Annotated in this window: 40 protein-coding genes; 13 read left to right on the top strand and 27 right to left on the bottom strand. The window is 69.5% G+C overall.

All coding sequences use genetic code 11. The annotated features are described in order from the left end of the window. Window positions 1-146: 146 nt before the first annotated feature. Together ABZV40_RS04740 and ABZV40_RS04735 are read right to left on the bottom strand one after the other, a co-directional pair. Window positions 147-1,172 carry a LacI family DNA-binding transcriptional regulator gene (locus ABZV40_RS04740; RefSeq protein WP_355435764.1) on the bottom strand — a complete coding sequence of 342 codons (1,026 nt, stop codon included), beginning with the start codon at window positions 1,170-1,172 and terminating at the stop codon, window positions 147-149. A gap of 78 nt (window positions 1,173-1,250) precedes the next feature. Continuing rightward, complete coding sequence (locus ABZV40_RS04735; RefSeq protein ID WP_355435761.1) at window positions 1,251-2,273, bottom strand: GNAT family N-acetyltransferase; 1,023 nt, start codon at window positions 2,271-2,273, stop codon at window positions 1,251-1,253. Window positions 2,274-2,344: 71 nt separating this feature from the next. Here ABZV40_RS04735 and ABZV40_RS04730 point away from each other — a divergent pair, with 71 nt between their 5' ends. Next, entirely contained in the window at window positions 2,345-3,532 is a 1,188-nt protein-coding gene (locus tag ABZV40_RS04730; protein ID WP_355435758.1) for an esterase-like activity of phytase family protein, read from the top strand. Between the two features lie 78 nt (window positions 3,533-3,610). Here ABZV40_RS04730 and ABZV40_RS04725 read toward each other — a convergent pair whose 3' ends face one another. The 11 genes from ABZV40_RS04725 to ABZV40_RS04675 form a co-directional block, all read right to left on the bottom strand. Then, window positions 3,611-5,017 (bottom strand): GH1 family beta-glucosidase, encoded by a 1,407-nt coding sequence (locus tag ABZV40_RS04725; RefSeq protein WP_355435755.1) that lies wholly within the window; start codon window positions 5,015-5,017, stop codon window positions 3,611-3,613. Between the two features lie 4 nt (window positions 5,018-5,021). Then, a complete protein-coding gene (locus ABZV40_RS04720; protein WP_355435752.1) occupies window positions 5,022-5,846 on the bottom strand; it encodes a carbohydrate ABC transporter permease in 825 nt (274 codons plus the stop codon). Between the two features lie 7 nt (window positions 5,847-5,853). Continuing rightward, entirely contained in the window at window positions 5,854-6,753 is a 900-nt protein-coding gene (locus ABZV40_RS04715; protein WP_355435814.1) for a sugar ABC transporter permease, read from the bottom strand. A 74-nt stretch (window positions 6,754-6,827) separates the two neighbouring features. Next, on the bottom strand, window positions 6,828-8,090 hold the full coding sequence (locus ABZV40_RS04710) for an extracellular solute-binding protein (RefSeq protein ID WP_355435749.1): 1,263 nt from the start codon (window positions 8,088-8,090) through the stop codon (window positions 6,828-6,830). Window positions 8,091-8,630: 540 nt separating this feature from the next. Then, window positions 8,631-11,144: an FtsX-like permease family protein gene (locus ABZV40_RS04705; protein WP_355435811.1), complete on the bottom strand. Its 2,514-nt coding sequence runs from the start codon at window positions 11,142-11,144 to the stop codon at window positions 8,631-8,633. Window positions 11,145-11,149: 5 nt separating this feature from the next. Further along, window positions 11,150-11,902, bottom strand: a complete 753-nt coding sequence (locus ABZV40_RS04700; protein WP_355435747.1) for an ABC transporter ATP-binding protein — start codon at window positions 11,900-11,902, stop codon at window positions 11,150-11,152. A gap of 120 nt (window positions 11,903-12,022) precedes the next feature. After that, on the bottom strand, window positions 12,023-14,992 hold the full coding sequence (locus ABZV40_RS04695) for an AAA family ATPase (protein ID WP_355435744.1): 2,970 nt from the start codon (window positions 14,990-14,992) through the stop codon (window positions 12,023-12,025). An 11-nt stretch (window positions 14,993-15,003) separates the two neighbouring features. After that, window positions 15,004-15,159, bottom strand: a complete 156-nt coding sequence (locus ABZV40_RS04690; protein WP_355435742.1) for a hypothetical protein — start codon at window positions 15,157-15,159, stop codon at window positions 15,004-15,006. Between the two features lie 70 nt (window positions 15,160-15,229). Beyond that, a complete protein-coding gene (locus ABZV40_RS04685; RefSeq protein WP_355435739.1) occupies window positions 15,230-18,064 on the bottom strand; it encodes a BTAD domain-containing putative transcriptional regulator in 2,835 nt (944 codons plus the stop codon). Between the two features lie 313 nt (window positions 18,065-18,377). Beyond that, window positions 18,378-18,560: a DUF397 domain-containing protein gene (locus ABZV40_RS04680; protein ID WP_355435736.1), complete on the bottom strand. Its 183-nt coding sequence runs from the start codon at window positions 18,558-18,560 to the stop codon at window positions 18,378-18,380. A 32-nt stretch (window positions 18,561-18,592) separates the two neighbouring features. Then, complete coding sequence (locus ABZV40_RS04675) at window positions 18,593-19,441, bottom strand: helix-turn-helix transcriptional regulator (protein WP_355435733.1); 849 nt, start codon at window positions 19,439-19,441, stop codon at window positions 18,593-18,595. 149 nt (window positions 19,442-19,590) lie between these two features. On the opposite strand from ABZV40_RS04675, the gene ABZV40_RS04670 reads away from it, so the two are divergent. Together ABZV40_RS04670 and ABZV40_RS04665 are read left to right on the top strand one after the other, a co-directional pair. Further along, window positions 19,591-19,908, top strand: a complete 318-nt coding sequence (locus tag ABZV40_RS04670) for a hypothetical protein (RefSeq protein WP_355435730.1) — start codon at window positions 19,591-19,593, stop codon at window positions 19,906-19,908. 365 nt (window positions 19,909-20,273) lie between these two features. Then, complete coding sequence (locus ABZV40_RS04665) at window positions 20,274-22,484, top strand: SulP family inorganic anion transporter (RefSeq protein WP_355435728.1); 2,211 nt, start codon at window positions 20,274-20,276, stop codon at window positions 22,482-22,484. A gap of 68 nt (window positions 22,485-22,552) precedes the next feature. On the opposite strand, the gene dacB is transcribed toward ABZV40_RS04665, so the two are convergent. Both dacB and gndA read right to left on the bottom strand, forming a co-directional pair. Next, complete coding sequence (gene dacB, locus ABZV40_RS04660) at window positions 22,553-24,091, bottom strand: D-alanyl-D-alanine carboxypeptidase/D-alanyl-D-alanine-endopeptidase (protein ID WP_355435726.1); 1,539 nt, start codon at window positions 24,089-24,091, stop codon at window positions 22,553-22,555. Beyond that, complete coding sequence (gndA, locus tag ABZV40_RS04655) at window positions 24,088-25,518, bottom strand: NADP-dependent phosphogluconate dehydrogenase (protein ID WP_355435723.1); 1,431 nt, start codon at window positions 25,516-25,518, stop codon at window positions 24,088-24,090. The genes dacB and gndA overlap by 4 nt, the downstream gene beginning before the upstream one ends. 122 nt (window positions 25,519-25,640) lie before the next feature. On the opposite strand from gndA, the gene ABZV40_RS04650 reads away from it, so the two are divergent. Next, window positions 25,641-25,928, top strand: a complete 288-nt coding sequence (locus ABZV40_RS04650; RefSeq protein ID WP_355435720.1) for a DUF2218 domain-containing protein — start codon at window positions 25,641-25,643, stop codon at window positions 25,926-25,928. Here ABZV40_RS04650 and ABZV40_RS04645 read toward each other — a convergent pair. Further along, window positions 25,925-26,518, bottom strand: a complete 594-nt coding sequence (locus tag ABZV40_RS04645; protein WP_355435717.1) for a LysE family translocator — start codon at window positions 26,516-26,518, stop codon at window positions 25,925-25,927. The two genes, ABZV40_RS04650 and ABZV40_RS04645, sit on opposite strands and share 4 nt — an antisense overlap. 58 nt (window positions 26,519-26,576) lie before the next feature. Between ABZV40_RS04645 and ABZV40_RS04640 the strand changes: the two genes are divergently transcribed. Next, the gene (locus tag ABZV40_RS04640; RefSeq protein WP_355435714.1) at window positions 26,577-27,086 is read left to right on the top strand and encodes an Lrp/AsnC family transcriptional regulator; all 510 of its coding nucleotides are present in this window, start codon (window positions 26,577-26,579) and stop codon (window positions 27,084-27,086) included. A gap of 75 nt (window positions 27,087-27,161) precedes the next feature. Here ABZV40_RS04640 and tesB read toward each other — a convergent pair whose 3' ends face one another. Then, complete coding sequence (gene tesB / locus ABZV40_RS04635) at window positions 27,162-28,073, bottom strand: acyl-CoA thioesterase II (RefSeq protein ID WP_355435711.1); 912 nt, start codon at window positions 28,071-28,073, stop codon at window positions 27,162-27,164. Between the two features lie 112 nt (window positions 28,074-28,185). Beyond that, window positions 28,186-29,610, bottom strand: coding sequence for a pyruvate kinase (pyk, locus tag ABZV40_RS04630; RefSeq protein WP_355435708.1), 1,425 nt, complete (start codon window positions 29,608-29,610; stop codon window positions 28,186-28,188). Window positions 29,611-29,674: 64 nt separating this feature from the next. Here pyk and ABZV40_RS04625 point away from each other — a divergent pair, with 64 nt between their 5' ends. Next, window positions 29,675-30,019, top strand: a complete 345-nt coding sequence (locus ABZV40_RS04625) for a VanZ family protein (RefSeq protein WP_355435705.1) — start codon at window positions 29,675-29,677, stop codon at window positions 30,017-30,019. Here ABZV40_RS04625 and ABZV40_RS04620 read toward each other — a convergent pair. Beyond that, entirely contained in the window at window positions 29,967-30,614 is a 648-nt protein-coding gene (locus ABZV40_RS04620; protein WP_355435701.1) for a DUF2461 domain-containing protein, read from the bottom strand. The genes ABZV40_RS04625 and ABZV40_RS04620 overlap by 53 nt on opposite strands. 75 nt (window positions 30,615-30,689) lie before the next feature. On the opposite strand from ABZV40_RS04620, the gene ABZV40_RS04615 reads away from it, so the two are divergent. Next, complete coding sequence (locus tag ABZV40_RS04615) at window positions 30,690-32,609, top strand: helicase-associated domain-containing protein (protein WP_355435698.1); 1,920 nt, start codon at window positions 30,690-30,692, stop codon at window positions 32,607-32,609. A 106-nt stretch (window positions 32,610-32,715) separates the two neighbouring features. On the opposite strand, the gene ABZV40_RS04610 is transcribed toward ABZV40_RS04615, so the two are convergent. Together ABZV40_RS04610 and ABZV40_RS04605 are read right to left on the bottom strand one after the other, a co-directional pair. After that, entirely contained in the window at window positions 32,716-33,843 is a 1,128-nt protein-coding gene (locus ABZV40_RS04610; RefSeq protein WP_355435696.1) for a HAMP domain-containing sensor histidine kinase, read from the bottom strand. Window positions 33,844-33,851: 8 nt separating this feature from the next. Further along, complete coding sequence (locus ABZV40_RS04605) at window positions 33,852-34,511, bottom strand: response regulator transcription factor (protein ID WP_355435694.1); 660 nt, start codon at window positions 34,509-34,511, stop codon at window positions 33,852-33,854. Window positions 34,512-34,646: 135 nt separating this feature from the next. Between ABZV40_RS04605 and ABZV40_RS04600 the strand changes: the two genes are divergently transcribed. Genes ABZV40_RS04600 through ABZV40_RS04585 form a run of 4 tightly spaced genes read left to right on the top strand, consistent with a single transcriptional unit; the run spans window position 34,647 to window position 38,140 of the window. Further along, on the top strand, window positions 34,647-35,180 hold the full coding sequence (locus ABZV40_RS04600; protein ID WP_355435692.1) for a hypothetical protein: 534 nt from the start codon (window positions 34,647-34,649) through the stop codon (window positions 35,178-35,180). Continuing rightward, window positions 35,177-36,238, top strand: a complete 1,062-nt coding sequence (locus ABZV40_RS04595) for a peptidoglycan-binding protein (RefSeq protein ID WP_355435689.1) — start codon at window positions 35,177-35,179, stop codon at window positions 36,236-36,238. The genes ABZV40_RS04600 and ABZV40_RS04595 overlap by 4 nt, the downstream gene beginning before the upstream one ends. Further along, window positions 36,235-36,918 carry an ABC transporter ATP-binding protein gene (locus ABZV40_RS04590; protein WP_355435686.1) on the top strand — a complete coding sequence of 228 codons (684 nt, stop codon included), beginning with the start codon at window positions 36,235-36,237 and terminating at the stop codon, window positions 36,916-36,918. The genes ABZV40_RS04595 and ABZV40_RS04590 overlap by 4 nt, the downstream gene beginning before the upstream one ends. After that, a complete protein-coding gene (locus ABZV40_RS04585) occupies window positions 36,911-38,140 on the top strand; it encodes an ABC transporter permease (RefSeq protein ID WP_355435683.1) in 1,230 nt (409 codons plus the stop codon). Before ABZV40_RS04590 ends, ABZV40_RS04585 begins: the two co-directional genes overlap by 8 nt. A gap of 54 nt (window positions 38,141-38,194) precedes the next feature. Here the strand turns inward: ABZV40_RS04585 and ABZV40_RS04580 are convergent, their stop codons facing one another. Then, window positions 38,195-38,548, bottom strand: a complete 354-nt coding sequence (locus tag ABZV40_RS04580; RefSeq protein ID WP_355435680.1) for a hypothetical protein — start codon at window positions 38,546-38,548, stop codon at window positions 38,195-38,197. 332 nt (window positions 38,549-38,880) lie between these two features. On the opposite strand from ABZV40_RS04580, the gene ABZV40_RS04575 reads away from it, so the two are divergent. Continuing rightward, window positions 38,881-39,453: a MerR family transcriptional regulator gene (locus ABZV40_RS04575; RefSeq protein WP_355435677.1), complete on the top strand. Its 573-nt coding sequence runs from the start codon at window positions 38,881-38,883 to the stop codon at window positions 39,451-39,453. 13 nt (window positions 39,454-39,466) lie between these two features. Here the strand turns inward: ABZV40_RS04575 and ABZV40_RS04570 are convergent, their stop codons facing one another. The 5 genes from ABZV40_RS04570 to dctA all read right to left on the bottom strand — a co-directional run bounded on the left by ABZV40_RS04570 (window position 39,467) and on the right by dctA (window position 48,720). Beyond that, the gene (locus ABZV40_RS04570; protein WP_355435674.1) at window positions 39,467-40,279 is read right to left on the bottom strand and encodes a DNA/RNA non-specific endonuclease; all 813 of its coding nucleotides are present in this window, start codon (window positions 40,277-40,279) and stop codon (window positions 39,467-39,469) included. A gap of 106 nt (window positions 40,280-40,385) precedes the next feature. Next, window positions 40,386-40,799, bottom strand: coding sequence for a hypothetical protein (locus tag ABZV40_RS04565; RefSeq protein WP_355435671.1), 414 nt, complete (start codon window positions 40,797-40,799; stop codon window positions 40,386-40,388). Window positions 40,800-40,888: 89 nt separating this feature from the next. Then, a complete protein-coding gene (locus ABZV40_RS04560; RefSeq protein ID WP_355435668.1) occupies window positions 40,889-42,394 on the bottom strand; it encodes a glutamate synthase subunit beta in 1,506 nt (501 codons plus the stop codon). Beyond that, window positions 42,387-46,910, bottom strand: coding sequence for a glutamate synthase large subunit (gene gltB, locus ABZV40_RS04555; protein WP_355435665.1), 4,524 nt, complete (start codon window positions 46,908-46,910; stop codon window positions 42,387-42,389). The genes ABZV40_RS04560 and gltB overlap by 8 nt, the downstream gene beginning before the upstream one ends. 460 nt (window positions 46,911-47,370) lie before the next feature. Next, window positions 47,371-48,720, bottom strand: a complete 1,350-nt coding sequence (gene dctA, locus ABZV40_RS04550) for a C4-dicarboxylate transporter DctA (protein ID WP_355435662.1) — start codon at window positions 48,718-48,720, stop codon at window positions 47,371-47,373. A 111-nt stretch (window positions 48,721-48,831) separates the two neighbouring features. On the opposite strand from dctA, the gene ABZV40_RS04545 reads away from it, so the two are divergent. Then, complete coding sequence (locus tag ABZV40_RS04545) at window positions 48,832-49,731, top strand: TAXI family TRAP transporter solute-binding subunit (RefSeq protein ID WP_355435660.1); 900 nt, start codon at window positions 48,832-48,834, stop codon at window positions 49,729-49,731. Window positions 49,732-49,918: the final 187 nt, after the last annotated feature.

The raw sequence follows: 49,918 nt of genomic DNA, 5'->3' as shown, positions 1-49,918 counted from the left end.
GCCCCCCGCCCCACCCTGTCCCCCCCCCCCCCTCCAATCACCCGGCCAAACACGCCCCGCCCTCGTCTTTATTCCGGCCCATAAATCCCCCCTATGGTGGATGAAGGCGCCCTTCATCGACAACGGGGGCGGACCACCTGCGGACGTCAGGCGGACTCGCGCCGAACCAGCACAGTGGGCAGCATCTGCTTCTTGGACTTCACCGTCTCATCCCGAAGCAGCTTCATCAGGTGCTCAACCATGTGCTTGACCTGCAAGTCCGAGTCCTGCCGCACCGAGGTCAACGGCGGCGAGGTGTGCTCGGCGATGGCGACGTGGTCGTCGAACCCGACCACCGCAACATCTTCGGGAACCCGGCGCCCGGCCTCCTGCAACGCCTCCAACGCCCCGGCCGCCATCAAGTCGGACGCCACGAACACCGCGTCCAACGACGGCACCTTGGCCAGCAACGCGGCCATGGCCTTCCGGCCACCCTCACGAGTGAACCCGCCGTCTTCGGTGACCTTCAACGCGCCCTTGTCGTCCAGCCCGAGCGCGGACTTGAAGCCGTTCAACCGATCAATGGCGGACAGCTCGTCCAACGGCCCGGAAACGTGCACGATCTTCCGCCGCCCCAGCGACTTCAGGTGCTCGGTGGCGAGCACCGCGCCGCCCTCGTTGTCGTTGTCGACGAGGTGCATGCCCCGCAACGACCCCCACGGCTTGCCGGCGTACACCACCGGCAACGGCAGCTTCTTCACGACGGAGACCAGTTCGTCGTTGCGGTGCGGCGCGAACATCAGCGCTCCGTCGACGTGACCACCGGCGAGGAACCGGTGTGCGCGTGCCTGGTCGTCCGGTGAGTGCACGAGCATGAGCACCATCTGCACGTCGGCGTCGGCCAGCGCACGTGCGCCGGCCCGGATCAGGCGGGCGAAGTGCGGGTCGTCGAAGATCTTGGGTTCCGGCTCGGAGAACACCACGGCGACGGCGCCGGTGCGGCGGGTGACCAACGCGCGCGCGGCGCGGTTCGGCTGGTAGCCGAGTGCCAGCACCGCGGCGTTGACCGCCTCCAGTGCCTCCGGGCTGACCCGCGGTGACGCGTTCAGCACTCGTGACGCCGTGGCGCGGGAGACTCCAGCCCTCGCGGCCACGTCCTCCAACGTCGGACGCGCGTGGTTGGACACGTGCACCACCACTCCTCGATGAAAACCTTTGAGCCGCCGGTCAGCTTAGCTGCAAGCGATCTCCGAGGAGGGTTTCCGCGCTGTTCATCGTGTTTTTTCGGCCACCACCGTTGCAATTGGCGTCTTCCGGGCGTGCCCGCGGGGTGCGATCGACACCCTGAGCAGGCCGTCCTCCCGGCGTGTCGTGGCCGGCAGGCCCGCGCGGGCAGCGGCTCGCACCAGGGCGTTCTCGGACGGCAGGCACCACGCCACGAGCTCCGAGTAGCCGGCCGCGCCCGCGTCGGACGCCAGGGCGCGCAGCAACGCCGTGCCGACGCCGCGGTGCTGCCACGCGTCCTCGACGAGCAGCGAGATCTCGGCGCAGTCCGGGGTGCCGGTGTGGATGATCTGGCCCAGCGCGACCACCTGGTCCGCGCACTGCGCCAGGACCGTCGTGCCGCGCGGCGGGTTGAGCAGGCGGTGCAGCCAGCGGCGGGGCACCGCGCGCATGCCGGAGTGGTAGCGGTTGAACAAGGTCTTCATCGAGCAACGGGAGTGCAGGCCGGCGACGGCCTCCTCGTCAGCGGCAACCCCGGGGCGCAGCACCAGCGCCACGCCGTCGTCGCTGAGGAATCCCCGGATCGCGGGGGCCTGCGCCTCCACGAGGTCGAGCAACGCCTGCGCCCGCGCCAGCTCGACCTGGGTGAACCTGGCCCAGCCGCGCCTGGCGACCAGGTCGCCGAGCTGCACCTGGCCCTCGTCGGCCTCGCCGTGGGTCACCGAGTCGGCGGCGAGCACCTGGCGGAGCGCCTCCGCGGTCTTGCCCGGATCGATCAACGCCATCTTGGCGGCACGCAGCGCCGCCGTCGGTTCGTCCACGAGATCCCTCACGTCGGCCCGCGTGATCCGGACGCGTTTGGCTCCTTCGCTGCGCACGGCCTCGACGAGGTCGGCGGGCAGCACGCCCTCGCCCGCCTGCACGACGATCTCGTCGAGAACGCCGCCGGGCACGGGGATCACGTGCAACGCGAGGACGTTGCAGTCGGCTGCGGCCAGCCGGACGGTGACGCGGGCGAGCGCACCGGGGCTGTCGCTGAGTTCGAAGCGCATGCGCCAGGTCGTGGTCATGCACCAAGAGTTCACTTGGCTTGTTGCCGCGAGGCGAACCACGAGTAAAACGCTCGTCATAGGGTTCGCGCATGAGGAGAACACTGGCCGTAGGCCTCACCCTGCTCACCGTCACCTCGCTGGCCACCCCCACCACCGCCGCACCGGTGACGGCGCCACGCCAGGCGACGTTGACCAACTTCGCCTCACTGCCCGCCGAGACCTACCTTCCGGGAAGCGAGCCCAGCGGCGCCGCTCTCGGCACGACTCCGATCAACGGTGTCGCGGTGCCGTTCGCGGACCAGCCGGTGCAGGGCTTCAGCAGCGTGCTGCGCAACAGCGACGGCACCTACGACGTCCTGTCCGACAACGGTTACGGCACCAAGGCCAACAGCGCCGACTTCCTCCTGCGCATCAACCGCATCGCGCCGGACTTCAGGACCGGTGCCGTGGACGTGGTCGGCGGCATCACGCTGACCGACCCCAACGGCCACATCAAGTTCCCGCTCACCCGCGCCGACCGCGTGCTGACCGGCGCCGACCTCGATCCCGAGTCGTTCACCCGCACCGCCGACGGCACCTACTGGATCGGCGACGAGTTCGGTCCGTACCTGCTGCACTTCGACCGCGCCGGACGTCTCCTCGCCGCGCCGGTCCCGCTGCCGGGGGTGCGCGCTCCCGAGAACCCCGAGGGCAACCCGAACCTGCCGAGCAGCAAGGGCTTCGAGGGCCTCACGCTGTCTCCCGACGGCAAGACGCTCAACGCGCTGCTGGAGGGCACCGTCGCCGGTGACGAGCCGGGCACCCTGCGGCTCAACGAGTTCGACATCGCGTCCAACGCGTTCACCGGTGAGAAGTGGCTCTACAAACTGGAAGACCCCGGCTTCGCCATCGGTGACGCGGTCGCCGTCGACAGCAACCGCCTGCTGATCATCGAGCGCGACAGCGGTCAGGGCGACGCCGCCAAGCACAAGAAGGTCTACCTCGCCGACAAGCGCGACCGCGACCACGACGGCAAGCTCGACAAGACGCTCGTCGCCGACCTGCTGAACCTCGCGAACCCCAGGCGCGTCGGCGGCCAGGCGGACCCGTTCCGGTTCCCGTTCGTCACGATCGAGGACGTCACGATCCTCGACGACCGCACGATCGCGGTCCTCAACGACAACAACTTCCCGTCGTCGTCGGGCCGCACGCCGGGCAAGCCGGACAACAACGAGTTCATCACCATCAGGCTCGGCGAGAACCTGCACGCCGACCCGAGGGTCCTGCGCAGGCGATAAATGAGAGAGCGCTCTCACCCGTGGCACAGAGGTGTCCGCGGGTGAGAGCGCCAAGGCCCCCTAGGCCCGGCTGCTGGGCTAAACGGTGTAACCGTGCGCGGGAAGCCCGTTCTGCCCGATGATCCTCGACAGCGTGACCGCGCTTTCCTTCACCGTGCGCTGCTGCGTCTCGAAATCGACGTGCACGATCCCGAACCGCTGCGAGTACCCGGCCGCCCACTCGAAGTTGTCGAGCAGCGACCACGCGAGGTACCCGCGGACGTCGGCACCTTCGGAGATCGCCCGGTGCACCGCGCGCACGTGGTCCACCAGGTAGCGCGTCCGCTCGACGTCCACGACCCTGCCCATCGGGTCCACGACGTCGGGGAACGCGGACCCGTTCTCCGTGACCACCAGCGGCACCCCGCCGGCGTCGCGCGACAACCGGACCAGCAACTCCGTGAACGCGTCGGCGTTCTGCTCCCACCCGAACCCGGTCAGCTCGCCCTGCGGCGGCCCGATCGCCGCACCGCGCAGCCCCGCGTGCGGCCCGAACGGCACGAAATCGGGGTCGGCCGCAGCGACACGGGTCGGGCTGTAGTAGTTCACGCCGATCCAGTCGATCGGGGTCGCGATGATCTCCATGTCACCGTCGCGCACCACGTTCGTCCAGTCGCCCAGCCACGCCGTGTCCTGCAGGACGTCGAGCGGGTAGCCGCGGCCGCAGACCGGGTCGAGCAGGATGCGGTTCTGCAGCCCGTCGACCTTCCGCACGGCCTCTTCGTCGTCGCCGTAGACAGTGCTGAAGTTCAGCACGATCGACAGCCGGTGCGACTCGGGTGCCTGCGCCCGCAGCGCCTGCGTCGCGAGCCCGTGGGCCAGCAGCAGGTGGTGCGCCGCTTCCAGGGACGCCACCGCGTCGGTGATGCCCGGCGCGTGGATTCCGTTGCCGTAGCCCAGGAACGCGGACACCCAGGGCTCGTTCAGCGTCGTCCACGCCTGCACGCGGTCGCCCAGCCGTTCGTGCACGAGGGCGGCGTAATCGGCGAAGCGGTAGGCCGTGTCCCGGTTGCGCCAGCCGCCGAAGTCCTCCAGGACTTGCGGCAGGTCCCAGTGGTACAGCGTGACCAGCGGCTGGATGTCCTTCTCCAGCAACGAGTCCACCAACCGGTCGTAGAACTCGAGCCCGCGCTCCTCCACCTGGCCGCTGCCGGTGGGCTGGATCCTGGGCCACGCGACGGAGAACCGGTACGCGGCCAGTCCCAGCGAGGCCATCAGGTCCACATCGGAGGAGTACCGGTTGTAGTGGTCGCAGGCCGGATCACCCGTGTCACCGGCCAGCACCTTGCCGGGCGTCGCCGCGAACGTGTCCCAGATCGAGGCACCACGACCGTCCACTGTGGTCGAACCTTCGATCTGGAACGCCGCGGTCGCCGCTCCCCACAGGAAGTCCGGTGGGAAGGTCAGCACCTCCCGCCCGACCTCGACGTCCGAGTCGGTCGTCATTCACTCATCCCTTCACCGCGCCCTGCATGATGCCGCCCACGATCTGGCGCGACAGGAGGACGAAGATCGCGATCACCGGCAGCACCGCGAGCGAGGCACCGGCGAGCATCAACGAGTAGTCCGTGTAGTACCCGCTGGCCAGCGTCGACAGCGCCACCTGGACCGTCGGGCTGTCGTTGGGGTCCAGCACGATCAACGGCCAGAAGAAGTCGTTCCACGCGGTCATGAACGTGAACATGCCGAGCACGGCGGCCTGTGGGCGCACCGCCGGGAAACCGACGTGCCAGAACGTCCGCAGCACCGAGCACCCGTCCACGCGGGCCGCCTCGATCAGTTCGTACGGCACCGTTTCCTCGCACGCCTGGCGCATCCAGAACACGGCGAACGACCCGATCAGCGCCGGCACGATGACCGCCTGCAGCGTGCCGTACCAGTCGAGGTCCGACATCAGCATGTACAGCGGGATCACCCCGAGCTGCGTCGGCACCATCGCGGTGCCGAGCACGACCAGGAACAGCGCGTCGCGGCCCTTGAACCGCAGCCGCGCGAACGCGAACCCGGCCAGCGTGCCCAGCACGACGTTCGAGATCGCCACGGTCGCCGCCACGACGAACGAGTTCTGCATGGCGAGCCAGAAGTCGACGGTGTCGAAGACGCGCGTGATGTTCTCGACCAGGTTGCCGCCGGGAACCAGCGGCGGCACCTTGTCGCCGAGCACGGAGTTGTCCTTCGACGCCACGATGAACGAGTAGTACAGCGGGAACACCGACGCCGCGAGCACGGCGACCAGGAACCCGTAGAGCAGCGGACCCGCCTTGGCGTTCTTCATCGTCTGATCACCCCTTGCCCGCGATGCGCCGGGTCAGCGAGAAGTTGACGATCGCGACCAGCAGGACGACCACGAACAGCATCCACGCGATGGTGGCCGCGTAGCCGGCGTCGAACAGCCGGAAACCCTTCTCGTACATGTAGAGCACCAGCGTCTGGAACTGCCGGTCGGAGCCGCCGGTCGAGTTGTTCGCGGCGAAACCGGGGTCGAACAGCGCGGGCTCGGCGAACAGCTGCAGACCGCCGATCGTCGACGTCACGACGGTGAACAGGATCGTCGGCCGGATCGACGGCACGGTGATCGACCAGAACATCCGCCAGCGCGACGCACCGTCCAAAGTGGCCGACTCGTACATGTCCTTCGGCACCGACTGCATCGCCGCGAGGTAGAGCAGCGCGTTGTAGCCGGTCCAGCGCCACATGACCATTGTGGACACCGCGAGGTGCGAGGCCCACGTCTCGGCGCGCCAGTCGATCGGGTCGATCCCGACCAGACCCAGCAGGAAGTTCACGATGCCGAAGTCGCGGCCGAAGAACTGCGCGAACACCAGCGCCACCGCGGCGACCGAGATGACGTTGGGCAGCAGCACCCCCGCCCGCCAGAACGCGCTGCCGCGCAGACCCCGGTCCAGCAACGCCGCGAGCCCCAGCGCCGCCAGCAGCTGCGGCACCGTCGACAGCACGAACAGGCTCAGCGTGTTGAACAGCGCGTTCCAGAACTTGGCGTCCCCGAACAGCTCCGCGTAGTTCGCGAACCCGACGAACCCCTGGTTGCCGTCGATCAGCTGCCAGTCGTGCAGCGACACCCAGGCCGTGTACACCAACGGGTAAAGGCCGAAGATGCCGAACACCACGAAGAACGGCGCGATGATCAGGTACGGCGTGTACTTGGCGTCCCAGCGGCTCAGGCCGAAGCGCTTCGACGGCGTGGAAGAAGGAACCGAGGCGGCTGGAGCCGCCTCGGTCCGGGTGCGCAGGTCCGTCACTTGACGGCGTCCTGCGCTTCCTTCAACGCCTGCGTCCACGCGTCCGCGGCGGACTGCTTGCCCTGTTCGACGCGGGTCAGCGCGGTGCCGAACACCGGTCCGACCTTCGAGTCCTTCGTGCCGCGGTAGGTCGGCTTCAGCGACTCGGCCGAGGAGGCGAAGATCTTGCCCACCGGGGCCTTGTTGAAGTACTCGTTCACGGTCGCCTGAACCTCGGGGTCCCGGTAGACCTCGGGCTGGCTGGGCAGGTTGCCGGTCTCCTTGAAGATCCGCTTCTGCTGCCCAGGTGCGGTCAGCCACTTGGCCAGCTCGTAGGCTTCCTTGGGGTGCTTGCCCTGCTTGGGAATCGCGAGGAACGAGCCACCCCAGTTGCCGCCACCACCGGGAGCGGTCGTCACGTCCCACTTCCCGGCCGCCGCGTCACCGGCACCCGCCTTGATCAGCGCGAGCGCCCAGGCCGGGCACGTGGTGGTGGCGAACGAGCCCTGCTTCAGCGCGACGTTCCAGTCCTGGCTGAACGGTTCCAGCGCACCGGTCTGCTGCTTCGTGCCGAGCGCCGCCGCGGTGTCGAACGCCGTCTTGACCTTGTCGTTCTTGTCCGCGATGTAGGAGTCGTCCTTCGCGAAGTAGCCCTCCTCGGTCTGGTCGAGGATGGCCTTGTAGACGTTGCGCCCGGTGTCGACGAACTTCACGTTCGGCGTCTTGGCGGTGAACTGGTCGGCGACCTTCGAGTAGTCCGCCCACGTCGGCCACAGCTTCGCGACCTCGGTCCGGTCGGTCGGCAGGCCGGCCGCCTCGAACAGGTCGCGGCGGTAGCACAGGCCCAGGCTGCCCATGTCCGTGCCCAGCCCCAGCACGAAGTCACCGCCGTCCGCGGTGCCCTGGTTCCACTTCCAGCCGGCCCACTGCGACTTGAGGTCCTTCGCCCCGTACTCGGCGAGGTTCACGAACTTGTCCTTGGAGGCGCGGAACTGCGAGACCACACCTTCTTCGAGGGCCACGATGTCCGCCGCGCCACGGCCACCCGCGAGCTGCGTCGCGAGCTGCGTGTTGTGCTGCTCCATCTTGACCTTGCGCTGCTCGATCTTGATGTTCGGGTGCGCGGCCTGGTACTCCTCGATGAGCTTGTCGTAGCCGAAGTCGGAGAAGAGGCCCAGCGACAGCTGCACCTTGCCGTCGGCCTCGGAACTCCCGCCGCACCCGGCGGCCAGAACCATCACGAGGGTCGCAGCGACGCTGCCGACCAGCCTTCTGCTCATCCGTCCTCCTCGACGACGCCGTGAGCGGCGCTTAACTGTGATGAGAGCGCTCTCACACTCAACCGGAGACGCGCGGGTGTCAAGCGCTCGACATCGTTCCGTAACTTTGTCGGAGCAGGCAACAAAAACGGCGCGCGTCTCGCTTGGGCTGCTTCGGCACGCGGGGACCCCGCGTGCACCAGGAGTGCACGAAAGCTCCCCGCGTGCACCCCGGAGACGACGAAGAGGGACGACCGGGCCCTCGCTCCGGTCGTCCCTCACCCCAGGTAGAGGGCCTTGCGCGCAAAACGTGACGCGCGCTCTCGAACTTTTTTTCGCGAACGCCGCCACCACCTACCGCTGCGGGAACGCGGGGGCCCTGCGTTCCCCAGAGGGAAACGCAGGGCCCCGCGTTCCTTTCGCGATGCGGAAAAGCAGCGGAGGTCCGGCGCTCCGATGGCGCCGGACCTCCACCGATCCCCCGGCCGTGCGGCCCCTGTTTCCGCACGCCCGAACCCGCCTGGTTCGGCCCCCGACAGCCGGAGCCAGGCGGGGTGTCCGCTAGGCCTCCGCCATGCCCGCGACCACGGAGTTCTTGGCCGCGCGCCGGGCGGGCAGAGCGGCGGCGACCACAGCCGCGACCACCGCGAGCCCGAGCATGGCCGCGATCTGGCCGAACGGGATGGAGAAGCTGATCTGGAACTCCGGGTTGGACATCGCCCTGACCAGCACCCACCCGAACCCGGCACCGAGCAGCACGCCCACGACCGCGCCGATCAGCGCCATCAGGATCGACTCGACCACCAACATCTGCCGCAGCTGGCCCCGCGTCAGGCCCAGCGCCCTCAGCAGCGCCGACTCACGGGTCCGTTCGAGCACCGACAGCGTCAGCGTGTTCGCGATGCCGAACAGGGCGATGATCAGCGCCAGGCCGACGAGGGCCCAGATGAACAGCAGCACCTGGTCGATCTGCGAGTTCAGCTCGGCCTTGGTCTCGGCGGCGGAGTTCAGCACCGCGACCGGCGAGGTGGCGATGACGCGTTCGAGGTCGGCGCGCGCCACCGTGATGTCGGTGCCCGGCGCGAGCTTGACCAGCAGCTTCTGGTAGCCCTTCATGGGCTCCTTGAGCAGCGACTGCGCCGAGTTGAGCGTGACGATGCCGGTGCCGTAGCTGTTGTCCTTGATCAGGGCGACGACCTTGAAGTCCTTGCCGCTGATCTTGACGGTGGAGCCGACGGCGAGGCCCGCTTCCTTGGCCTCCTTCTCGCGCATGCCGATCTCGTTGTCCTTCAGACCGGTCAGCGTGCCGCTGGTCGTCTCCGGGCGGACCAGCGACCCGATCGCGTCGGCCGGGTAGCCGGTGACGTCGGCGTACTTGAGCTGGTCGGACTCGCCGTACGCGGTGAGCTCCGGCGCGATCCTGGCGACGTTGCGCACCTTCGCCAGCTCGTCGGCGAACTTCTGGGTCAACGGCTGGCTGTAGACGTTCGACTTGACCTCGTAGTCGGCCGGGAACCGCTTGTCCACCTGCTGGTTCATCGTCTCGCGGCCGCTGCCGGCCACGACCGCCACCATCGCGACGATGGTCACGCCGATCATCAGCGCCGCCGTGGTGGTGGCCGTGCGCTTCGGGTTGCGGCCCGCGTTGGCCGAGGCCAGCTTGGCCGGGACACCGCGCAGCGCCTTGCCGAACAGGCGGTTGATCGGGCCCACGTACAGCGGTCCGAGCAGCAGCACCGCGAGCAGCAGGACCATCGTGCCGCCGCCGGCGACGAACAGCGCGGTCTCCTCCTTCTCCTGGTGCATGCCGAAGTAGACGGCCGCGCCACCGATCAGGCCGATCACCAGGGCGACCGCGATCCGGGCCTTGCCGGTGCGGGCGACGTCGTCGTGGCTGTCGGGCTGCGAGCGCAGGGCGGCCACCGGGGCGACCTTCGTGGCACGGCGGGCCGGCAGCACGGCCGACAGCACGGTCACGAGGACACCGACGGCGAAGCCCGCGGCGATCGTCACCCACGAGATCGGCAGACGGATCGCGACGTCGTCCCCGCTGGGGCCACCGACCGTGCCCACCAGTGCCTGCAGGGCCGCCGAGACACCGAGTCCGCCCAGGATGCCCAGCACGGACGCCGCCAGACCCATGAAAACCGCTTCGGCGAGCACGCTGCGGAACACCTGGCCGCGTTCCGCGCCGACGCAGCGCAACAACGCGAGTTCCTTGGTGCGCTGGGCAACCAGGATGGTGAACGTGTTGTAGATGACCATTCCGGCGACGACGAGCGAGATCGCGGCGAACGCGAGCAGAAACGTTTTGATCTCGCCGGCGGCATCACCCACCTGTTCCAGCGTCGCCTTGGTCAGCTGCTCGCCGGTCTGCACCTGGTAGCCGGAACCGACGGCCTTGTTGATGTTGTCGACGAGCTGCTGCTGCGACACACCGGCGTTGGCCACGGCGACGATCTCGTAGATCCGCTGGTCCGGGACCACCGTGCGCAGACCCTCCGGCGAGACCACGACGTGGTCGCTGCCGGACATCGACACGCTGCTGGCGCCCTGCTGGTAGGTGCCGACGATGGTGAACGCGTGCTCGGCGTTGTCCTTGTCGAGCAGCTTGAGCCTGTCGCCGACCTTGAGCTTCGCGACCTGCGCGGTCTTGACGTCGATCGCGGCCTCGTCGGCCTTGCCCGGGAACCTGCCGTCCTTGAGGTCGAGGTCGCGCAGCTTCTCCGTCGTGGGCAACGGCTGCACCAACGCGTTGCGCGCCTTGCCGTCACCGCCGAGCAACGCGGCGCTGCCGAACTCACGCGAGTCGGCGCCCGCGACACCCGGTGTGTTGCGGACCTTCTGCAGCACGTCGGCCGGGATTCCGTTGTCCTGCTTGTTGTTCTCCGCGAGGTGCACCGCCGCGTCGACGTTGCGGGCGCTGCGGGCGAAGTTGTCCCTAGTCTGCTCCTCGACGGCGTCGCCGAGCACGAGCGTGCCCGTCACGAACGCGACGCCGAGCGCGATGGCGATGCTGGACAGCACCAGCCGCGCCGTGCGGGCGCGCAGGCCCGCGAGGGTCGTCTTCAGCATCTTGCTCACGCCCCCAGGTGCGTGAGGGCGTTGACGACGGACTCGGTGGTGGGCTGGTGGATCTCACCGGCGAGACGGCCGTCGGCGAGCAGCACCACGCGGTCCGCGTAGCTCGCGGCCACCGGGTCGTGCGTCACCATGATCACGGTCTGGCCCAGCTTGCGGACCGACATGCGCAGGAAGTCGAGGACCTCGGCACCGCTGCGGGAGTCCAGGTTGCCGGTCGGCTCGTCGGCGAAGATGACCTCGGGACGGGCGACCAGGGCGCGGGCGCACGCCACGCGCTGCTGCTGGCCACCGGACAGCTCGGTCGGACGGTGGGTCAACCGGTCGCGCAGGCCGAGCACGTTGACGATCGTGTCGTACCACTGCCTGTCGGGCTTGCGGCCGGCGAGCTCCAGGCCCAGCAGGATGTTCTGCTCGGCGGTCAGCGTCGGCAGCAGGTTGAAGGCCTGGAACACGAAGCCGACGCGGTCGCGGCGCAGCTTGGTCAGGTCCTTGTCGTTCAGCTTGGTGATCTCGGTCTGTCCGATGTGGATCGCACCGCTGTCCACGGTGTCCAGCCCCGCGAGGCAGTGCATCAACGTGGACTTGCCGGAACCGGACGGGCCCATGATCGCGGTGAACTTGCCCGCCTGGAACGCGACGTTGATGCCGTCGAGCGCCCGCACCGCGGTGTCACCCTTGCCGTAGACCTTCACCAGGTTGTGGGCCGCCGCGGCGGTCCGGGTGCCGACCTCGGACACCAGTGCAGACATGTCGCTTGCCTTCCTCGCAGGGATTCGTTCCTCGACGAGGAGAAAGCTATTTCGAGGCTCTGTACGCGGACATCAACTCCGCGACGCGTCGCGCATCAGCCTGAGGTATGACAACCGGGGCTATTCCAGCAGACCTCGGTCGTACGCGATGGCCACCGCCTCGGCGCGGCGCGACGCCCCCAGCTTGGCCATGATTCGCGAGAGGTGCACGGAAACGGTCTTCTCGCTGATGTACAGCTCCTCGCCGACCTCGCGGTTCGTCCGCCCGGCGGCGACCAGCGCCAGCACGTCGCGCTCACGAGGGGTGAAGAGGTCCAGGTGCTCCCGCACGGGTTCCTCGGCCCTGAGGGTGATGCGGGCCCGCTTGGCGCACGACGCCACCGCTTCCTGCAGCGGCACGGCCTTGAGCCCGGTCGCCACCTCGTCGGCCAGTCGCAGCTGCTCGGCCGCCTCGTCACGGCGGTCCGCCCCGAGCAACGCCTCCGCGAGCCGCCACCGGCACAACGCCTGCTCGAAGACGAGCCCGTAGCCGAACGCGTCGACGGCCTGCTGCCACAGCTCGGGGTCACCGGAGCCGGTCAGCCTCGACTCCTCCGCGTTCGCGCGGACCAGCCAGGCCCTGCCCTCCGGCCCGAGCGAACCGGTGCGCGGCACGCCGTTCTTCGCGGTGAGCCGCACGTGTTCGGCCAGCTTGCGACCCGACTCCACGGCCTGCCGCTCCGCCGCGGCGTCCCGCTTGCGCCGCGCCTTGGCCGCGAGGTCGGCGTACCCGGCGATGCCGATCGCACCGATCCGGATGTCCGCGAGCACCCACGGCCCGCCCAGCTTGCGGGTCCACTCCAGCGCGTCCGCGACCCGTTCGACCGCGAGCTCCGGCCGCCCGCGCCACAACGCCAGCTCACCACCCGTACCGCCGGTGATCAGCGCGATCTGGATGTCGCGGTGCCAGTCGCTGCGCAGCTTGGTGATCATCCGCTCGGACTGCGCCAGGTCACCGCGCGAGACGGTGAGGTGCGTTCCGGCGGCGGCGAGACGAGCGAGAACCGTGGAGGACACCGACATGCCCGGCGGTTCGCTGGCCCACGCCGCGTAGTCCCAGTCGCCGATGTAGTAGTGCACGAGCACCTGCAGGATCCGGATCTCCAGGCCGAACGAGCTCCACGTCAGCCCGGTCTCCTGGGCCCGGTCGCCCGCCTCGTTGTAGACGCGGGCGGCCTCGGTCAGCTGGCCCGCGTCGTAGTACATCAGGCCGAAGTAGTACCGGGCCCGCAGCTCGGTGTTGACCGCGCCGACCTCGCGAGCGCGCTCGATCGCGCGCTCGAAGTTGATCCTGGCCTCCTCGTGCCGGTCCGCGTAGTCGTCGAGGAGGCCGAGCGTGCCGAGCGCGTCCGCCACGGCGCCCGCCGCGTTGGTCTGCTGGCCGTCGGCGATGGCCTTCTCCGCGAACTCGCGCGCGTCGGTCCACTTCCGCTGCTGCCGCAGCATGGACGCCATGCCGGCCAGCACGCGGGCGCGGGTCGGGCTCGCCTGGCGCTCCTGCACCAGCTCCCACGCCTTGGTCATCGCCTTGTGGTGCTCCAGGTCGTTGCCGTCGAGCACGGACAACGCCTGGGCGACCCGGAGCAGCACCTCCGCCTGCTCTTCCGGCGACTGGTCGGTGAGCGCCTTCACCGCACTGCGCCCGAACGCGACGGCGCGTTCCGGCTGGCCCGCGGTGCCCGCCACCCAGGACGCCCTGCGCAGCAGCACTGACTCGTCCACATCGGACGGACGGTCCGCCTCGGTGACGGCGTTCCACAGGTTGAGCGCCTTTTCCAGGTGCTGCAACGACTCCGCCGGGGCGCCCGCCCGTTCGGCCTCCTTGGCGGCCTTGATCGAGGCCTTCAGGGCCTGCGGCAGGTCGTGGCTCTGGAACGCGTGGTGGGCCAGTGCGGCGGCGGCACCGCGCTCGTCGAGGTGCTCGGCCAGATAGTGCGCATAGCGCGCGTGCAGCCGCACTCGTTCACCGGGCAGGAGATCGCCGTAGACGGCTTCCCGCAGCAGCGCGTGGCGGAAGATGTAGACCTCGTCGTCGTTCACGACGAGCAGGTGGTGCTGGACGAGCTCGCGCAACGCCGCGTCGAGCGCGACGTCCGGCATGCCGGCCACCTCGCGCAGCCGGTCGTGCCGGACCCGGCGGCCGCGCACCGAGGCGACGCGCACGACGTGCTGCGCCTCCGGGCTCAGCCGTTCGACGCGGCTGAGGAGCACGTCGGCGAGCGCGGACGGCAACGTCCTCGCATCGCCGCAGGTGGCCACCGCGAGGAGCTCCTCGGCGAAGAACGCGTTGCCCTCCGACCGTTGCGCGACCTGCCCGACCACGTCCTCGGGCAGGTCGTCGGACAGCGCCTCGACGAACCTGCGGGCGTCCGCCGCGTTGAACGGCGAGAGGTCGAGACGGTCCACCGCGGGCAACCGGACCAGCTCGGACAGCAAGGGGCGCAACGGATGGCTGCGGTGCAGGTCGTCCGAACGATAGGTGCCCACGACGAGCAGCCGCTGGGAACGCAGGCGGGACAACAGGAACGACAGCAGGTACCGGGTGGACGCGTCCGCCCAGTGCAGGTCCTCGACGACCAGCAGCACGCGCTGCCGTTCGGAGAGATCACCGAGCAACCCGAGCACGGCGTCGAACAGCTGCAGCTGACCGACGTCCTGCTCGGGCCTGCGTCCCGGGATCAGGCTCGGCGCGATCATGCCCTCGGTGCCGGGCTCGCGTTCGGCCGGAAGTGCCAGCTGCGGCAGCAACATCGCGAGCGCCGGCCGGTTCGCCACGTCGTTCTTGAGCGCGCTCAGCGCTTCGGCGAACGGCAGGTACGGCAGCCCGGTCTCCCCCGCGTCCAGGCACCGTCCCATGAGGACGAGGGTGTCGTCCGCGCTCGCCGCCAGCTCTTCGACCAGCCGCGTCTTGCCCACGCCGGCGTCACCGGCGAGCAGCACCGCCCCCGCGGTGCCCTCACCCGCCTTCGCCAACGCGGCGCGCAACCGGTCCAGCTCGCGATCGCGCGCGACCAACGGGATTCCGGAACCGAGACGCGCCACAAGTGGCATGCTCGCACAGGTCATGCCTCAGTGCCGCCGGGTTTTGCAGAGGTGCGGTGGATCACGCGGCTGATCCACGACGCTGTGCGGCGGTTCGACCGCTGCCAGTTGCACACCGCGTTGCCGCGCCGGTACTCGATCTCCGCCTTGATCGCCTCAGGGGTCCATTCCGTCATGACCACGAGGTTCGTCCTGAGGCCTCACCCCGGGCATCGGACGATCACGCACTCCCGCGCCGCGAAACCCTTACCCGACGGTGACCGCCCGTGCGCGGGCCAGCCGTGCCCTTATCCGGTCCGCCTCAGGTGCGCCGAGCTCGGTGAACAGGGCCAGCGCGCGCTGCCAGTGCGCCGCCGCTCCCGCCGCGCCGAGCCGGTCGAACACCGCCGCGAGCCGGTCGTGCGCCAGCGCCTGGTGGTACGGCGACACCGCGTCGCACGCCACCGCCAGCGCCGTGCGGGCGGACGAGAGCGCACCCTCGGTGTCACCGGTCTCCAGCAGGGCCGTGGAGATGTCCACGTGGCACGACGCCTCACCGCACTGCTCGTCGACCTCGTGGTACATCCGCAGCGCGACCCGCAACCACGGCATCGCGTCGTCGTACCGCTGCGTGGTCAGGTACAGCAGGCCGAGGTGGTGGTGGGCGTTGGCCTCGGCCCACTTCGAGCCCGCGATCCGGGAGATCTCCATGGCCTCGCGGTAGTGGGCCTCGGCTTCGGCGGTGCGGCCCAGGTCCATCAACGTGCCGGCCACCGTGGTCAGCACACGGGCCTGCTGGTGCACGTCTCCCTTGCGCCGCGCCACTTCCAGCGCACCGCGTTGCGCGTGCAGGGCCTCCTCGTGGCGTTCCAGCTGCAGCAGGGCCACGCCCAGGTTGAACTGCATGACGAACCGGGCGTCGTCGTCGTTCAGCGCGATCGCGGCCTGCAGCGCGGCTTCCGTGATGCGCAACGAGGTCTCGCGCTCGGTCCGCAGCCACAGGTACCGCGACAACGTGTACGGCAGCTGCCACGCGTGCACGTGCCAGCCCGCGCTCGAAGCGAGCTCGGTGGCGGCGATCAGGTTGGCGCGCTCGGTGTCGAACCACGCCATCGCGTCCGCCGCGCCGGTGAGGGCGGGCACGTCCGCCGGGCGGTGTTCGGGTGTCACCAGGACGCTGCTGCGGTTGATCGGCAACAGGCCGTCGGCCAGGTCGGCGCAGTGCAGGTAGTAGTCGAGCATCCGGCCGGTGGCGGTCCGGCGCTGGGGTTCGGACAGCTCACCGGCCAGCGTCTTGGTGTAGACGCGGACCATGTCGTGGGCCACGTGACGGCCGGGTTCGCTCACGGTCAGCAGGTTCGCGGCGGTCAGCGCGTCCAGCGCCCGTTGCGCTTCCTGGAGTGGGACTTCACCCATCGCGGCGACGACGTGGGCGGACAGGTCGGGACCGGGGTGCAGGCCGATGATCGCGAGCAGCCGGGACGGCACGGGCGGCAGAGCACGCCGTGACGCGTCCAGGGCGGCCCGCACGGTGCCCTCACCGTCCTCCAGACCGAGCGCGGCGAGCCGGCCGTGCTCGTCCTGCAGTTCCTCCACCAACTCGGCCACGCGCAGACGTGGGGACACGGCGAGACGGGCCGCCGCGATGCGCAACGCCAGCGGGAGGCCGTCGCACAGCTCGGCGAGCCGGCGCAGCGCGTCCGCCTCGATGTCCGACCGGCCCGCGATGCGGCCCAGCACGTCCACCGCGGCCTCCGGGCCGAGCATGTCCAGCTCGATCAGTTTGGCCTCGACCTGCGCGACCAGGCCGACGAGGCGGCGGCGCGAGGTCACGACGACGCACGACGGCGCGCCGGGCAGCAGCGGCAGCAGATCGGCGGAGCTGCGGACGTTGTCGAGCATCACCAGCATCCGGCGGTCGGCGAGCAACGTGCGCAGCAGCGCCGAACGTTCGTCCACCGAGAGCGGGGTCTCACCGGCCGGGACGCCCAGGGCGCGCAGGAAGCGGTTGAGGACCTCGCCGATCTCCAGCGGCTCGCGGTTCGGGTCGTAGCCGTGCACGTCGACGTAGAGCTGGCCGTCCGGGAACTCCTCGCGCACGCGGTGCGCCCAGTGCAGGGCCAGCGCGGTCTTGCCGACCCCGGCCGGACCGGTCACGAGCAGCACGGGGCCGTCGTGGTCGCGCAGCACGGCGTCCATGTGCGCCAGCTCCGCGTCCCGTCCGATCAGCGCGACGGGCGCGCGCGGCAGCTGCGCGGGGACCGTCACGGGCGCGGGCTCCGGTGCGGCGGCTTGCTGCGGCACGCGGATCGGCGCCCGTTCGGGCTCGGGGCTGTCCCCCGCCAGCACGGCCTGGTGCACGCGCCGCAGTTCCGGGCCCGGCTCGACACCGAGCTCCTCGATCAGCACGTGACGGGCCTCGCGGTAGGCGGCCAGCGCCTCCGCCTGCCGGCCCGCCTGGACCAGGGCCCGCATGAGCAGCCCGTAGCCGCGTTCGCGCAACGGGTGCTCGGCGACCATCGCGCTGAGCTGCGACACCAGCTCCGGACCCTGCCCGATCGCGAGTCCCAGCTCGGCGCGTTCCTCCAGCACGGCGAGACGCCGCTCGACGAGACGGCCGCGTTCGACGTCGAAGAAGAGACCTGAGACGCCACCCAGCGGCTCGGCCCGGAACAACGCCAGCGCGTCGTCGAGCTCGACCGCGGCTCCGGCGAGGTCACCGGCCGCGCGCATGCGGTTCGCGAGCAGCACCTGGCGTTCGAACACGTCGAGGTCCAGCGCGCCGGACTCGACCCGGAGCAGGTAGCCGTCACCCACCGAGGTCAGCAGCTCGGCAGGGGCCCGGCGGGCGCGGGCCGGTTCCAGTGCGCGTCTCAGTCCGGCCACATAGGTCTGGACCAAATTCACCGCGCTGGAGGGCACGTTGTCGCCCCACACCGCCTCGATGATCTGCCCGCGGCTGACCGGGGTGTTGCGCGAGAGCAGCAGCACCGCCAGCACGGCGCGCTGCTTCGCCGCACCGAGATCAACCTCGTGACCTGCGCGAACGACCCGGAGTAGGCCGAGAACCTCGAACCGCAGGGGTTCCTCGCCGTGCGTCACCGACCTGTCCTTCGCCTGGTGGCCACCTGGAGCTTGAAGATCACTTCAGTCGAGCTCCAGTCGTGCTGTAGAAGCCATTCTTACGCTTAGCGTGTCCAACCAACCACAGACCGCGAGATCAACGAAAACCGAGATCGAGCAGTCGGCGCAGGTTGGACCGGACAGCGGAACACCCGCTGCTCCCCATGATCGACGTGGGTCGGCCGGCGTGCAAGGGGCATCCAGCCCGCGGCGGCGGAACGCCGGCCGGCCCACGTCCCCTAACGCGAGAACGCCCCGGCCGAGTTCCCGGCCGGGGCGTTCTGCATGTGTCTCAGCTGACAAAAGACCCGTTCTTCGCGGCGGCGAGGAACGTCTCCCATCCGGCGTCACCGAACGCCAACCGCGCCCCGTCCGCGTTCTTGCTGTCGCGGACGGCCGCACCGGCCGGGACGAGCGCGATCTCCACGCACTCGGGCCCACCGGCGGACGAACGGCTGCTCTTGCGCCAACGCAAGCTTTCCACTGTGTGTTCACTCCCGGTCGATGTCACGCGAGAGTGCGAGCGATCTCCGTGATCAGGGTCGACGAGTCCCTGCAGTTGAGGGCGGATCTCACGAGACGCTCGAACATCTCGGCGTACCAACGGACGTCCGACTGCTGTTCCAGGTAGACGCCACTTCTTGTGCTTTCGATGTAGACGACGTCGGGGTCGAGCTGCTCCGGGAAGCTCAGGATGACGAACGGCCCGTCCATCGCAGCGTGACCACCGGCGCTGAACGGCACGACCTGCATCGTGACGTTCGACATTGCACCGACCTCGAGAAGACGCGCCATCTGGGCGCGCATCACCTCGGCGCCGCCGACGAGCCTGCGCAGGGCGGCCTCGTCGATCACGACGTGCAGGCGCAACGGGTCGTCCTCGCTCAGCAAGGCCTGCCGGGCCTTGCGCAACCGGACCCGCCGGTCGATCTCCGCCGTGCTCGCGTCGGGGAGCACCTGGGAGATCAACGCTCTGGTGTACGCCTCGCACTGCAGCAGACCGGGGATCATCAGGCCCTGATAGGTCCTGATCGAGTCCGCATCGGCCTCGTACCCGACGTATCGGCCGGGCACGATGTCACCGAACTCGTCCCACCACGCCTTGCGGCGGGCCTCCCTGGCCAGCTGGACCAGTTCGTCGAGGGTGGCGGAGTCCGCACCGTAGGCCGTGAGCATGTCCCGCACGTCGCGCGGGCTCACCCCCACGCGTCCCGTCTCGATGCGGCTGATCTTGGAGGCCGAGCACTCCAGGCGCTCGCCCACCTCCTCGATCGTCAGCTCGGCCGCTTCGCGCAGGCGCCTCAGCTCGCTCACGAGCCGCCGCTTGCGCAGGGTCGGGCTGCTACCCCGTGCCATCCACACCTCCTGGTCGGACTCTCAGTTTGAGAGCAAAGGAGCGAGCCGCAAAGAGACGTCATCCATTCGTGTACTGCAACTTGCAGATCGCAGGGAGGGCAGGACAGGCTGCATGGGTTGCTTACGCAAGGACTGGAGCTCTGAGCCTGATGGCCGTCACGGTGTTCAGCCAACTGGACAAGTCGCTGCACTCCCACCTGGCCACGCTCACCGAACTCGCCCAGCACGGCGACGACCAGACCGCCCTCGTGCTCGCCAGGGTAGAGCTGCCGAGGGTGGTGGCCGTGGTCAAGGCGTTGCTCGACGAGCACCAGCCCGACGAGCACGGCCGGTGCGCGACCTGCAAGCGCGGCTGGTTCTCCCGCAGGATGCCCGCACCGTGCCGTGCCTACCTGGCGGCCCAGCTGATCCTGACCGTGGTGGGCCAGGAGACTTCGCACGGCAAGCACCTGCGCTCGGTCGGCTGAACCCGGCAGTTCCCCGGCTCCCCCGACCTGGACCGGCTCCGCACCCCCGACCGGAGCCGGTCCATCTTTTGTTCACGTCGCGTGACGTTGCGGGCGAAGATCAACACGGTTGGCTGAAAGATCTGCCACGGCGGCGATTTCGCCGCCATCATTGGTGGCGACGCGGCCTGATCGAGAACCCGATGCCTGTGCCGACACGGAGGTGTACCCGTGCCGACCCCGCATGACCGCGCCGACGCGCTCGCTGCCGTTCGGCCGCGCCGTCTGCTGCCCTTAGGGCGCCTCTAGCAAGCTCTCCCTCCCCCTTCGCCCTGTGCTCCTCTTCGCACAGGGCCATGTCGCTGTTCCACGAAAGGTGAACGCCCGTGAACCATCTGCAGCGGTCCAACGCAAGCGACCACACCCCGCACGGCCCTCCGGTGATCCTCCGGCACGACCTGCCCGCGAGCTTCGTGCTGTTCCTCATCTCGATCCCGCTGTCGCTGGGCATCGCGCACGCCACGGGCGCGCCGCTGATGGCCGGGATCATCTCCGCGGTCATCGGCGGCGTGGTCGTCGGCGCGCTCAGCGGGGCGCCGTTGCAGATCAGCGGGCCCGGCACCGGGCTCGTGGTGATCGTGGCCGGGCTGGTGGCGCAGTACGGGTGGGCGGCCACCGCGGCGATCACGCTGGCCGCCGGCGTGGTGCAGCTGGCGCTGGGGCTCACCGGGATCAGCCGCCTGGTGATGTCGCTGTCCCCCGCCGTGGTGCACGGAATGCTGGCCGGCATCGGCATCTCCATCGCCGCGGGACAGCTCGTGGTGGTGCTGGGCGGGACGGCGGCGTCGTCCGTGCCGGAGAACCTCGCGCAACTGCCGGGAGAACTGGCCTCGACGCAGCTCGGGTCCCTCGTGGCCGGTGCGGTCGCGATCGCGGCTTTGCTGCTGTGGCCACGGGTTCCGCGCGCTTCTCTCGTGCCCGCGCCGCTGGTCGCGGTGGGCGCGGCGACGTTGCTGGCGTTCGTGCTGCGCCTCGACGTCGCGCGCGTGAACCTGCCGGACAGCCACGCGCTGGTGTTCCCGGAGATGCCGCAGGGCAGCGTCGGGTCGGTGGTCACGGCCATCGTCACGGTCGCGCTGGTGGCGAGCATGGAGTCGCTGCTGTCCGCGGTCGCGACGGATCGGCTGCACGACGGGCCGCGGGCCCGGTTGGACAAGGAGCTCATCGCGCAGGGCACGGGCAACGTGCTCGCCGGCGCGCTGGGCGGCCTGCCGATCAGCGGCGGGCTCGCGCGGAGCTCCACGAACGTCGCCGCGGGCGCGAAGACGCGCTACAGCGCGATCCTGCAGGGCATCTGGATCGCGGTGGCCGTGCTGGCGTTCCCGTCCGTGCTGGAGACGATCCCGTTGGCGGCGCTGGCGGGTGTGCTGTTCGTCGTCGGGCTGAAGCTCGTGTCGGTGGACCGGATGCGGACGTTGGTGAAGCACCGGGAGTTCCTGGTGTACGCGGCGACCGTGCTCGGCGTCGTCCTCTTCGGACTGCTCGAGGGCGTGGTGGTCGGCCTGGCCATCGCGCTGCTGCGGGCGTTGTACCGGTTGACGCACTGCTCGGTGCGGGTCGAGGGCAACCGGGTGTGCGTGCGGGGATCGTTGGTGTTCCTCGGCGTCGGCCGGCTCGTGCGCGAGCTGCGGCGGTTGCCGTTGGGGCAGCAGGTGGTGCTGGAGCTGCACATCGACTACCTGGACCACGCGTCGTACGAGGCGATCAACGACTGGCGCGAGAACTACGAACGGCTCGGCGGCCGGGTGGAGGTCGACGAGGTGCACGACACCTGGTACGACCGGGCCGACCAGGGCAAACCCGGGCGCCGCAAGACGTTGCCCGGCCCGCTGCCGCGCTGGTTCGCGCCGTGGTCGCACTGGCAGGGCGGCTCACCGGTGACGCTCCCGGCCCAGCGCTCCTCGGCCGAGAGCGATCCCATGATCCTGGGCATGCACGAGTTCGAGCGGCGGTCGGCGCCGTTGGTGCGGCCGTTCCTGCACGACCTGGTGGTGCACGGACAGCGGCCGCAGCAGCTGTTCATCACCTGCGCCGACTCGCGCGTGGTGCCGAACCTGATCACCACGTCCGGACCGGGCGACCTGTTCTGCGTGCGCAACATCGGCAACCTCGTACCACCGTCCACTTCGGACGACAGGTCCGTCGGCGCGGCGATCGAGTTCGCGGTCGAGGTCCTGAACGTCAGCACGATCGTCGTCTGCGGACACTCCGACTGCGGCGCGATGAAGGCGCTGGTGAAGGGATCCGCCACGCGCGGCTCGCACCTGCACTCGTGGCTGCGCAACGCGGAACCGTCGCTGATCCGGTTCCACGCGCCGACCTCGCCCGGCTGCGCGGAACTGCCGGTGGCCGACCGGCTCGCGGTCGCGAACGTCGCCCAGCAGCTGGACAACCTGCTCGCCTACCCGAGCGTGCGGGAGGCGATCGCGGCGGGCACGCTGACGTTGAAGGGCATGTACTTCGACATCTCCAACGCCCGCGTGTACCTCGTCGACCCGGACCGCAACGGCCTGGAACCGGTCCCCGCCCCGGCCTAGAAAACGATGAACGGCGCATTCGTCCACCTGACGTGGACAAATGCGCCGTTCATCTCAACCGAGCGGGTCTAGCAGGCGTCGACCCACGAGCACTCGACGTCGAAGCGCTCCTTGGCCGGAACCTTGGTGGGCTTCTCCGCCGGGGCCTTGCGCTGCTGCGGCACCGTCTGGGTCTTCTGCGTGGCCGCGACCGAGGCACCGCCGTCGTTCGCGAGCCGCACGGCGATCTTGTCCTCGATCGTCTTGGGGCTGAACCACAGCACCAGGTTGTTCTGCACGACCGAGAACACCAGCTGCCGCCCGGCCTGCGTGGTGACGTAGCCGGTCAGCGCCGAGACACCGGACATCGAGCCGGTCTTGGCCACCACGTTGCCCTCGGCCTTGGTGCCCTTCATGCGGTTGACCAGGGTGCCGTCGCGGCCGGCGACCGGCAGCGACGACTGCCACGTGCCGAACCACGGCTTGGTCTTCGCCTTGACGAGGATCGACGACAGGTCGTCCGGCGAGATCTCGTCCATCCTGGACATGCCGGAACCGTCGAAGATCTCGACCCAGTTCGGGTCGACCCCCAGCCCGGCCCACTTGCGGCTGAGCTGGTTGACACCGTTGCCGAACGAGCCACCGGCGGACTTGACCAGCACCTCGGCCAGCATGTTGTTGCTGTTCTTGAGCAACGGGTTCATCAGCTGGCCCAGCGTCATGGACTGGTCGGACGCGAGGACCGCGGCACCCTGCGGCGCCTTGCCCCTGCGCACCCCGCCCTGGACCTGGATCCCGTTGGCCGCCAGCGCCTTGCGGAACACCGAGCCGACGAGGCCGGTCGGGTCCTTGACGGTGGACAGCGCCGCCGTCGCGACGGACGTCGACCCGCTGACCCTGATCACGTTCGTGCCGTGATCACGCTCGACCGAGATGCCACCGTCACCGGTGGTGGCGGTGTTCACGATCTGCACGTGGTCGTTCGCCGGCTCGACGCTCACCTGCACCGGGGCACCTGCCGAGGCGCCCGGCTGCACGTTCACGATCACCGTGCCGGCACTGATCTTCGCGTCCGGCGACAGCGTGAGGGCCGACGTCTCCGCGTTGTACGAGAACGGTTCGTCGTCCCACGCCCAGCCCGGGCCGTACGGCTGCGAGTCGAACGCCGTGTCGTCGAGCACGAGCGCACCGGAGACCTGCGTGACACCGCTGTTCTTCAGCGCGATCGCCAGGTCGTTGTACCGGGGCGCGGACATCGTGGGGTCACCGGTGCCGCGCAGCACGAGGTCGCCGTTCAGCGTCGACCCGGAGCGGGCACCCGACGACTGCAGGTCGGTCTTCCACCGGTAGTCCGGTCCGAGCAGGTCGAGCGCCGCCGTCGTGGTGAGCACCTTCAGGTTCGACCCCACCTGCGAGCGCCTGCCGCCGGAACGGGTGTAGACGATCTCACCGGTGTTCGCATCCCGCACGGTCACACCGACGTCGGCGCCCTGGAGCCCCGAGTCGGCGAGAATCGTGTCGAGATCGCGGGTCAGCGCTTCGTTGCCACCCGCCACCGCGCCGCCGCTGGACGTCAGGGTCAACCCTGTCGCCGCAGCGACGACCACCCCCAGAATCCGAAATTTCACGCTTCCACCTCAGATCGATCGCCCGACCACAACGTGTGGAAGCTACCGGGACGATCAACACGCCGGTACGTGTGGGCACCGAAGAAATCCCGTTGCCCCTGAACGAGCGCGGCAGGCAACCTTTCCGAGCGAAGCGCGTCGTAGTAAGCCAGAGCGGACACGAAACCAGGAGTCGGCACCCCGGATTCGACCGCACGGACCACAACCCTGCGCCAGGCGGCCTCAGCGTTCTGCACGGCGTCGCGGAAGTAGTTGTCCACCAACAGAGACGCGAGATCCGGGTTCGCGTCGTACGCCTCACGAATGCGGTTGAGGAACTGCGCGCGGATGATGCAACCACCGCGCCAGATCGTCGCCATGGCGCCGAGGTCGATGTCCCAGCCGAAGTTCTTCGAGGCCTCGCGGATCATGTCGAAGCCCTGCGCGTACGCGACGACCTTCGACGCGTAGAGCGCCTGCCGCACGTCGTCCACGAGCTCCGCGTCGGGCTTCGCGACGACCTCGTTGGCACCGAACGCCTCGCGCACGGCCTTGCGCTGGTCGGTGTGGCCGCTCAGGCTGCGCGCGAACACGGCCTCGGCGATGCCGGTGACCGGGACGCCCAGCTCCAGCGCCTCCTGCACGGTCCAGCGGCCGGTGCCCTTCTGCTCGGCCGCGTCCTCGATGACCTGCACGAGCGGCGTGCCGCTCGCGTCGACGTGCCTGAGCACCTCGGCGGTGATCTCGACCAGGTACGACTCCAGGTCGCCCGAGTTCCACTGCGTGAAGACCTCGGAGATCTCGGCCGGGCTCTGGCCGCCGACGCGGGACAGCAGGTCGAACGCCTCGGCGATCAGCTGCATGTCGGCGTACTCGATGCCGTTGTGCACCATCTTCACGAAGTGCCCGGCGCCGTCCGGCCCGACGTGCACGCAGCACGGCTGACCGTCCACCTTGGCCGCGATCTCCTCGAAGACGGGACCGACGTGCTGGTAGGACTCGGCCGGACCACCCGGCATGATGCTGGGCCCGTTGAGGGCGCCCTCCTCGCCGCCGGAGATGCCGGCGCCGACGAACAGCAGCCCCTTCTCCTTCAACGCGGCCTCACGGCGGCGCGTGTCGGCGTAGTGGGCGTTGCCGCCGTCGATGACCATGTCGCCGGGCTCCAGCAGCCCGCTCAGCTCGTCGATGACGGCGTCGGTCGGGCCACCCGCCTTGACCATGATCATGATCTGACGCGGCGTCTGCAGGCTGTCCACGAGGTCCTGCAGCGTCTCGGCGCCGACGAAGTCGCCTTCGTGACCGTGCTCGTCGAGCAGGGCCTTCATCTTCGCGGGCGTCCGGTTGTGCACGGCGACTTTGAAGCCGTGCCGCGCGAGGTTGCGCGCGAGGTTGCTGCCCATGGTGGCGAGACCGGTGACCGCGATACGTGCTTTGCCTTCCGTCATAGCGGTACAGCCTGCCGTGTTCTTCCTGTTTACGCGAGACGTCACAGGGTGTTCTCAGACTCCGTTTTGCCAGGTGAACCGCGTCACGCCGCGATACGTACAGCTAGGCGTAAGTTGGCTGCATGACGGAATTCACGAGCGTGGGACGCTCGGCGACCGACCGTGCCTCCAGGTACGGGTCACAGCTGGTGAAGCACTTCACGCACAAGGACCTCGAAGGGTCCTGGGAGGACTCTCGCGGCTACGTCCGCTTTTCCGCGGGCCTGGCCGAGTTCGAGGCTTCTCCCGATGCTTTGATCATGCGCGTGGTGGGTTCCTCGGAGGAGGACGTGGCGCGGTTGCGCGACGTCGTGGAACGGCACCTGGTCCGGTTCGGGACCCGGGACGAGCTGACCGTGACGTGGTCCTAGGCGGCCAGGACCGACGCCGCCATCCCGATGAGAGCGGTACCACACACCCGCTCGAACGTGGCGCGAACCCTTGGCCTGCTCAGCAGGGAGCCCAGCTGACGCGCTGACGGCACGACGATGACCCAGAACAGCGCGAAGACACCGACCGTGACCGCGCTCAGCAGTGCCGCCTGCGGCAGCGGCGCGCTGTTCGGGTCCATCGCCTGCGGGATGAGGCTCAGGAACGTCAGCATCACTTTGGGGTTCAACAGGTCGCACAACAGGCCGCGCAGGAACACGTTGCCCTTGCTCTGCTGTGCTTCCGTCGCCTTGTTCGCGGTCTTGAGCGTCATGAAGCCGACGTAGGCCAGGTACACCGCGCCGATCACCTTCACCACCAGCAACGCGGTCGGCACCGCGGCGACCAGAGCCGAGAGACCGATCGTCGCGAGCGTGGCGTGGATCAGCAGCCCGGTGACCACACCCAGCGCCGCCTCGGTGCCCTTGCGCAGGCTGCGCACCGCGTTCCCCATGATCAGCACGAAGTCCGGCCCCGGCACGATCATGATGATCAACAGAGCGGCCAGGAACGACGTCCACGCGATGTGCATGGCCTGATCGTTGTGCGTTGTTCTGCCGCATTCCAGCTGGTCAGTACGATGTTCGCTTATGCGCGAACAAGCCGAACTGGATTCGGTCGACTGGCACATCCTGGAGGAGTTGCAGAACGACGCCACCATCCCCAACCGGTCACTGGCCGAGACCGTCGGCCTGGCGCCGTCGTCCTGCCTGCAACGGGTGCGGCGGCTGCGGGAACTCGGCGTGATCACCGGCTGCCACGCCGTGGTCGACCCGGCCACCACCGGGCTGCCGCTGGAGGCCGTGGTGTCGGTGAACGTGCGGCCGCACACCCGGCCGGTCGTGCAGGCCTTTCGCGCGTTCGTGATGGCTCAGGCGGAGACCCGGTCGATCTTCCACGTGTCGGGGCAGGCCGACTTCCTGATCCACATCGCGGTGGCGGACTCCACGCACCTGCAGGCGTTCCTGATGGACAAGATCGCTTCGCGGACGGAGGTGCGGAACCTGACGAGCTCGGTGGTGCTGGAGCGGGTGGAGACTCGGGCTCTGACGCCGCCGGCCAACCTGCGGCCGACGCACCGGCGCCGTCGCACCGACTAACGCCGTCGAGTCAGGGCGTCCAGGTCGAAGGTCAACGGAGCAGGGCGGCTCAGTGCGTCGAACCGGGGTGCGAGCTCACTCCCCGTCGGATGACGGCTTGAGGACCCGGATCAGCCCTTCCTGCACGACGGTCGCCACCAGCTGGCCGTCCCGCGTGAAGAACCGCCCGGTGGCCAGCCCGCGGTTCCCGGACGCGGACGGCGAAGTGGTGTCGTACAACAACCACTCGTCAGCGCGGAACGGCCGGTGGAACCACATCGCGTGGTCGAGAGAGGCGCCGAGAACCTTGTCCAGTCCCCAGTAGACGCCGTGCTTGGCCAGAACCCCGTCCAGCAGGGTCATGTCCGATGCGTAGGTCATCACGCAGATGTGCAGCATCGGGTCGTCGGGCAGCTTGCCGTCGGCCTTCATCCACACCTGCGAGGCGGCCTCGCCCGGACCGTCCTCACGCGACTCCCACGGCGGCTCGGTCACGTACCGGACGTCGATCGGCCGCGGGAACTTCAGCGAGTGCAGCGGGTAGCCCTTCGCCACCTCGTTCCACGTCGGCAGCGACTCCGGGTCCGGCACCGAGGGCATGGGCGAGGAGTGCTCGACGCCCTGCTCCTCCAGCTGGAAGGAGGCGGACAGGGCGAAGATGGCCTTGCCGTGCTGCACGGCGACGACGCGGCGCGTGGTGAACGACCGTCCATCCCGGATCCGGTCCACCTCGTACACGATCGGCACGCGCGGGTCGCCGGGCCGGATGAAGTACGAGTGCAGCGAGTGCACGCGGCGTTCCACCGGGACCGTGCGTCCGGCGGCGACCAGGGCCTGGCCCGCCACCTGGCCGCCGAAGACGCGCACGGGCGACTCGGCGGGCGACACACCGCGGAAGATGTTCTCCTCGATGCGTTCCAGGTCGAGCAACGCGACCAGGTCGTCCACTGCGGGTTGTCCGCTCAGGCCCGAGGGCGAGGAAGCAGCGGCGCGGGCGGCCTCAGTCACGGCAGAACACTCCTAGTGCCATCTTCGGGGTCTCAGCAGGGCGCGGCCCCGCTCCCCCAAGTATGCGGGCGCGGGGCCGGTATCACGACGTCCTCGGCTGAGAGCCGGAACACTAGGCGTGGTCGTCCTCGCCGAGGCGGTGCACGCGGATGAGGTTCGTCGACCCGATGGTGCCAGGAGGCGAACCGGCGACGACCACCATGAGGTCACCCGCCTGGTAACGGCCGATCTCCAGCATCGAGGTGTCGACCTGGCGGACCATCTCGTCGGTGGACTCCACGCGCGGCACCAGGAACGTCTCGGTACCCCACGTCAGCGCCAGCTGCGAGCGCACCGAGGGCTCCGGCGTGAACGCCAGCAGCGGCAGGTGCGTGTGCAGCCGGGCGAGGCGGCGGACCGTGTCACCGGACTGCGTGAAGGCGACCAGGGCCTTGGCGTTCAGGCGCTCGCCGATGTCGCGGGCCGCGTACGAGATCACGCCGCGCTTGGTGCGCGGGACGTGGGTCAGCGGCGGCACGACCACGGACTCGGTCTCGACGGCCTCGATGATGCGGCCCATGGTCTTGACCGACTCGATGGCGTAGCGGCCGACCGAGGTCTCACCGGACAGCATCAGGGCGTCCGCGCCGTCCAGGACCGCGTTCGCGACGTCGGACGTCTCGGCGCGGGTCGGACGGGAGTTGGTGATCATCGAGTCCAGCATCTGGGTCGCGACGATGACCGGCTTGGCGTTCTCGCGGGCGATCTGGATCGCGCGCTTCTGCACCAGCGGCACGTGCTCCAGCGGCAGCTCGACGCCCAGGTCACCGCGGGCGACCATGACGCCGTCGAACGCGAGGACGATGGCCTCGAGGTTGTCCACGGCCTCCGGCTTCTCGATCTTCGCGATCACCGGGAGGCGCTTGCTGCCCGAGCGGTCCATGACCTGGTGGACCAGGTCGATGTCGGCCGGGGAGCGCACGAACGACAGGGCGATGAAGTCCACGCCCAGCGAGAGCGCGAACTCCAGGTCCTCGATGTCCTTCTCCGACAGCGCGGGCACGGAGACGTCCATGCCGGGCAGCGAGAGGCCCTTGTTGTTGCTGACCGGTCCGCCCTCGACGACCTCGCACACGACGTCGGAGCCTTCGACCTCGACGACCACGAGCCCGACCTTGCCGTCGTCGACGAGCAGGCGGTCGCCGACCTTGGCGTCCTTCGCGAGCTCCTTGTACGTCGTCGACACGCGGTCGTGCGTGCCTTCGACGTCCTCGACGGTGATGCGGACCACGTCACCGGTGTTCCAGTCCACGGGACCCGCGGCGAACCGGCCGAGCCGGATCTTGGGGCCCTGGAGGTCGGCGAGGATGCCCACGGCACGACCCGACTCGTCGGCTGCCGCTCGAACCATGTCGTAGACCTGCTTGTGGTCGGCATGGCTGCCGTGGCTGAAGTTCATCCTGGCCACGTCCATACCGGCCGCTACCAGGTCGCGGACCTTGTCCGGCGTGCCAGTGGCGGGACCGAGGGTACAGACGATCTTTGCGCGTCGACTCACGTCTGGAGAGAGTAGTCCTCCTTCCTGGACCGATCCCGAACTACTACTCGGTAATGTTCGGACGATGGGTCGAGTACTCCCGTTCGTGATCGCGGCGTTGCTCAGCGTCGTCGTGTTGTTCACCCCCGAGTCAGGTGTGCCGACGATGCCGCCCGGCACGGACAAGGTGGTTCACACGCTCCTGTTCGCGCTGCTCGCCGTCACCGGCCTTTACGCGAAGATTCCTCGCATTCTGCTGTGGCTGGTGGTCTACGCGGGCGTGTCCGAGGTCCTGCAGGCGCTCATCACGCCGCTGCACCGCAGCGGTGACGTGCTCGACGCGCTGGTCGACGTGCTCGGGATCGGGCTCGGCTGGGCTATCGCCGCGGCGATTCGCTCACGCCGACGTGGTCCTCACACCACGCGTTGAGGTCCTTCAGCTGCCGCCACGACTTGCGCACCCGGTCGAGGCACCCCGGCTCGTGCAGCACGTCGTCGGGCTCCCAGACCTTCCGCACGTAGATCGACCGGTGCTTGAGCAGGTCGAGGTGCGGGTGGTCGTCGTCGTACCCGCGCGGCTTCGACCTCATCACGTCGCCGCACAGCTCCCAGCCCTGCTTCACCAGCTTGTCGACGATCTTGCGCAGCAGCACGCCGTGGGCGTCGACCGAGGCGCGGTAGCGCGCCAGCTGGTCGGACGCCATGTGGAACGACCCGCCGCCGACCAGCAGGCCCTCCGGGCTGATCTGCACGTAGTACGCACCGCCGCCGCGGCCCTTCTCGACGACGCCGCCGCAGTTCGTCTTGTACGGCGTCTTGTCCTTGGCGAACCGCACGTCCCGGTACGGCCGGAACACCTTGCCCTCGCCGAACTCCTTCTCCAGCGCGGCGAGCAGGGCCTCCATCGGCCCGCGCACGTCCCGCAGGTAGGTCTCCTTGTTGTCGTCCCAGTACGCCTTCGAGTTGTCGAGCTCGAGCCCGTCGTAGAAGTCAATGGCGTACTCGCCGAAACCGCTGAAAGTCACCGAGTCAGCCTAGGCCGATCGCCCATGTGCGTGAAATTCGTTTGAGCGCACACAATCACCGCCATAATCAGGTGAATGGCCCGCCGTATCAACGCGCTCGCGACCTGGCTTCACCGACTCGAGCCGGACGAGGTGGCCGCGATACTCGTGCACCGCCGCGACGTGGCGGACCGCTACCTGCGGACGTTGAAGGACCTCGCGACCCAGCTCACCGACTCGGACTCGGTGCACGCCGCCGAGGACACGCTGGACCAGGGCGCGCTGGACCTCCTCGGCGCCATCGTGGCGCAGGGCAACCTGGGGACGATCGACACCGTGTGCGCCGAACTGCGGTGTTCGACGAGCGACTTCGAACGAGCCTTCGGGCAACTCAAGCAACGCGCGCTGGCGTGGCCGGACGGGGCCAAGCTCATCGCGGTGAACTCGGTGCGGTGCAACGGCGCCCAGCACGACCAGCTGACGTTGCGGCCGAAGAAGCCGGGCAGGCGCAGGGCTTCCGCGGTTTCGCCGGTCGTGGCCACCATGTCCACTGTGGACGGTGTGGCACGGCTGCTCGCGCACTGCGAGCAGGACAGCTTCGACGCCCGCTACACCGGTGGCGTGGCGACGGTGGAGATCCGCCGGGTCGCACGGGCGCTGCGGGTGACCGACGGCGTGCTGCGGTTGTGGCTGGAGCTCGCGGTCGAGGCGCAGCTGATCGGCATCGAACGCGCCCGGCTGCTGCCGACCAGGCAGGCGGACGTCTGGCTCGACTCGCATCCCGGCGTGCGGCTCGCGGCTTTGGTCGGCGCGTGGCAGCGGATGGACTGGCGGCCGGAACCGGACCAGGCGCGGGCCGCGTTGCGCGACTACACCGGTGCCGCCGGTCTCGCGCTGCGGCGCACCGCGCTGGAGCGGTTCTCGGCGGAGGAGGCCTTCACCGACGTCGAGGAGGTGGTCGCGGACCTGGTGTGGGAACGGCCCGCGGTGCACGACCCGCGCGCGACGGCGGCGGTGATCGGCGAGATGGAGTCGCTGGGGATGGTGGCCGCCGGCGCGCTGACGCCGCTGGGCGTGGCGGTCCGCGACGACGGCGACGTCGTGGCCGCGGCGACCGAGCTGATGCCTCCCGCCGCCGGCAAGGCCGCGTTCCAGACGGACATGACCGCGGTGGTGAACGGCCTCCCGGCACCGGAGCTGAGCGCCACGCTCAACCTGGTGGCGGATCTGGAGGACAACGACGCCGCACGGGTGTGGCGGCTTTCCGCCGGGTCGGTGCGACGCGCGCTGGACACCGGCCTCAGCGCGGACGAGGTGCTCGCCAAGCTGGCCGCGGTGTCGGAAGCGCCGTTGCCGCAGGTGATCGAGTACCAGGTGCACGACGTGGCACGGCGGCACGGGCAGCTGACGGTCACGGACGTCGCGAGCTGCGTGCGGGCGGAGGATCCGGCGCTGCTGCAGGAGATCGCCAAGTCCAAGCGGCTGGCGTCGCTGCGGCTGCGGTTCCTGGCACCGACCGTGCTGGCGTCCGCGCAGCCGATGGCCGAGACGCTGGCGGCGTTGCGGCGGGCGGGTTACGCGCCGACCGGGCTCGACGCGGGTGATCAGTCCATTGTGGAGCACGTCGAACGACGGCGGGCACCGGCGCGGGGCGAGCGCAAACCGGAGCGGTGGTGGCGCACCGAGCTGGACGACCTGGAGCTGACGCAGCTCGCGGTCCGGCTGGTGGAGCAGGAACGGCCGACCGTCGGACGCGGCACGCCACGGGCCAGCGCGGCGCGGATGCTGCGCGACCAGAACGTCTTCCTCCGCGACGAGGAGGTGCTGATCCTGGCGGCGGCGCTGGTGGACGGCGAGCGCGTCGAGATCAAGTACGCGAGCGGCCCGCGGCAGATGGAGACGCACGTGATCACGCCGGCCAAGCACCTCGAAGGCGTCCTCAGCGCGGAGTGCGAGGACGGCTCGACGCGCGAGTTCGCCATCGGCCACGTGCGGAAGGTCGCCGTGCCCGCCTAGCCCGAAGGCCTTCCAGGTGCGTCCCCACGTGGATGAAGGGCTCCTTCATCCACGTCAGGTGGATGAAGGAGCCCTTCATCCACCGGCGACGAGCGGCATCCACCCGTCACAACACCCGCCACGGCACCGAGAACGCCATCTCCAGCCCGCCGCCCCGGCGCGGCACGGCGCGCACCGAGCCGCCGTGCGCCTTCGCCACGGAGGCGACGATCGAGAGCCCGAGCCCGACCCCCCTGCCGGGCCCGGTGGGCTGCTTGCGCAGCTGCCGGAACGGTTCGAACAGCCCGCTGACCGCGTCGGCGGGCACCTCGGGCCCGGTGTTGCTCACCTCCAGCGCCGCCTCGCCGCCGGTGGACACCGTGACGAGGCCGCCCTCGTGGTTGTAGTTGATGGCGTTGTCGACGAGGTTGACCACCAGTCGTTCCAGCAGCACCGGATCGCCGGACACGACCTGGGGCAGCAGCCTCGACTCCAGCCGCACCCCGGCCTGGGCGGCGGCCTGCCGGCGGCTGTCGACGACGGCGCACGCGATCTCGTCCAGCCGCACCGGTTCCTCGTGCTCCAGCCCCCGGTCGCTGCGGGCGAGCAACAACAGCCCCTCGATGAGCGCTTCGGTGCGCACGTTCATCACGAGCAACCGCTCGCCGAGGTCGCGCAGGTCGGCGCCCGCGTTCCGGCGCGCCATCGCGATCTCGATCATCGTGCGCTGGGTGGCGAGCGGTGTGCGCAGCTCGTGCGAAGCGTTCGCGACGAACCGCCGTTGGCTGTCGAACGAGGCGGCGAGCCGGTCGAGCATCCCGTCGAACGTGTCGGCGAGCTCGGTCAGCTCGTCGCGCGGTCCCGGCATCCTGATCCGCTCGTGCAGGCTGTCCGCCTCCAGCCGCCGGGCCGTGGCGACGACCTCCTGCACCGGCCGGAGCATCCGGACCGCGGCGAACCAGCCGAGTGCCAGCGCGACGACCGCCATCACGGCCAGCGCCACCCCGGACTGCACGATGAGGGTCTGCAGCACCTCCTGCCGGTACTGGGAGAGGTCGGTGCCGGCGCTGCCGACCGCCGGGGACGAGCCGGGCGCCGGCGCGATGAGCTCGGCGTCCGTCTGACCGGGAGGTGGCCCCGCCTCCGTCGGCGGCAGCGCGGTGCGCACCAGGAAGTAGTTGGTGGCCAGCAGGATCGCGCCGCCGAGCAGGAAGAGCCCGCCGCACAGCAGCGCGAGCCGGAGCTTCACCGACATCCTGGCCGCTAGTCGCGCAACTGGTAGCCGATCCCGGACACCGTGTGGATGACCTGTGGTTCGCCCAGCTTGCGGCGCAGGGTCATCATGGTGACCCGCACGGCGTTGGTGAACGGATCCACGTTGACGTCCCATGCCTTCTCCAACAGCTCCTCGGCGCTGACCACCGCTCCCTCTGCGCGCATCAGCACCTCCAGCACGGCGAACTCCTTGCGCGACAGGTTGACGAACCGCTCGTCGCGGAACACCTGGTGCCGTCCGACGTCGAGGCTGATGCCCGCGCGCCGCAGCACCGGGGGCAACGCCGGCCGGGCACGCCGGCCCAGTGCCTGCACCCGTGCGAGCAGCTCCGCCCACACGAAGGGCTTCGTCAGGTAGTCGTCGGCGCCGATGCCGAGCCCGTGCACGCGTTCGGCGACGTCGCCCGCCGCGGTCAGCATGATCACCCGCGTGTCCCCGCCGCTGTCGACGATCGCGCGGCACACGTCGTCGCCGTGCACGCCGGGCAGGTCCCGGTCGAGGACCACGACGTCGTACCGGTTGACCGCGATGAACTCCAGCGCCTGCTCGCCGTCCCCGCAGATGTCGACCGCCATCGAGGCGTCCCGCAGCCCTTCCGCGACCGCGTCCGCGAGCATCTCCTCGTCCTCGACCACCAAAATCCGCACGTTCGACCCCCTCATTCCAGTCCAAGTGTGGCGTGAGGGGCCATAAGACGGCCATAAGCGACCGCGCTTACGACGGCGGAATCACCCGCCCGGTAGACATTCAGCCATCCGCAGGAATAACCCTGAGGGGGAATCATGAAAACTGCCGGTCTGCTGGGCGCGATTGTGCTCACCGCGTTGCTCACGACAGCGTGCGGAAGCCAGTCCGACCCGAATGTCGCATCCACTGGCGGTACCAACCAAACGAACCCTGCGCCGACCGACGAGGACGCCTACTCCAAATGCATGCGGGACAACGGCGCTCCGGTGCTGTCCCAGGAAATACCGAACGACGGCAGCGGCTCGGGCACGGCGCAGCAGGGCAACCAGCCGCAGGCCGACCAGGAGAAGCAGCGCGCCGCGCACGAGAAGTGCCGCCAGTACCTGCCGGACGGCGGCAACCTCAAGCCGATGAACCCCGAGCAGCTGGAGCAGGCGCGCAAGTTCGCGAAGTGCATGCGCGACGCGGGCGTGCCGTACCCGGACCCGAAGCCCGAGGACGGCGGCAACGGGGCCATGAAGCTGCCGGACGGCGTCGACGTGGACAACCCCGCGGTGAAGGAGAAGCTGCGCCGGTGCTCGGCCGAGACCAGCGGTGACTCCACCAGGTCCACGGGCTCCACGAAATGACCGAACAGACCGGGCCCTCCGCCGCCAGGAGACGGCGGCGGAAGCGGGCGGTCTGGATCGCCGTCGCACTGGCCGTCGCGGGGACGGCCGGCGTGGTGACGTTCACCAGGCTCGTCCCGACGCAGGCCTCGTCGGCACCGCAGACCCCACCGCCCGCCACCACGCGGGTGGAGCGCACGACCCTGGTCGACCGGATCAAGGTCGACGGCGACCTGGGCACCGGCACGCCGACACAGGTGACCGGCCGCAGACCCGGCACGATCACCCGCCTGCCGACGCCGGGTGAGCAGCTCGAACGCGGAAAGGTGCTGTACGAGGTGAACGCGGTCGGCGTACCGGTGTTCTTCGGCGGGACACCGCTGTACCGGGAGATGAAGGACGGCGTCCCGGACGGCGACGACGTGAAGATGCTGCAGGAGAACCTCCTCGCGCTCGGCTACTCCGAGCTCGGGGCGGCGAGCGGCAAGTTCGGTCCGCGGACCGCGAGTGCCGTGAAGCGCTGGCAGAAGTCGCTGAAGGCCGAGCCGACCGGCGTCGTGCAGCCGGGTGACGTCGTCGTGGTGGCGGGCCCCGTGCGGGTGCACTCGGTGACCGCGCAGCCCGGCGCACCGGCCGAAGGTCCGCTGCTGACCGTCACCGGGCTGGACCGGCAGGTGACGGTGGAGCTCACCGACGCGCAACGCCGGCTCGCTCACGTCAACGCCAAGGTCACGGTGTACCTGCCGGGCGGCAGGACGACTCCGGGCACCGTCCGCGAGGTCACCGTGAAGACCGTCGAGGACAAGCCCAAGCAGGTCGCCGCGATCGCGCTGGACGACCCGGCGTCGACCGAACCGGGCCGGGTCACCGTCGAGTTCGACGGCGAGAAGCGCGAGAACGTGCTGGCCGTGCCGGTGCAGGCGCTGCTGGCCCTGCGCGAGGGCGGGTACGCGGTCGAGGTCGTCGAGGGCGGGAAGAGCCGCTACCTCGCCGTGCAGACCGGGATGTTCGCCGGCGGGATGGTCGAGATCTCCGGCCAGGGCCTCACCGAGGGCATGACGGTGGTGACGACGTCGTGACGGCGGTGCTGGAGCTCAGCGGCGTGTCGAAGACCTATCCCGGCGGAGTGCGCGCGCTGCGGCCGTGCGACCTGCGGGTCGAGGCGGGCGAGATGCTCGGCATCGTCGGGCCGTCGGGGTCCGGCAAGTCCACGATGCTGAACCTGATGGGCACGCTGGACCGTCCGTCGACGGGGAAGGTGCTGGTCAACGGCCACGACACGGGCACCCTCACGGACCGGCGGCTGTCCGCGCTGCGGGCGTGGTGGATCGGGTTCGTGTTCCAGCAGTTCCACCTCACCGAGGGCTTCACGGCGCGGGAGAACGTGATGGCGGCCCTGGTCTACCGCGGTGTGCCGGCCCGTGAACGCAGGCCGGCGGCGGACGAGGCGCTGGCCCGGGTCGGGCTGGTGCACCGCGCCGAGCACCTGCCGGCGGAGCTCTCCGGTGGCGAGAAGCAGCGGGTGGCGATCGCGCGGGCTCTCGTGAACCGGCCGAGCATCGTGCTGGCCGACGAGCCGACCGGCAACCTCGACACCTCCTCGGGTGCCGAGGTGCTGCGGTTGCTGCGGGAGCTGCACGCCGACGGCACGACGATCGCGATCATCACGCACGACATGGGGATCGCGGCGGCCCTGCCGCGCCGGGTGGAGATGCTGGACGGCGAGCTGCGGGTGGACACGGGAGGCAGCCGTGGCTGAGGCGACCACGACCGAAGTCCCCCTGCCCCGCGCGACCAGACTGCCCCTGCCCGACGTGCTCCGGCTCGGCACTGTCGGAGTGCGGACCAGACCGGTCCGGACGGTGCTCGCGGCGCTCGGCATCGCGATCGGCATCGCCGCACTGATCGCCGTGGTGAGCATCCCGGCGTCGAACCAGGCAGCGCTGCGCGCCCGGCTGGCCGCTCTCGGCCCCAACCTGCTCACCGTCTCGCCCGGCACGTCCGTCGCGGGCGGAGACAAGGCGAAACTGCCGCCGGTGGCGGTCGAGATGATCCGGCGGATCGGGCCGGTCCGGTCGGTGAGCGCGACCGGCGACACCGGCGCCACCGTGCGCCGCACCGACCTCGTGCCCGTGCAGGAGACCGGCGGGCTCAGCGTCAAGGCCGCCCGGCTCGACCTGCTGCCGGTGCTCGGGGGTGCCGTCCGGACCGGCCGGTTCCTCGACGAGGCCACCGAGTCGTTCCCGGTGGTCGTGCTCGGCGCGCGGGCCGCGCGGTTGCTGGGCACCGAGCTGCAGCCAGGACTGCCGGCACCGGCCGTGTGGATCAAGGACCGGTGGTTCACCGTGATCGGCGTGCTGCAGGCCAACCCGCTCGCGTTCGAGGTGGACAACGCGGTGCTGGTCGGGTGGAAGGCGGCACAGGACCTCCTCGGGTTCGACGGCACGCCCGGCCAGATCTACGTGCGGGCCGACGACCGCGCGGTGGAGGCCGTCAAGGCCGTCCTCGGCCGGACCGCCAACCCGAAGAGCCCCAACGAGGTGCTGGTCAGCAGGCCCTCGGACGCGCTCGCCGCGCAGCAGCTCGTCGAGCAGGCGTACTCGGGGCTGTTCCTCGGGCTCGGCGGGGTGGCGTTGCTGGTCGGCGGGATCGGGGTGGCCAACACCATGGTCATCTCCGTGCTCGAACGCCGCCGCGAGATCGGCCTGCGGCGCGCGCTCGGCGCCAGCAGGCGGCAGATCAGCGGGCAGTTCCTGGCGGAAGCCGTCGTGCTGGCGGGCATCGGCGGCGGCATCGGACTGCTGATCGGGGTGGCGGCGACCGCCGTCTACTCCGCGTCGCAGGGCTGGCCCGCCGTGCTCCCCCTCGCCGCGCTCGCGGGCGGGGTGGGCGCGGCCGTCGTGGTCGGCGTGCTCGCCGGGGTCTACCCGGCGGTGCGGGCGTCCCGGCTCACCCCCACCGAGGCGCTGGCGACCACCTGAAAAAACCGCACCCCCGGCGGAAGAACGCCGGGGGTGCGGTCAGTGGTGGTGGGATCAGCCTGCGCTGTTGAAGCCGAACGACAGGAGGTAGTAGCTGCCGCAGTCGACCCACAGGTGCCAGCGGCCGACGCCGACCCACGGCGTGTAGTAGGTGCCACCGTTGGAGCAGCGGCCCCACATGCGCACGTACCCGCTCGCCACGGAGCAGTTGGCGTCGACGCGGCGGGACGTCGCGGTCCAGTCACATCGCCAGTTCGCCTGGATTCCGACCTGGTCGCCGGTCTGCGTGCCGCTCTGCACGACGGCGTGCGGTGCGGCCACCGCCGCCGCGGCGTTCATCGTCGCGACTCCACCGAACAGACCGAGAACGAGCAGCAGAGCGCTCATGATTCGCTTGGTTGCGGACATCTGACTTCCCCTCTTGCTTGTGGGCGGCAGAACACGGGAAAGCCTCTTCCGAACAACGTCTTTATCCCAGAAGTGGAACGAAGAACTTCCACTCGGATTCGCTTAGCACAACCGAACACGACGACCCAGCAAAGGAAGAAAGTCCTTCCAGTTGATCACCAGGGGGCCGGAATCGACTTATGACGCTCTTATAAACGCGGTGCGAGACTTGTTCCCCAGGGGTTGGGCCCGAGGTTGTGCCTCTTCGGCAGCGGGCCCTGACAACAGGGGGATAACTCAATGCGCCAAATCTGGAAGTGGGGCCGGTGATGCCGCACCGTCCCGCCAGACAGATGACGATCGACGAGTTCGCCGCGATGATCGGCATGACCACCCGCACCGTCCGCTCCTACCAGGCGCGTGGCCTGCTGCCCGCACCGAAGCGGCTGGGCCGGTCACCGATGTACGACAGCTTCCACCTCACCCGCATGCGGACTGTGCTCCGGTTGCAGCACAAGGGGTTGCCGCTGGAGGCGATCCGGGCACTGCTGGAGCCGGACCTGGTGCTGCGGCAGTTCATGCCGACCGCTGCCGCGCTCGTGTGCGCGTTGCGCGACAACGCCGAGCTGCTGCACTCGGCGATCCAGTGCGACGTCGTCACCCAGCTGCCCGACGGGTCACTGGAGCTGCGCAACGCGCGGGCCGTGCTCGCCGCCGGACGCAGGGGCGCGTCGATCGCGCACACGGTCAACGTGCTGGTGCAGGCCGTCTCCGTGCTGCGGCCGCACGCCGAGTCGGCGTTCGCCGACGTGCAGCGGTCCACACCCTCGGTGCCGGCGGAGAACCTCGTGGAACTGGTCGTCGAGGCCTTCCGGATCGCGGTCGCCGCCGTCGCGAGTCACGAGGTCTCCCGCACCGCTTCGTGAACAGGGGTGCGCGTCACCACCTGATGTCGGCCAGGCTGTCGAGCGGCTTGCGCTCCGACTCGTCGAGCAGCTGCACCGACGCGGTGTCGGCGGCGTGCAGCTCGGCCGGGAAGGTGAAGCTCACGCGCTTCTCCAGCTCGGTCAGCGACACCTGGAACACCCGGAACTCGTCCAGGTCGAGCGCTTCGGCCAGGACGAGGTTCTGGGTGAGCAGGAACGCGCTGCAGCGCAGCTCCCCGTCCACCACGAACGCGATCGCCTTGTAGAACTCGCGCGGAATCGCGACGCCGCGGAACACCCTGTCGTCGGCGTTGAAGACCGGCCCGCCGTAGACGCTGACCTTGAGGTTGTCCACGTCGACGTCCTCGAGAACCGCGTTCTCCAGCCGGCCCCAGAGCCCTTGCTTGGCGCTCTGGTTGAAGTCGTCCATCTGCGGCGTGATGTTCGTGAAGAAGAACGAGTCCTTGTTGCCCCGCTGCGCTTCCGCCTTCGTGCCCCAGCACAGGTCGGCACGGCGGGCGATGTGCCCGCGGTCGAGCCGGTCGTCGCGGTAGAGCTCGTCACCGACCTGGAACTCGTCAGGGACCCGAGGGTCCTTGACGAACTGGAGGTTGCTGCGGCTCAGGGCCTTCAGCTTGTCGCCGTCGATGTTCCACGCGACCCAGATCGCGAACTTGCGCGACTTGCTCAACGCGAGCGAGAAGTGCGTGTAGTCGATCGTGGTCGAGCCGTCGAGCTCGACGGCGTCGGCCGTGCCCGAGTCGGTCAGGACCGGGGTCCCGGCAGCGGTGCCGAGGAACTTCGGGTCAAAGCCTGTGCTGGTCATGTCGCCCCCCTACTGGTTCACCTGGTTGGTCGACAGATCTCACAGCACCGTTAGCCACATGCACCCGAACGGCCCAGTGTTCATCAGCTCTTCCCTGCCGTTCAGGTCACCTGCGACCGATGCCGAACTTCTCGCCGACCACGTCCCAGAACGCCTCGACGGCGTCCTCCACCAAATACTGGCGGTACTCCAGGCGACGACGGTTGCTGTGGAAGGCGAGCCCCATGTGGCCGCGCAGCAGCGGGTAGTTCGCCGGGGAGACGACGAAGACCGACTCCCACACGCCGGTCTCCGCGTTCGCGGGCACGATCACGAGGTCGTGCATGGACGTGCTCACGAGCAGCTGGTCCGACACCCCGCTCGCGAGAACGCTGTCGATGATCTCCGCCAGGTACCCGTAGCCCGCCGCGGCCAGCGGACCCGTGACGTACCGCTCCCGCACGTCACCGCCGACCCGTTCCCACCCCACGCTCCGGAAGCCGTCGTCAACGGGCTGGTACGGCCACTCCAAGCTCTCCATCGCCGAAACGCTACCGACAGGCGAACGCCCCGGTCGACTCCGTTGTCGGCCGGGGCGTCATGCTGCTCTCCGCTGATCGGACGCCGTTGTCAGACCACAGCGAGCGGAAGCTGGTTGGGGATGACGGGAGAAGGCAGGTTCGACGACCCCGTGAGGAACTTGTCGACGGCGTTCGCCACCGACCGGCCCTCCGCGATCGCCCACACCACGAGGGAAGCGCCCCGGTGCGCGTCGCCGCACACGAAGACACCCGGTGCGGACGTCTGCCAATCGGAGCCGCACGAGATGGTGCCGCGCGTCGTCAGCGAGATCCCGAGGTCGTCGAGCAGCCGCATGTGCTCGACGCCCTCGAAGCCGATGGCCAGCAGCACCATGTCCGCGGGCAGCACCTCGATCTCGTCGGACACCGGGATCACCGAGCGGCGGCCGGACGAGTCCTTCTCGACGCGCACCTGCTGCAGTTCGATGAAGCGCACGTGGCCGTCGTCGTCGCCGACGAAACGCCGGACCGCCACGGTGAAGCGGCGCTCGCCCGCCTCCTCGTGCGCCGGGTAGGTGCGCAGGATGTGCGGCCACACCGGCCACGGCGAGCGGGTGTCGTCGCGGACGGTCGGCGGCATCGGGTACTGGTCGAGCTGCGTCACCGACAGCGCGCCCTGGCGGGTCGCGGTGCCGTAGCAGTCGGCGCCCGTGTCGCCACCGCCGATGACGATGACGTGCTTGCCCTCGGCCGAGATCGCCGACGGTCCGTCGCCCTCGCAGGCGCGGTTCGCGGGCACCAGGTGGTCCATCGCGAGGTGCACGCCCTTGAGCTCACGCCCGGGAGTGGAAGTGTCGTCGCGGCCGCGCAGAGCACCGACGGCCAGCACGACGGCGTCGAACTCGGCCCGCAACTGCTCGACCGTGATGTCGACGCCGACCTCGCAGCCGGTCACGAACTTGGTGCCCTCGCGACGGAGCTGGGCGAGCCGGCGGTCGAGGACCTTCTTCTCCATCTTGAACTCGGGGATGCCGTACCGCAGCAGGCCACCGAGCCGGTCATCCCGTTCGTACACCACGACTTCGTGCCCGGCACGGGTCAGCTGCTGGGCGGCGGCGAGACCGGCAGGGCCGGAACCGACGACCGCGACGCGCTTGCCGGAGGAGACCGCAGCGGTGGACGGCTGCACATAGCCGTTCTCCCACGACATGTCCGCGATGGTCTCCTCGACGCGCTTGATCGCGACCGCGCCACCGGCATCGGCGGAGATCGCCAGCACACAGGCGGCCTCGCACGGCGCCGGGCACAGACGACCCGTGAACTCCGGGAAGTTGTTGGTCGCGTGCAGGCGGTCCGAGGCGAGCTCCCAGTCGCCGCGGCGCACCAGGTCGTTCCACTCGGGGATCAGGTTCCCGAGCGGGCAGCCCGCGGTTCCGCTGTGGCAGAAGGGAATGCCGCAGTCCATGCACCGCGTCGCCTGCGTGCGCACGGCGGCGTTGCGCTCCTCCGGGTCTTCCTGGAGGTAGACCTCGTTCCAGTCCTGCAACCGTTCCGGCTTCGGACGCTTCGGCGCGTCGGAACGGGAGTACTTCATGAAACCCTGTGGATCAGCCACGAGACGCCTCCATGACAGCCTGGTCGACGTCCCGGCCCTCGGCGCGGGCGAGGCGCATGGCCTCGAGAACGCGCTGGTAGTCGCCGGGCATGACCTTCGTGAACGCACCGGCTCGCCGGGTCCAGTCACCGAGCAGCGACGCGGCGACGGCGGAACCCGTGGCCTCGTAGTGCTTGGTGACGGCGTCCTTGAGCCAACGCAGGTCCTCGGCGTTGAGGCGCTGCAGTTGCACCATCTCCTGGTTCACCGACAACGGGTCCAGGTCGAGCACGTACGCGATGCCGCCGGACATGCCGGCCGCGACGTTGCGCCCGGTCGGCCCGAGCACCACGGCCCGGCCACCGGTCATGTACTCGAACGCGTGGTCGCCCACGCCCTCCGCCACCAGCAGCGCGCCGGAGTTGCGGACGCAGAACCGCTCACCCACGCGGCCGCGCAGGAACACCTCGCCGGACGTGGCGCCGTAGCCGATCACGTTGCCCGCGATCACCTGGTCCTCGGCGCGGAACGGCGCGTCGTCGTGCGGCCGGACGATGATCCGCCCGCCGGACAGGCCCTTGCCGACGTAGTCGTTCGCATCGCCGACCATCTCCAGCGTGATGCCGCGCGGCAGGAACGCGCCGAGCGACTGGCCGGCCGACCCGGTGAGCTTCACCCGGATCGTGTCGTCCTCCAGGCCCTCGCCGCCGTAGCGGCGGGTGACCTCGGCGCCGAGCAGCGTGCCGACCGTGCGGTTGACGTTGCGGACCGGCAGCTCCAGGTTGACCTGGTGCGCGTCCTCCAGCGCCGCCTCGGCGAGCTGGATCAGCGTGCGGTCCAGGGCCTTGTCCAGCCCGTGGTCCTGCTCGCGGATCTTGCGCTTCGCCGTCGGGTACGGGGTTTCCGGCACCTCGAAGACCGGGTCCAGGTTCAGGCCGCCGGCCTTCCAGTGCTCGATCGCCTCGTCCTTGTCGAGCAGCTCGGCGTGCCCGACAGCCTCGTCGATCGTGCGGAAACCGAGTTCCGCCAACAGTTCCCTGACCTCCTGCGCGATGAACTCGAAGAAGTTCACGACGTGGTCGGCCTGGCCGGTGTAGCGGGCGCGCAGGTCGGGGTTCTGCGTGGCGACGCCGACCGGGCACGTGTCGAGGTGGCAGACGCGCATCATCACGCAGCCCGCGACGATCAGCGGCGCGGTGGCGAAGCCGAACTCCTCCGCACCGAGCAGAGCGGCCACGACCACGTCACGGCCGGTGCGCATCGCGCCGTCGACCTGGACGGTGATGCGGTCGCGCAAACCGTTGAGCAGCAACGTCTGCTGGGTCTCGGCGAGGCCGATCTCCCACGGCGTGCCGGCGTGCTTCAGCGAGTTCATCGGCGAGGCGCCGGTGCCGCCGTCGTAGCCGGAGATCAGCACGACGTCCGCGTGCGCCTTGGCGACACCGGCGGCGACCGTGCCGACGCCGATCGACGAGACGAGCTTCACGTGAACGCGGGCCTGCTCGTTCGCGTTCTTCAGATCGTGGATGAGCTGCGCCAGGTCCTCGATCGAGTAGATGTCGTGGTGCGGCGGCGGCGAGATCAGACCGACGCCCGGCGTGGAGTGCCGGGTGCGCGCGACCCACGGGTAGACCTTGAAGCCGGGCAGCTGGCCGCCCTCGCCGGGCTTCGCGCCCTGCGCCATCTTGATCTGGATGTCCGTGGAGTTCACGAGGTACTCGCTCGTGACGCCGAACCGTCCACTCGCGACCTGCTTCACCGCGGAACGCCGCTCCGGGTCGTACAGGCGCTCGCGGTCCTCGCCGCCCTCACCGCTGTTGGACCGGCCGCCGAGCCGGTTCATCGCGATGGCGAGGGTTTCGTGCGCCTCGGCCGAGATGGAGCCGTACGACATGGCGCCGGTGTTGAAGCGCTTGACGATCGAGCTGACCGGCTCGACCTCGTCGATCGGGACCGGCGTGCGGCCCTCGGTGCGGAACTTGAACAGGCCGCGCAACGTGCCGCCCTGCCGCGAGATGCGCTCGACCTCCGCCGTGTACTGGCGGAAGACGTCCTCCTTGCGCGTCTTCGTGGCGTGCTGCAACAGGAACACCGTCTCCGGCGTGAACAGGTGCAGCTCGCCCTCACGGCGGTACTGGTACTCGCCACCGACCTCCAGGCGGCGGTGCACGCGGTCGGTCGGGTTCTCCGGGTGCGCGCGGCGGTGGCGCTGCGCCACCTCCTCGGCGAGCACGTCCAGGCCGACGCCGCCGAGCTTGGACTGAGTACCGGTGAAGTACTCGTCCAGCAGGTCGTTCGACAGGCCGACGGCCTCGAAGACCTGCGCCGCGGTGTAGGCGCCGACGGTCGAGATGCCCATCTTCGACATGATCTTCAGGACGCCCTTGACGAGCGCCTTGACGTAGTTGCGGATCGCCTTGTGCGCCGGGACACCGGTGATGGCGCCCTGGCTGATCAGGTCCTCGATCGTGTCGAACGCGAGGTACGGGTTCACCGCGGCGGCGCCGTAGCTCAGCAGCGCGGCGACGTGGTGGACCTCGCGGCAGTCACCGGACTCGACGACGAGGGCGACGCGCAGGCGTTCCTTGGTGCGCACCAGGTGGTGGTGCACCGCGGACACCAGCAGCAGCGACGGGATCGGCGCCATCCGGTGGTCCGAGTCGCGGTCGCTGAGCACCAGCGTGCGAGCGCCGTTCGCGATGGCCTCCGACGCCTCGCGGCGCACGCGCTCGATCGCGGCGGCCAGCGCCTCGCCGCCACCGTCCACTTCGTACAGTCCGGACAGGACGGTGCAGGCGAAGCCCGGCAGGTCGCCGTCGTCGTTGATGTGGATGAGCTTGGCGAGCTCGTCGTTGTCGATGACCGGGTAGTCGAGCGTGACGTGGCGGCACGACACCGGGCCGGGGTCGAGCAGGTTCTGCTCAGGGCCCATCACGCGCTTGACGGACGTGACGATCTCCTCGCGGATCGCGTCCAGCGGCGGGTTGGTGACCTGTGCGAAGTTCTGCACGAAGTAGTCGTAGAGCAACCGGGAACGCTGCGACAGCGCGGCGACCGGTGTGTCCGTGCCCATCGAGCCGAGCGGCTCCTGCCCCGTGACCGACATGGGCGTGAGCAGGATCCGCAGCTCCTCCTCGGTGTATCCGAAGGTGAGCTGGCGGCGCACGACGGACTCGTGGCTCTGCAGGACGTGCTCGCGGTCGGCCAGGTCGGCCAGGTCGAGCAGACCGGCGTGCAGCCACTCGTCGTAGGGCTGCTCGGAGGCCAGGCGCGACTTGAGCTCGTCGTCGTCGATGATCCGGCCCTCGGTGGTGTCCACCAGGAACATGCGGCCCGGCTGCAGCCGGCCCTTCGCGACCACCTGGTCGGACGGCACGTCGAGCACGCCGGTCTCGGACGCGAGCACCACGCGGCCGTCCGCGGTCTGCCACCAGCGCCCCGGACGCAGACCGTTGCGGTCGAGCACCGCGCCGACGATCTCGCCGTCGGTGAAGGTGACGCACGCCGGGCCGTCCCACGGCTCCATCAGCGAAGCGTGGAACTGGTAGAACGCGCGGCGCTTCGGATCCATCGTGGCGTGGTTCTCCCACGCCTCCGGGATCATCATCAGCACGGCGTGCGGCAGGCTGCGGCCGCCGAGGTGCAGCAGCTCCAGCACCTCGTCGAACGACGCCGAGTCCGAGCCGTCGGGGTCGCAGATCGGAAACAGCCTGGCGAGGTCGCCGGGAATCAGGTCGCTGTCCAGCAACGCCTCGCGGGCGCGCATGCGGTTGCGGTTGCCGCGGACGGTGTTGATCTCACCGTTGTGCGCGACGAACCGGAACGGGTGCGCGAGCGGCCACGAGGGGAAGGTGTTCGTGGAGAAACGGCTGTGCACCAACGCGATCGCCGAGATGAGGCGCTCGTCCCGCAGGTCGGGGAAGAACGCCGGCAGCTGCTCGGTCGTCAGCATTCCCTTGTAGACGATCGTGCGCGCGGACAGCGACGGGAAGTACACGCTGCCCTCGTGCTCGACCCGCTTGCGCAGGCAGAAGGCCAGGCGGTCCAGTGCGATGCCGGACTCGTCCCGCGTGCCCTTCACGAACAGCTGCGCGAAGTGCGGGGCCACGGACAGCGCGGTCGGACCCACGTTGGCCGTCTCCGGGTCGACCGGAACCTCGCGCCAGCCGAGAACGACGAGGTTCTCCTCCTCGGCGATGCGCTCGATCTGCTCCACGGCCGCAACGCGTTCTTCGGCCTCAAACGGCAGGAAGGCGATGCCCGCCGCGTAATGACCGCGCTCCGGCAGGTCGAACTCGACGACCGCGCGCAGGAACTCGTCCGGCAGCTGCAGCAGGATGCCCGCACCGTCACCCGAAGTGGGCTCGGCGCCCGCCGCGCCGCGATGCTCCAGGTTCGCCAACGCTGTCAGCGCATCGCCCACGATGCCGTGGGAACGCCGGCCCTGGATGTCGGCCACCATGGCGACACCGCAGGCGTCGCGCTCATCAGCCGGGTCGTAAAGACCCTGGGGGCCGGGGATGGCGGAGAAGATCACTGCGCAGACCTCCTTCGTCGTCCTCGCGTAAAGAACGTATGTCCCTCGTGCTCAGACCTCGAACCAACAGGTGGGAGCACGGGACGACGATGGCCCGCGTGTTGACGCGACTTTAACAGCCGCGAAACCCAGCGACACCCGCCAATGGGTGATCTAGGTCATGGAAGCGTAACGATTTCCCAGCGCTGAGCGACATTGCAGCGGACGTCGAGCTTCGTTACGGCCGAGTAAGCGTAACCGAACGTTCAAGGTCAACCAGCTTGATGAGAGTTGCGCGACAATCACGGTTTGGCACGGGTTCCGCTGGGTACCCGTACATCTTTGCTGCTCAGCCCGGAGCCGTCTCAGTTAGTGGACGTTCACACACTTTCGTTCACGTGCAAAAGACCGAGGTCCCGTTCACCCGCGCCGCATGCGGGGAGAACGGGACCTCGGCATTCAGGAGGCCTTGCGCAGGTCCTCAGTGGGCGGCCGCCACCTCGTCCGACTCGGCGTGCTGCTTCTGCAGCAGGTCGTCCACGTCCACCAGGTCCGGGTTGTCCAGCACCTCGGTCAGTCGCTCCCGGTCGAGGCTCTTCTGCCAGGCGGCGACCACGAGCGACCCGACACCGTTGCCGATCACGTTGGTGATGGCGCGGGCCTCGGACATGAAGCGGTCGATGCCGACGATCAGCGCGATGCCGACAGCGGGGATCGCCGAGTGCGCCTCGAACGCCTGCAGCGAGGCGGCCAGGGTGACGAGGCCGGCGCCGGTGACGCCCGCCGCGCCCTTCGACGCGATCAACATGAACAGCAGCAGGCCGATCTGCACGCCGAGCGACACGTCGTGACCGGTGGCCTGGGCGATGAAGATCGCACCCATGGTCAGGTAGATGCAGGTGCCGTCGAGGTTGAACGAGTAGCCGGTCGGGATGGTGAGGCCGACGACCGACTTCTGCGCACCCGCCGCCTCCAGCTTGACCATCATGCGCGGCAGCACCGACTCCGACGACGAGGTGCCGAGCACGATGAGGATCTCGTCCTTGATGTAGCGCAGGAACTTCAGCAGGCTGAAGCCCGCGATCCGCGCCACGATCCCGAGCACCACGATGATGAACAGCACGCACGTCAGGTAGAACGAGCCCATCAGCCACAGCAGCTTGCTGAGGATGCCGCCGCCGAACTTGCCGACGGTGTAGGCGATGCCGCCGAAGGCACCGATCGGCGCCGCGTACATGACGATCTTGATGATGCCGAACATGACCTTGGCGAGGGTGTCCATCGCGGACACGACCTTGGCACCGCGCTCACCCATGCCCGCCACGGCGACGGCCACGAGGATCGCGACCACGAGGACCTGGATCAGCTGCCCGTCGGTGAACGCGCTGACGAACGACTTGGGCACCAGGCTCAGGATGAAGCCGGTGACTCCGGTCTCGGCGCTCGAGGCGGACTTCAGGGTGTCCTTGGCCGCTTCGGCGTTGAGGTGGATGTCGCCGCCGTGGTGACCCGGCTGCACGATGTTGACGACGATGAGGCCGATCGCCAGCGCCACCGTGGTCATCGCGGTGAAGTAGAGGATCGTCCGCAGCGCCAGCCCGCCCGCCTTGGCGAGGTTCCCGAGCCCGGCGATGCCGACGATGATCGTCGCGAAGATGGTCGGCGCGATGACGACCTTGACCAGGTTGACGAACAGGTCGGCGAGCCACTTCATCTCGGACGCCTGTTTCGGGAACAGGAAGCCGACCGCGGCGCCCAGCACGATGGAGACCAGTACCCAGAAGTACAGGTGCCGGTAGATCGGTTTGCGGCCTGTGGTGGTGGTCGCCACGGTTCCTCCTCGAACTTCGTGTTGGGTAGGAGGGTGAGCCGCGCCACGGAAAGCGACAAGCCGACACACGGAAACTTCAGACAGCTCTGACGTAACGGCTAGTCTTTCTCCGTGTCGCTCAGCCGTCGCACACTTCTGCTAGGGGCTGCTCTCGGTCTCGCCGGGTGTACCCCGCGCAAGGTCGACGCACCCCGGGAGCTGGTGCTCGCGACCGGACCGGACGGTGCGGTGTTCCGCGAGGTCGGCGGCGCCCTGGCGGAGGCGCTGGCCGAACAGCTGCCCGGCACCAAGGTCGTCCCGCTGCCCACCGCGGCCTCCGTCGAGAACCTCAAGCTGCTCGCCTCCGGCAAGGCCCAGCTGGCCCTGTCCTCTTTGGACCCGATCGACGACCCGCGGAGCGTGCGCGCGGTCGGGCGGCTCTACGACAGCTTCATGCAGATCGCCGTGCCGGCGGGCTCGCCGATCGCGAAGTTCCGCGACCTCGCGGGCAAGCGGATCTCGTTGGGGCCCAAGGGTTCCGGCACCGAGTTCACCGGCACCCGGATGCTGAACCACTTCGGGGTGTCCGCAATGGTCGAGCTCATGGCGCACGCGGAGGCGTCACGCCGGGTCGCCGAGGGGTCGCTGGACGCGATGCTCGCGCTGACCGGCATCCCGACGCCCGCGATCACCGGCCTGCGCGGCAACGTGAAGCTGGTCGACATCCCGGACGAGGCAGCCGCGTTCGCCGACACGTTCCACGGCCCGTACATTCCGGCGACGATTCCCGCGAAGACCTACGACGCGTTGCCGTCGAACAAGACGTTCGCGGTTCCGAACCTGTTGCTCGCGCACGAGTCGTTGAGCGCGGACGTCGTGGAGATCGTGACCCGCACGGTGTTCACCGAGACCGCGCGGATCGTCGGCGGTCACCCGGAGGCGGCGCGGATCAACGTCCGCACCGGCATCGCCACCGGCATGGTGCCGCTGCACGACGGTGCCGCGCGGTGGTTCCGGTCGGTCAAGCGCTGAGGATCAAGCGCTGACGGTCAGGCCAGGGACTCGGTTGGCGAATCCGGACTGCCTGCCCAGGAGTGGGCCGTGCACTTTTCCGCGGCCTTGTTCCGCCCGGCCAAGCGAGACCCTTGCCGTGGGGGGTGGGGGGGGGCGGGGCCCCGCAGGCGAGGTAGTGCGCCGCGGAGAACAACGAGGACACCAA

This window comes from Lentzea sp. NPDC004782, assembly GCF_040609115.1.
GTDB lineage: Bacteria > Actinomycetota > Actinomycetes > Mycobacteriales > Pseudonocardiaceae > Lentzea.
The sequence above is the reverse complement of the archived record's forward strand: the minus strand, read 5'-3'. Positions and strand labels throughout refer to the sequence as shown.

Coding starts and splice junctions, on each gene's coding strand:
- ABZV40_RS04570 (WP_355435674.1), bottom strand. CDS start 40,279: ATGACCAGCACAGGCTTTGACCCGAAGTTCCTCGGCACCGCTGCCGGG.
- ABZV40_RS04625 (WP_355435705.1), top strand. CDS start 29,675: ATGGGTCGAGTACTCCCGTTCGTGATCGCGGCGTTGCTCAGCGTCGTC.
- ABZV40_RS04700 (WP_355435747.1), bottom strand. CDS start 11,902: ATGTCTGCACTGGTGTCCGAGGTCGGCACCCGGACCGCCGCGGCGGCC.
- ABZV40_RS04575 (WP_355435677.1), top strand. CDS start 38,881: ATGACGATCGACGAGTTCGCCGCGATGATCGGCATGACCACCCGCACC.
- gndA (WP_355435723.1), bottom strand. CDS start 25,518: ATGACGGAAGGCAAAGCACGTATCGCGGTCACCGGTCTCGCCACCATG.
- ABZV40_RS04645 (WP_355435717.1), bottom strand. CDS start 26,518: ATGCACATCGCGTGGACGTCGTTCCTGGCCGCTCTGTTGATCATCATG.
- ABZV40_RS04650 (WP_355435720.1), top strand. CDS start 25,641: ATGACGGAATTCACGAGCGTGGGACGCTCGGCGACCGACCGTGCCTCC.
- ABZV40_RS04615 (WP_355435698.1), top strand. CDS start 30,690: ATGGCCCGCCGTATCAACGCGCTCGCGACCTGGCTTCACCGACTCGAG.
- ABZV40_RS04595 (WP_355435689.1), top strand. CDS start 35,177: ATGACCGAACAGACCGGGCCCTCCGCCGCCAGGAGACGGCGGCGGAAG.
- ABZV40_RS04725 (WP_355435755.1), bottom strand. CDS start 5,017: ATGACGACCGACTCGGACGTCGAGGTCGGGCGGGAGGTGCTGACCTTC.
- ABZV40_RS04710 (WP_355435749.1), bottom strand. CDS start 8,090: ATGAGCAGAAGGCTGGTCGGCAGCGTCGCTGCGACCCTCGTGATGGTT.
- ABZV40_RS04695 (WP_355435744.1), bottom strand. CDS start 14,992: ATGCCACTTGTGGCGCGTCTCGGTTCCGGAATCCCGTTGGTCGCGCGC.
- ABZV40_RS04675 (WP_355435733.1), bottom strand. CDS start 19,441: ATGGCACGGGGTAGCAGCCCGACCCTGCGCAAGCGGCGGCTCGTGAGC.
- ABZV40_RS04600 (WP_355435692.1), top strand. CDS start 34,647: ATGAAAACTGCCGGTCTGCTGGGCGCGATTGTGCTCACCGCGTTGCTC.
- ABZV40_RS04735 (WP_355435761.1), bottom strand. CDS start 2,273: ATGACCACGACCTGGCGCATGCGCTTCGAACTCAGCGACAGCCCCGGT.
- ABZV40_RS04690 (WP_355435742.1), bottom strand. CDS start 15,159: ATGACGGAATGGACCCCTGAGGCGATCAAGGCGGAGATCGAGTACCGG.
- ABZV40_RS04705 (WP_355435811.1), bottom strand. CDS start 11,144: ATGCTGAAGACGACCCTCGCGGGCCTGCGCGCCCGCACGGCGCGGCTG.
- ABZV40_RS04580 (WP_355435680.1), bottom strand. CDS start 38,548: ATGTCCGCAACCAAGCGAATCATGAGCGCTCTGCTGCTCGTTCTCGGT.
- ABZV40_RS04670 (WP_355435730.1), top strand. CDS start 19,591: ATGGCCGTCACGGTGTTCAGCCAACTGGACAAGTCGCTGCACTCCCAC.
- ABZV40_RS04610 (WP_355435696.1), bottom strand. CDS start 33,843: ATGTCGGTGAAGCTCCGGCTCGCGCTGCTGTGCGGCGGGCTCTTCCTG.
- ABZV40_RS04565 (WP_355435671.1), bottom strand. CDS start 40,799: ATGGAGAGCTTGGAGTGGCCGTACCAGCCCGTTGACGACGGCTTCCGG.
- ABZV40_RS04730 (WP_355435758.1), top strand. CDS start 2,345: ATGAGGAGAACACTGGCCGTAGGCCTCACCCTGCTCACCGTCACCTCG.
- ABZV40_RS04720 (WP_355435752.1), bottom strand. CDS start 5,846: ATGAAGAACGCCAAGGCGGGTCCGCTGCTCTACGGGTTCCTGGTCGCC.
- ABZV40_RS04640 (WP_355435714.1), top strand. CDS start 26,577: ATGCGCGAACAAGCCGAACTGGATTCGGTCGACTGGCACATCCTGGAG.